Below are 40,470 nucleotides of genomic sequence, written 5' to 3'. Positions count from 1 at the left end.
CGAAGGTCCATCGAATAGGCTCGAACCATGCCATGCTGGCCTCCTTGCCCAGCAGGCATCATGAATCACATGCAACCGCGATTGGGAAGCACATACCGAGTCAATGCAATGTCATCTCGCTCTAGTCGCCGCGGGGTGGGTCGTCTCCCGCGTGCGCTTTTCCTGGTTCTCCGGTCATTGCACTGCCCGGTCGAGAATGCCCAAAGCTGTCGGGCGTCCGCCCGATGGCCGCTTTTCAGAGGAAACAAGAAGCGTATTCGGGCTCCTCTATTCTGTAGTGACCTCAATTGTACGGATGCCACTGTTCCCGGTGCGTTTGTTGCGAGCAGAGAGGGTCAGTTCGTAGTGGCCTTTGGCCGGCAATTTGACATCACCCGAAAAGACGCCGGGCGAAGTGTCGAAGGCAAGTTTGCTCTTGGCGAGCTGTAAGCCTTCCTTCCAGACCGTAGCACTCACTTCATACTCGTCGGCAGGCCATAGTCCATCAGGCTCGATCGGGCAGCCACACATCGGCATCACCTTGGCTGAAATTCTGACCAAGCGGCCATCAACTCTTGTTTCTGGATTGATGACAAGCCCTGGCAGCTCAACGGTCCACCCGTCGCCGATCATGGCATTCTCTCCGGGCATGACCCAACGTTGCTGGCTCACGTGAACGGCAGATTCCGGATAATCGAGAGGGCCATATGCATCGAGTTCAACCAGGGTGGGCTTGCTGATGTCCAGCGTGGCCGAAAATGCCGCCTCGGATCCGTCTGCACGAAGCGGACTGCGGCCATTGGATTTCATAATCCGTGCCGTGTTGCCCGTTCCCCCCTCTGTACGCCCCTCGGCAAGCACGGTGCCGCTCTTCGTATCGCGCAGGACAATGCGTACCCCTCCCATCGAGGAGCCGACAAATTTTGCGTCTTGCGCGATGACCCGCACAACGATGCCAGTTGGTTCGGCCAGGACAGGCGCCGCTCCCAGAGCCAGCACAGCCGCCAACATAATGCGATACATCCGAGCCTCCTCAATGGACCTCATATCGCCTTAGGTCAGGCAGAAGCCGGTCTCAAACCACTTTCAGCGAAGAGCAGGCGAGGCTTTCGGAAAAGAGGCAAGGCTGGGCAGGATATGTGACGTCAGCAATCGGGGCGTTTCCGGCCATCTTGCCGCCCAGATCTGAAAGGCCAAGTCTCGGGATCTCCCGCAAGTGGGCGAACGAAATGGAGCGTCGCTGCTGGGCACCTGTCTTGTCCGCGAGGGGAGAGTCTTCACTCGCTACGAAATATCGAACCCGAACACCCGCGCCGCATTCTCGCTCAAGGCCTTGCGGGTGTCCTCTTCCTTCAGTCCCTCGGTCATCTTCAGTGCCACGTCACGTGAATGCGGCCAGATCGTTGCCGAGTGCGGATAGTCCGACGAGAACATCGTCATGCTCGACAGCCAGGGCCACAGGCCGGTGCCGATCATCTGGTAGCCGGCATAGTCGTCGACATTGGTGGTGAAGACGTTCCGGCCGATGAACTCGGTCGGGCTGTGCTTGAGCTTTACCGGGAACCACGATTTCTGGATGTCCCAGTGGTGCTCCATGGTCTGCACCCAGAATGGGGCCCAGCCGCAGTCGACCTCTGCGCCGACCATCTTGAGGTTCGGGTACTGGTCGAACACTCCGGCGAAGATCAGGTAGGAGAACGGTCGCAGGCACGAGAAATAGCGCGTGACGATGCCGCCGATGGAGACCTTGTCTTCCTGAAGCCGGTCCCAGTCGGTCGCGTCGGGCGGGCCGCCGTGATTGCGGTGCATGCACAGGGTCATGCCCAGTTCGTTCGCCGTCTGCCAGATCGGGTGGTAGTGCGTGGGGTGGTTATACGGGATCGTAGGATTGCCCGGTATGTACATGGCCCGGCAGCCTTTTTTTACCACGCGCCTCATCTCGGCGACGGCATGTTCGATGCCCAGTTCGGTGGGGTTGATGGCAAGGCCGCACAGGCGCTGGGGATCGCAGGCTTGGAAATCATCAAGGATCCAGTCGTTGTAGGCGACGAACCCGGCAGCGGCGACTTCCTTGTCCGGGTGGACATAGAAGATCGGCCCCATGCCCGGATAGGTCACTGAGGCCCAGGTGCCGTCGATGTCCATGTCCTTCAGGTGCTCGGCGCCGTCGTAGTTGCCGGGGCGCAGCTGGTCGTAGCGTAGCCCGCTCATCCGGTAGTCCTTCTTGTCGAACCCGGCCATGGCTTCGAGGCCATACGTGCGTTTGGGCGGGGTGCCGTCGATCGACCAGCCTTCGCCGCCGTCCCTGCCCTCGATCACGCGCGGCGCCTTGTCCTTCAGGTGCTTGGGGAAGCGGTCGAGGAACAGGTTGCGCGGTTCGTTGATGTGGTTGTCTGCGCTGATGAGCTTGATGCCCAGTTCGTCGATCCGGTCACGAGCGCGACCTTGGCTCGAGGGTTCGAGAGCGGCAGTGGCCATGGTGATTCTCCCATTCTGTCGTTGCCGCGAGCATACCCGAACAAATCAATGTAGCAAGCGCTTGGTTTTTACCGTGAGGGCGATGCGCTTGTCTTGTCGGTCAGGTGCGCGGGGTGCCTGCTTGATGTGCTTTCCGGCATGTCCTAGCGCATGGCAAAAGGGTGAGAGGGAGGTGCCGGCTTGTCAGTTCTGCACGACGAGGCGCAAAGGGCGATCACGGAGGAGACCCGGCGGGTTCTGGCCGCGCGCATGGACTTGAAGCGACAGCTAGAACTGCTCGATAGCGTGGGCGAATGGGACGAGGCATTCTGGCAGACGGCTGTCGAACAGGGCTGGACGGCACTGGCTGTGCCCGAGGAATACGGCGGGCTCGGTCTGGGGCTCATCGAACTTGGGCTGGTCGCGCAGGAAGCAGGCCGGGCGATTGCCGGTGCGCCGTTTCTGACCGGTGGACACGGGACTGTCCGCGCACTTCTGGCGACGGACGACGCGGCGGCGCGGGCGCACTGGCTGCCGCGTCTGGCCGCCGGTGAAATCCGGTGCGCCTTTGCGATGCCGCAGGGCGGAAGGGCATTTCAGGCCGATGCCTCCGTCACTTTCACCGAAGGGCGTCTGAACGGCACACTCTCGGGCGTCGTCGGTGCGCTGGCTGCGGACATTGCGGTGTCCTGTGTCTCGGGTGAGACCGGATCGGCGCTGGTGCTTTTCGAACTGGCCGATGTCGACCGGCGCCCCATAGCCAGTTTTGACAACGGCCGTCTGTTTGCGGACCTCGTCCTTGCCGATACGCCGGCAACCCTGCTTGCGCAGGGCGAGAAGGCGGATGCCATCGCGATGGAGGCCATCGCGCAGATGGCGGTGCTGGCCGCCCATGAACAGGTCGGAGGGGCCGAGGCGCTGATGTTCGCTGCGCGCGACTATGCCCTGACGCGCAAGGCATTCGGCCAGCCCATCGGCGCGTTCCAGTCGGTGAAGCACCGCATTGCCGAACTCTATGGCCTCGTCGAGATCGCGCGCGCCAATTGCTTTCACGCCGCAACGCGCGAGGGTGAGGCGGACTTCCTTGAGGCTGCGGCCTGCGCGCGCCTGACCGCGACCGAGGCTTACGATACCGCTGCGCGCGATGCCGTCCAGATCCACGGCGGTGCCGGGGTGACATGGGACGGGGGGCTCCATCTGCACATGCGCCGCGCGCGCAGTCTGGCCATCGAACTTGGCCACGCGCTGCTCTGGGAAGACCTGCTGGCGACTGAACTGACGGGAGTAATGCCATGATCGCTCTGGATGAATGGCAGGAACGGGCCCGGCAATGGCTGGCTTCGCTGGAGGTCGAGTTCGGGCGCGACGCGCGCGCGGGACTGTCTCAGGACGAGGATCTCGCCGTCGGGCGTCGCTACATGGCGGCGAAGTACGCGGCGGGCTTTTCGGGGATCACGATCCCCACCGAGTTCGGCGGGCAGGGGCTCACGCCGCTGCACAAGGTCGTGTTCGATACGCTCGAGGCGGCAGCAGCCATGCCCATGGGCTATTTCGGGGTCTCCACGGCAATGCCGCTGCCGCTGCTGATCCGCTATTGCCAGGACAAGGCATGGGCGCGCGAACGCGTCGTGGCCGCGCTCAAGGGAGAGGAGATCTGGTGCCAGCTCTTCTCCGAGCCGGCCGCAGGGTCCGACCTTGCCGGCCTGCGCACCCGCGCCGAGCAGGGCGATGCGGGTTGGACCATCAACGGGCAAAAGCTGTGGACTACCTTCGCGCAATATGCCGATTACGGGATCATGATCGCGCGCTCCGATCCAGCCGTTCCCAAGCACAAGGGGCTCACCTTCTTCTGGGTCGACATGAAGGCGCCGGGCGTCACCGTGCGTCCGTTCCGTCTCGCCAATGGCGATATCCAGTGCAACGAGGTCTTCTTCGACGATGTCGCCGTGGCGGACAGCCAGCGCTTCGGCGAGGTCGGCGCGGGTTTCCGCGTGGCAATGGAAACGCTGATGATCGAACGCTACGCGGCTTCCGATGCCGATGGCTTCGGGCCGTCGCTCGCCGCCTTCATCGAACTGATGCGAGGGCTGGATCTTGGCGGCCGGCCTTTGCTCAAGGACGGGCGTGTGCGCAGTGCCATTGCCCGCAACCATGCGCTGCGCACCGGCCTCGATGCGATCCGCCGCCGCGCCATGCTGGCTATGGAAGCGGGCATGGAGCCGGGGCCGGAAGGCGCGCTCAACAAGCTGTTCTCCGTCCGCAGCCGACAGAAGCTGTCGGAACTCGCACTTGATCTGCAAGGTGCAGCAGGCCTCTCCTACACCGAAGGTGGCTATACGAAGGCCGACTGGGGCTCTAGCTGGATGGGCGCTCCGACGATGCGACAGGCTGGCGGAGCGGACGAAATGCTGCTCAACACCATCGCCGAGAAGATATTGGGCTTGCCGCAGGACCATCGTCCAGACAAGGGCGTGCCATTCAATGCGATTCCGGCCTAGGACGGCGCGATAGGGAATAAAGGGAGCAAGAGCGAAGATGGCATTCAAGACCCGCATTACCGAGATGCTCGAGATCGAGCACCCGATCGTCCAGGGCGGCATGCAGGGCGTGGGGTATGCCGAGCTGGCAAGTGCGGTGTCCAACGCGGGCGGCCTCGGCACGCTCACCGCGCTGACCCAGCCGAGCCCCGAGGCTCTGCGCGAGGAAATCGAGAAGTGCCGCTCGATGACCGACAAGCCCTTTGCCGTGAACATCACCGTGCTGCCCACCATCCTGCCGCCCGACTACAAGGGCTATGCCCAGGCGGCGATCGACGGCGGCGTGAAGATCATCGAGACCGCCGGCACGCAGGAAGTGCGCGAGATCTGGGAGATGGTGAAGCCGCACGGCATCAAGGTGCTGCACAAGTGCACCGCCGTGCGCCACGCGCTTTCGGCCGAGCGCCATGGCTGCGACATCATCTCGATCGACGGTTTCGAATGCGCGGGTCACCCCGGTGAGGACGATATTCCGGGCCTGATCCTGATCCCCTCGGCGGCGGACAAGGTGAAGATCCCGATGCTGGCCTCGGGCGGTATCGGTGACGGGCGTGGTCTCGTTGCGGCGCTGGCGCTCGGTGCCGAAGGCATCAACATGGGCACCCGCTTCTGCGCGACCAGGGAAGCGCCGATCCACGACAACGTGAAAGCCAAGTACGTCGAGAACGACGAGCGCGGCACCAACCTCATCTTCCGCAAGTTCAAGAACACCGCACGCGTGGGCAAGAACGACGTTTCGGACGAAGTTGTCGAAATCTCGGCGCGTCCGGATTCGACCTTCGAGGACATCCGCCATCTCGTCGCCGGCGCGGTGGGCCGTGAACTGCTGCAAACTGGCGATTTGTCCAAGGGCATCTTCTGGGCCGGGATGGTACAGGGCCTGATCCACGACGTCCCGACGTGCCAGGAACTGATCGATCGGATCATTGGCGATGCGGAGCAGATCGTGAAAGGACGTCTGGGCGAAATGCTCGCCTGAGGGCTGTGTTTCTCGAATTCGTCATTGCGAGCGGCGGAGCCGCGCGGCAATTCAGTGCCGGCGCAAACCACCCTGGATTGCTTCTCCCCGTTTCACGGGGCTCGCAATGACGACGAATATAGTATGACTCTTTGAGTGTCAGGCCTGACCGGAGAAATTTCAATGGCTTATGAGCATATCCTCTATTCGCTCGAGGATGGGGTCGCGCGCATTTCGCTGAACGATCCGAAGACCATGAACGGCGTGACCGAAGCCATGGGGCACGAGATGGTCGATGCATTCGATCATGCCGCCAAGGATGCCCGCGCGGTGCTGGTGACGGGTGAAGGCAAGGGCTTCTGCTCGGGCGCGAACCTTGCCGCTGCGCAGGACATGCTGTCCGATCCGATGCGCGATGTCGGCGGTCAGCTCGATCGTGCCTTCAACCCGGTGATCATGGCGATCAAGCGGATGGAGCAGCCCGTCGTCACTGCCATCCGCGGCCCGGCTGCCGGGTACGGTGCGGGGCTGGCGGCGGCAGGCGACATCGTCCTGATGGCGGACAATGCCTTCTTCTTCTGCGCCTTCTGCCATGTCGGCCTCGTCCCGGATGGCGGCGCGACCTATTTGCTGGCGCAGGCGGTCGGCCGCGTGCGGGCCATGCAGATGATGCTGCTGGGCGACAAGATCGACGCCCAGACCGCGCTCGACTGGGGCCTTGCGACCAAGGTCGTGCCGGAGGCCGATCTCGATGCCGAAGCGATGAAGCTGGCCAAGGGGCTAGCCGTCGGGCCGCGTTCGCTGGGCATGATCAAGCGCATGGCTTGGGACGCACTCGATTCCAGCCTGGAAACCGCACTGCAGGCCGAACGGCGCGGCCAGCGCGATGCCGGGCGGACCGAGGATTTCCTCGAGGGCGTGAATTCCTTCCTCGAGAAGCGCAAGCCTGTCTTCAAGGGGCGCTAGTAAGGACTCGTCTCATCCCCCCGGGCTGAACCGGGGGATCAGGACAAAGAACCCTCCCTGTCTTGCGACGGGGAGGGCTTTCTTTTGTGATCAGGCCGCGTTCGCCGCGCTCAGTACGGCGCGTACGCTGGCAGTGGCGACGTCTTCGTCGATGCCCACGCCCCAGACGGTCTGGCCATTGGGAAGCACGCATTCGACATAGGCCGCGGCACGCGCATCGGAGCTCTTGCCCATCGAGTGTTCGGCATAGTCGCGCACTTCGAGCTGCACGCCGAATGTCTCGGCCAGCGTCGCCACGACCGAGGAAATCAGGCCGTTGCCCTTGCCCGAAACGGTCCGTTCCTTGCCGTCGACGCCGATCTTGCCGGCAAAGACGCGGGTGCCGTCGGCGCTCTTGGCCTCATCCCAGTCGATCAGCTGGAAGTGCTGCGGCTCGTCCAGGCGGTAGGCCTTGCGGAAGACCTGCCAGATGTCGCTGGCCTGCAGTTCGCGGCCCAGTTCGTCGGCCAAGTCCTGCACGTGCTTGGAGAAGTGCGCCTGCATGCGCTTGGGCAGCTTGAGGCCCTGATCCTGCTCGATCACCCAGGCAAAGCCGCCCTTGCCCGACTGCGAGTTGACGCGGATCACCGCCTCGTAGTTACGGCCCAGATCGGCGGGATCGATCGGCAGGTAGGGCACGGACCAGATCTGGTCGTTGCGCGTTTCCTGCGCAGCGAAACCCTTCTTGATCGCATCCTGGTGTGAGCCGGAGAAAGCGGTGAACACCAGTTCGCCGCCATAGGGGTGACGCTCGGGAACCTTGAGCTGGTTGCAGTATTCGACGGTCTGGATGACTTCGTCGATGTCCGAGAAATCCAGTTCCGGATCAACGCCCTGCGTGTACATGTTGAGCGCGACTGTCACCAGGCAGCAGTTGCCGGTGCGCTCGCCGTTGCCGAACAGGCAACCCTCTACGCGGTCGGCGCCAGCCATCAGGCCCAGTTCCGCCGCGGCGACGCCGGTGCCCCGGTCGTTGTGCGTGTGCAGGCTGATCACCGCGCTTTCGCGGTTGGGCAGGTTACGGCAAAAGTACTCGATCTGGTCGGCGTAGATGTTGGGCGTTGCCGCCTCGACCGTTGCCGGCAGGTTGAGGATGATCGGGTGTTCGGGGGTGGGCTGGAGAATATCCATCACCGCCTCGCAGCACTCTATCGAGAAATCGAGTTCGGCGGTCGAGAAGGTCTCGGGCGAATATTCGAAGTGCCACTTGGTCTGTGGGTACTTGGCCGCCTGATCGCGCAGCACCTTGGCGCCGTTCACGGCGATCTGGCGTACTTCGGACTGCTCCATGCCGAAGACGACCTGACGCCACAGCGGCGAGACCGCGTTGTAGAGGTGCACGATGGCGGCATGCACGCCCGCCAGGCTCTCGAAGGAACGCTCGATCAGGTCTTGGCGCGACTGGGTCAGCACCTGCACCAGCACGTCCTCGGGAATGCGGCTGCTGTCGACCAGACCCCGGATGAAATCGAACTCGGTCGCGCCCGCGCTGGGGAAGCCGACTTCGATTTCCTTGAGGCCGACATTCACCAGCAGGTCGAAGAAGCGGGTCTTCTTTTCCGCGCCCATCGGATCGATAAGGGCCTGATTGCCGTCACGCAGGTCGGTGGAGAGCCAGCGCGGCGCCTTGGTGATGACGTTGGACGGCCACTGGCGGTCCTGCAGCTGGATCTGCGGGAAGGGGCGGTACTTGACCGAAGGGTCTTTCAGCATAGTCATTGGTGTGTCTCGCTCGGGAATTCTGCTCTTCAGGTGTCGTCGTTTCAGGTCCCTTGAGCGCCGAGCGCGCCGACCGGACGACGCGTCACCTCACGCCCAAGGGCGGGTAAGTCGCAGAAGTAGGCCGAGCCGGATAGTCATGCAGGTGCCTATGGGGATGGCGGACCGCGATGTAAAGAGGAAAGGGCGCATTACCGTGGTTTCCCGGAGGCAAATTGGCCGAGACGGCACGCGTTTGTGCCGCAAGGGGCAGGGGACATCGGGCGGGTTCGCATACCTGCCTAACCGCGATAGGATGATGGCATGACCGAAATTCGCCCCTTCCGCCTTGCCATTCCCGAAGCCCAGATCGATGATCTCAAACGCCGGATCGCCATGACCCGCTGGCCGGAAAAGGAGCCGGTGGACGACTGGTCGCAGGGAACGCCGCTCGGCGCGCTGCAGCGGCTCCTGGCCTATTGGGCCGATGGCTACGACTGGCGCCGGTGCGAGGCGCGGCTTAATGGCTTCGGGCAATACCTGACAGAGATCGACGGGCTGGACATTCATTTCATCCACGTGCCTTCGCCGCATCCGCAGGCGGTGCCGCTGATCCTGACGCACGGCTGGCCGGGTTCGGTGGTCGAGTTCATGGAAGCGATCGGACCGCTCAGCGATCCGGTCGCGCACGGGGGAAGGGCCGAGGACGCGTTCCACGTCGTCGTGCCCTCGCTGCCCGGATACGGCTTTTCGGGGAAACCGACGGCGGCAGGCTGGAATGTAGATCGGATTGGCCGGGCCTGGGCCGAACTGATGCGGCGGCTGGGCTACGAGCGTTGGCTAGCGCAAGGCGGAGACTGGGGCGCGATCGTGACGACGGTGATGGGCGGGCAGGCACCGCTGGGCCTCGCCGGCATCCACACCAACATGCCGGTCGCCCGGCCCACGCGCGAGGACTATGCCGACCCCAGCGCCGAAGTCGCCGAGGCCAGGGCTGCGGGCGAGAAGTACAAGCAGTTCGATTCCGGCTATTCGGCGATCCAGTCGACCCGGCCGCAAACCATCGGATATGGCCTCGTCGATTCCCCGGCGGCGCTGGCGGGCTGGATCTACGAGAAGATGTGGTCATGGACCGACAATCAGGGGGAGCCCGAGGACGCTTTGTCGATGGATGCGATCCTCGACAACATCTCGCTCTACTGGTTCTCGGCCAGCGGGGCGTCGGCCGCGCGGCTCTATTGGGAAAGCTTCGGCGCCATCGCCAAATCGGACCCGGTCGAGATCCCGGCGGCCGTTTCCACTTTCCCGCGCGAGATCACCAAGGCGCCGCGCAAGTGGGCCGAGCGCCTGCTGCGCAACATCGTCTACTGGAACGCGGCCGAACGCGGCGGGCACTTCGCGGCATGGGAAGAGCCCGCCCTCTTTGTCGAGGAAGTGCGCAAGGCCTTCGCGCTTATGCGCTGATCAGTTGCACTGGAACTTTTCGATCATGCCCTTGTCGTCGAGGAAGATGTTCAGGCGTTCGGGGCGGTAGTCCATCGTCATCGCCGAGCCGGGCTTGAGCACACGGATCGGCTTGTCGCCGCGCCATTCGCGGATGCGCGCAAGCACCGCATCGCTGGCGGGCTGGCCGACATAGGCGCCGAGCTGTTCCGCGCCGCAGCCTTGCGGGGTGGGCGGGGCCGGTGTGGGCGCAGGCGGCGGTGTCTCGGTCGAACAGGCGGCGAGCGAAAGCAGGGTTACAATGGCGGCAAGACGGGGGGCTGTCATGGGCATCTCCTTGACGAAGGCGCCTAGCTTATCGCCGATGAACGTCGGTGCAACCGCAAGCGTCGATGCCCGGACGCAAAAAAAAAGAAACTCCCGGTCCTGCACTGGCGGGACCGGGAGCTTCTTTTCCGAATGTCGGTGAGGCGTCGTTTGCGTCCGGCCCGCAGGCCGTCAGTTCTTGGTCTTGTCGACCAGGGCGTTGGCGCCGATCCAGGGCATCATGGCGCGCAGCTTGGCGCCGGTTTCCTCGATCGGGTGGCGCTTGGCCAGACCGCGGGCAGCCTTCAGCTCGGGCTGGCCGGCGCGGTTGTCCATCACGAAGGCCTTCACGAAGCGGCCCGACTGGATGTCGTCCAGAACGCGCTTCATTTCCTTCTTGGTTTCTTCGGTGATGATGCGCGGGCCGATCGTGATGTCGCCGTATTCGGCGGTGTTCGAGATCGAGTAGCGCATGTTGGCGATGCCGCCTTCATACATCAGGTCGACGATCAGCTTCAGCTCGTGGAGGCACTCGAAGTAGGCCATTTCCGGCGCGTAGCCAGCTTCCACCAGCGTTTCGAAGCCAGCCTGCACCAGCGCGGTGGCGCCGCCGCAGAGCACGGCCTGCTCGCCGAACAGGTCGGTTTCGCATTCCTCGCGGAAGTTGGTCTCGATGATGCCCGAACGGCCGCCGCCGACGCCCGAGGCGTAGGCAAGGGCGATGTCGTGGGCATTGCCGGTGGTGTCCTGCGCGATGGCGACGAGGCAGGGCACGCCGCCGCCACGCTGGTATTCGCTGCGCACGGTGTGGCCCGGGCCCTTCGGCGCGATCATGATCACGTCGATGTCGGGGCGCGCTTCGATCAGGCCGAAGTGGATGTTGAGGCCGTGGGCGAAGGCGAGCGCCGCGCCGGGCTTCATGTTGGCGTGCAGGTCGTTGGCGTAGATCGCGGCCTGATGCTCGTCGGGGGCGAGGATCATGAGGATGTCGGCCCAGGCAGCGGCCTCGGCGTTCGACAGTACCTTGAAGCCAGCGGCTTCGGCCTTCTTGGCGGTGGCCGAACCTTCACGCAGCGCGATGGCGACTTCCTTGACGCCGCTGTCGCGCAGGTTCTGGGCATGGGCGTGGCCCTGGCTGCCGTAACCGAGCACGGCAATCTTCTTGCCGGTGATCAGGTTGATGTCGCAATCGGCGTCGTAATAGACCTTCATTTCTCTTTCTCCGTCATCCCGGCAAAAGCTGGGATCGTTATCGATCAAGCGCATCGCCATCCGGCCAGCGATCCCAGCCTTCGCTGGGATGACGCGCAACGTAAAACTCAGGCTTCCTCGGCGCCGCGGATCATCCCGACGACGCCGGTGCGGCCCACTTCGACAAGGCCCAGCTCGCGCATGATCGCCACGAAAGTGTCGATCTTGTCGGGCGCGCCGGTCAGCTCGAAAATGAAGCTGGAGGTGCTGGTGTCCACCGGCTTGGCGCGGAACACGTCGGCGATGCGCAGCGCCTCGACGCGCTTTTCGCCCATGCCCGCCACCTTGATCAGCGCCAGTTCGCGCTGGACGAAGGGGCCTGCCTCGGTGAGGTCGACGACCTTGTGCACCGGCACCAGCCGTTCGAGCTGGGCGTGGATCTGGTCGATCTGGCTCGGCGGGCCATGGGTGACGATGGTGATCCGGCTTACCGAGTGGTTCTCGGTGATGTCGGCGACGGTCAGGCTGTCGATGTTATAGCCGCGCGCGGTGAACAGGCCGGCGATCTTGGCGAGAATGCCAGCCTCGTTGTCGACCGTAACGGTCAGGACGTGCCGCTCCTCGGCCTCGTGCTTGATGTGCATCATTTCTCTGGGTTTCCTTGAAAACCGCGGCTCAGACGAGCGCCTTGGCCTCGTCGTCCATGGTTCCGGCGACCGTATCGCCGTAGAGGATCATGTCGGTGTGCGCCGCGCCCGAGGGGATCATCGGGAAGCAGTTCGCTTCATTGTGAACGCAGCAGTCCACGATCACCGGGCCGGGATAGTCGATCATGGCCTGGATGCCGTCATCGAGCTCGCTTTCCTTGGTGATGCGGATGCCCTTCCAGCCATAGGCCTCGGCCAGCCTCACGAAGTCGGGCAGGCTATCCGAGTACGAGTTCGAATAGCGGCTCTCGTAAGTCAGCTCCTGCCACTGGCGGACCATGCCCATCCACTCGTTGTTGAGGATGAAGATCTTGACCGGCAGGCGGTACTGCGTGGCGGTGCCCAGTTCCTGGATATTCATCTGGATCGAAGCGTCGCCCGCGATGTCGATGACGAGGCTGTCCGGGTTGCCGAGCTGCGCGCCGATGGCGGCAGGCAGGCCATAGCCCATGGTGCCGAGGCCGCCTGAAGTCAGCCACTTGTTCGGGCCGAAGAAGTGGAAGTGCTGCGCCGCCCACATCTGGTGCTGGCCGACTTCGGTCGAGATGATCGGGTCCATCGGCTTGGTCAGCGCGAACAGGCGCTGGATCGCGAGCTGCGGCATGATCGCATCGCGGTTGTCCGGGAACGAGAGGCTCTTCTTCTCGCGCCAGGTGTCGATGCGGTCCTTCCACGCGGTCAGGTCTTGCGGCTTGCGGTCGCCCCACAGTTCGAGGATCTGTTCGAGAACCTGCGCGCAGTCGCCGATGATCGGCAGGTCGACCGGGACCGTCTTGTTGATCGAGGACCGGTCGATGTCGATGTGGATCTTCTTTGAATTGGGCGCGAAGGCATCGAGGCGGCCGGTCACGCGGTCATCGAAGCGGGCGCCGACGCAGACGATCAGGTCCGCCTGGTTCATCGCCATGTTCGATTCGTAGGTGCCGTGCATACCCAGCATGCCAAGCCAGTCGCGGCTGTCGGCCGGGAAGGCGCCCAGACCCATCAGCGTCGAGGTGACGGGCGCGCCGGTCTTTGCCTGCAACTCGCGCAGCAGCGCCGTGGCGCGCGGGCCGGAATTGATCACGCCGCCGCCGGTATAGAGCACCGGAGCCTGTGCCGCTGCGATCATCGCGACGGCCTGCTCGATCTCCTCGCTGGCGCCCTGGGTGCGCGGTGCATAACGCTGGCGGCGCTGGAGCGGACCGTCATTCCAGGCCGTGGTGGCGACCTGAACGTCCTTGGGAATATCGATCAGCACCGGGCCGGGACGGCCGGTGGTGGCGATCTGGAAAGCCTCGTCGATCACCGCGGCAAGGTTGGCCGGGTCCTTCACGAGGTAGTTGTGCTTGGTGCAGTGGCGCGAAATCCCGACGGTATCGGCTTCCTGGAAGCCGTCGGACCCGATCAGGCTGGTTGCGACCTGGCCGGTGATGACGACGAGCGGAATCGAATCCATGAAGGCATCGGCAATGCCGGTGATGGCATTGGTTGCGCCCGGGCCCGAGGTGACGAGCACGACGCCCGGCTTGCCGGTCGAGCGGGCATAGCCTTCGGCCGCGTGCGCGGCGCCGGCCTCGTGACGCACCAGGATGTGACGGATGCGTTCTTCGCCGAAGAGGGCATCATAGATCGGAAGCACGGCGCCGCCGGGATAGCCGAATACGAATTCGACGCCCTGACGAACGAGGCTTTCAACCAAGATGTTTGCGCCGCTGCGCTCTTCACTCACAACACATTCCTTTTCGAACCGATACACGCCCGCAATTATCGGGCTGTATCTTGAAAGCGGGCATCCATAGTCGGAATGGCTCGGGAAACAAGCGTTTCCCAAAGTTCCTCGCTTTCCAATGAAACCGACCCGACACGACAGGGCCGTGCCGGGTCATCCTCTCCTCCCTGCATACTTCCATCAGCAGGTATTTGCGGCCTCTATGAGAACGTATGTGTTACGTCAACCATAAATTGCGCAATAAAATTATATTAATATCTATATTATAGAAATTTTGAAATTCGATGCGAGGCCAATCTTTCGGTGGCTGGTGGCGCAGCCAGGTATATTGACGCTTGGCGTAGTTGCGCGTTGCTTGCGCACCGCGGGTGATGGCCTCGTCTAGAGACCATGAATCGGCCGCGACTCCGGCAAGCTCGGGAACGCCGATGGCGCGCATGACGGGAAGGTCGGGATCGAGTCCGCGTGCCAGCAGCGCCTCGACTTCGTCCATGGCGCCGCGCTCGATCATGCGTTGGAAGCGCAAGTCGCACCGCGCGTAGAGCGCCTGGCGTTCGGGCAGGAGGATCGCTGGGAACAGGGTGACGCCATGCCCGATGCCGCCGGTGGTCCGGGCCTGCCAGTAGGCGAGCGAGTGCCCGCTCGATCGTACGACCTCCAGCGCGCGGGCGACGCGGGTGCTGTCGGCCGGGGCAAGCCGGGCGGCGCGTTCCGGGTCCTCGATCAGGAGCGCGGCATAGGCTTCCTCGACGGGCAGAGCGCGCACGGCCTCGCGCACTTGCGGGTCGATCGGCGGGACCGGCGCGATGCCTTCCAGCAGGGTGCGTATATAAAGGCCGGTCCCGCCGACGAGGATCGGCACGGCGCCTTCGCCGTGGATTTCGGCAATCGTTTCGCGCGCGGCCCGTGTCCAGTCGGCGGCGGAGCAGGCCTGCGCGCCGTCCCATGCGCCGAACAGGCGATGCTCGATGCCGCCCATGTCCTCTCGCGTGGGGCGGGCGCTGAGCACTGTCAGGTCGGCGTAGACCTGCGAACTGTCGGCATTGACGATGACGGCGCGCCGTCCGCGCCGTTCCAGTTCCTGCGCCAACGCCACGGCACAATCGCTCTTGCCGCTCGCGGTCGGCCCTGCGATGAGCGCCAGCGGCGGCCGGTCACCGGCGGCGAGATCGAACGTAGCATCAAGGGAATTCGCAGTGCTCATTGCCCGGCTGATAGCAGAACCGGATCATCTTTCGACCAGACTCGACGCGGCGAAGGCGGATCTTGAGAAAACGGGTGTGCGAATCGCTTCGGCATCGATGCTCGATTTCTGCGGGCAGACGATGGAGATCGACTCGCCCGATGACGATGTCGCCGCGCTGCGCGCCGGGCTCGATGCGCATTTCGCGCCCAGCGACGGCCTTGTCTGCCGCGAGGAACCCGCGATCCCGCGCGTGTTCATTTCGGACATGGATTCGACGATGATCGGCCAGGAATGCATCGACGAACTGGGCGATTTCGCAGGCCTCAAGGAGCATATCGCCGCCATCACCGAACGCGCGATGCAGGGCGAGCTGGATTTCGAACAGGCCCTGCGCGAGCGCGTAGGGCTGCTGGAAGGGCTGTCCATCGATGCGATCGACCAGTGCCTCACCGGTCGGATTCGTCCGATGGCCGGAGCGCGGGTTCTGGTCCAGACGCTGAAGAAGCTGGGTTGCCGCACCGTGCTGGTTACGGGCGGTTTCCATCACTTCGCCGATCCCGTTGCGGAATGGCTGGGTTTCGAGCAGGTCGTGGGCAACCGCCTCGAAGTCTCGGGCCGCAAGCTGACCGGCGGATTGGTCGGCGGGATCGTCGACAGCTCGGTGAAGAAGGCCACGCTGGAATCGCTGATGGCAGAGGAAAGCGAAGGGGCGACGAGCCTTGCCACCGGCGACGGCGCCAACGACATCCCGATGCTGGAAGCGGCGACCTACGGCATTGCTTATCGCGCCAAGCCCAAGGCGCGCGCTGCTGCCAACGGCTGGATCGACCGGGGCGACCTCACCAGCGTTCTCAGCCTGCTGGGTATCGATCGCAGCGAGTGGGTCGAGGAATAGGAGCCTCGCGCGACAGCGCATTCGCGGGGTGGGCAGGCTGCGCCAGATCACCTTATGAATAAGACATTCGTCATTGCGAGCGAAGCGAAGCAATCCAGAGCCGCTTGACACCGCCCTGGATTGCCGCGGCCCTGCGGGCCTCGCAATGACGATTCACAGTACGGTGATTACGCCTTAGAGGACCTTCTTCTCCTTGAGCTCGGCGATGCGCTCCGCGCTGTAGCCGAGTTCGCCCAGCACATCGTCGTTGTGCTCGCCCAGCATTGGCGGGGCCATGCGGATCGTGGCGGGGCTCTCGCTCATCTTGGCCAGCGGGCTCTCGATCAGGTCGACATAGCCGGCCTCGGCATAGGCATGCGGGGTGCGCGCGCGCAGGTTGCGGTGCCGGACCTGCACATCGTCCCAGACGTCGGCCAGTTCGTTGTACCTGGCGGCGGGAATGCCCACGCCGTCGAGCATTTCCTGAACCTTCGCGGTGGTGAACTGGCGGCTCCAGGCGTTGATGATGTCCATCAGCTCGGCCCGGTTGGTCTTGCCCCGCTTGAAGTTGGAGTCGAAGCGTTCGTCGGTGAACAGTTCGGGCTGTTCCATCAGCACGGTCAGGCGGCGGTAGTGCTCGTCGGTGCCGGCGGTGAGGTAGATGATGCCGTCCGAGCAGTAGATCAGGTCGGCCGGGCCGCCGCCGTTGCCGCCGTTGCCGAGGCGCGGCGGGGCGTTACCGCTGATCAGGTAGTCCTGCATGATGTGGCTGACCATCGCCACCGAACTGTCGAGCAGGGCGATGTCGATGTACTGCCCTTCGCCGGTCTGGTTGCGGTACATCAGCGCGCCCATGATCGCGAGTGCGGTGTTGTGGCCGGTCACGAAGTCGACGAGGCTGGGGCCGGTCTTGAGCGGGCCGGCGCCGGGCTGGCCTTCGGGAATGCCGGTGACGGCCATCATGCCGCCGGTCGCCTGGAACAGCCCGTCATAACCGGGCCGGGCGGCCATCGGGCCGTCCTGGCCGAAGCCGGTGACCGAGCAGTAGATGAGGCGCGGGTTGATCTTCTTCAGGCTCTCGTAGTCGAGGCCGAAGCGTGCGAGGTCGCCCACCTTGTAGTTCTCGATCAGCACATCGGCGGATTCGACCAGCTTCTTGAGGATCTCCTGGCCTTCCGGCTCACGGTGGTTGACCGTGATCGAGCGCTTGTTGCGGTTCGAAACGGTGAAGAAGCTGGAATGGTGCGTTTCGATGCCGTCCTTGCCGGGAACCCATGAAAAGCCATAGCCGCGCCCGTCGTCGCCGACGCCGGGGCGTTCAACCTTGATGACATCCGCGCCGAGGTCACCGAGGATCTGGGCGCCCACAGGGGCCGCGAACACACGGCTCATGTCGATGACGCGAATGCCTGAGAGGGCGCTCTTGTTGGCGGGGGCGGTCTGGGTCATGGTCCTCTCGGTCACTTCTCGTCGGTTTCGTGTGTGCGGACATTAGCCAGCGCGCTGGGGCGGGCCAAGTTGGGCGGGCCTGCTGATCGCTCAGACGATCAAGCGCGTTTACCGCGCGGGTCAGACTTGGTCGCGCACGGAAAAGGGCGCTAGCGCGGCTGGAACGGCCAGCAAGCAAGAGATGGAACGGGTACTATGGGCGAGATGAAAGTGGCGATCATCACCGGTGCGGGCAGCGGCATCGGTCTGGAAACGGCAAAGCTCCTGCACGGGGAAGGCTTTGCGATCGTCGGTGTCGGCCGCTCCAGGGAAAAGCTGGCCACGCTCGAGGCTGAAATTGGCAATCCGGACCATGTCCTGTCGATCAGTGCCGATGTCACCGATCCAGCAGCGCCACAGATGATCGTCGATCAGACGCTCGAACGCTTCGGCCGCATCGATGCGCTGGTGAACAATGCCGGTGTCGGCAGTCCCAAGCCGCTCGACGAAACCGACGATCCGACGCTGGACTACTTCCTCGACATCATGCTGGTCGCGCCGTTCCGCTTGTGCCGCGACGTGATCCCGCACCTTTCGGAAGGGGCGAGCGTGGTGAACGTCACCAGCACTTTCGCGCATATCGGCGGACGCCGCGGCGGGGCCTATTCGGCGGCCAAGGGCGGTCTTAAGTCGATGACCGAGCACATGGCCTGCGAATACGGCCCGCGCGGCATCCGCTCGAACTGCGTGGCGCCCGGCGTGACGATGACCGACATGGTCGCCCACCGCTTCGAGGACGAGATCTTCAAGCGCAGCAATGTGGAGACCACGCCCTATCCGCGCCTTGCCCAGCCCGAAGACATCGCATCGGTCATCGCTTTCCTGTGCCTGCCCGGCAGCGAGATGATCAACGGCCAGTCGATCGTCGTCGACGGCGGCTGGACGGCGACCAAGTACCTCTCGCCGCGCGTGACGCGCACGAAATGGGTGGAGCCCGACGAGGAAGCCTGAGCCCTTTCCGCTGCGGTCAAGCCGATGCGATTGCCGGTCAATTCACGATCCGTGATAGTCGCTCGCACATGGCCCGGGAGAAGAGACGATGATCAGAGGCATCCATCACATCGGTGTGAACTGCCGCGATATGGCGCGGATGAAGCGCTTCTATTGCGAGGCCTTCGGCTTCGAACCGGTCGATGACGAAGGCTTTTCCTGGGTCGATCAGGAGGTGATGGACTACATCGTCGACGTGCCGAAATCGGCCGCAAGGGGTGTCATGCTGCGGGCCGGGACCTGCTATCTCGAGCTGTTCGAATACAGCGCGCCCGAATCCGATCTGGAGCGGCCGCTGCGGCCCTATGACCGCGGCTACACCCATTTCTGCATCGACGTGACCGACATCGAAAAGGACATGGCGCACCTCAAGGCCTGCGGCATGACCTTCAACGATCGCGAGTTCGTCGACGCCGGCCACGTCAAGACGCTCTACGGCTACGATCCCGAAGGCAACGTGATCGAAGTGCAGCAGTGCACCCCGGCCAACGGCTTTACGCTGGAAGAGCTGCGCGAAAAGGCACCGGCGGACTGATCCGGCTTTCCATCGAAGACGATTAGCAAGGTGGCCCGGGCATTCGGGCGGCCTTGTCCCCGCGTGGGAACCTTGCCCCGCTTCACGGGCAGGTTAAGCAAGGTCAAACGATGCGCCGGAAAAGGGCGTGCTCGCAGAGGGGAGGCACAGGGCTTGGCCAAGGAAGAGTTGACCGCGACACAGGAATTCCGTCGCCACTGGCCCTTGATCCTCGCAGCCGCGATCGGCTTTTCGTTCACGTCGGTCATCACGGCGGCTACCGGCCTGTTCATCGGGCCGATCAGCAAGGAATTCGGCTGGAGCCGCGCGCTGGCGTCATCGGGCGTGTCGATCACCGCCGTGCTCGTATTCGTATTCTCGCCGCTGTTCGGGCTGTTCATCGACAAGTGGGGCGTACGCCGCATGGCGATCCCCGGGCTCGTGCTGATGGCCTTGATAATTGCCTCGTTGAGCCTGCTGAACGGATCGGCCTGGCAATGGTTCCTAATCTGGACGCTCTATTCGGTGGCTGGTTTGATGACGAAGTCGACCGTCTGGACCGCCTCGGCCAACAGCACGTTCCATGCTGGACGCGGGCTCGCGCTGGGCCTCGTCCTCTCTGGCAGCGCGCTGGCCCAGGCGTTTACGCCGCTGCTGTCCGAATACCTGATCCGCACGCAGGGCTGGCGCATGGCTTTCGTATGGCTGGCGGCGGGCTGGGGATCGGTGGCGGTGCTGCTGTGCCTGTTCTGGCTGCGGGACGGATACGAGCTCAGCCGCAAGGCGAGGGAGGCCGAGCCCGCATCGCCGGCGCCGCGCGCGCTTCTGGACGTGCCAGGCCTCAGCGTCTCGCAGGCCTTCCGTGACCCGGCCCTGTTGCGCATCGCGGTCTCCACGTTCGTCATCATGACCGTGACCATCGGGCTTGTCGTCCATCAGGTGCCGATCCTGACCGAGGCCGGCTTCAGCCGGTCGGCCGCCGCGCTCTATTCGCTGCCAGCGGGGCTGGCGGGGATCGCCGGAAAACTCATTACCGGCTGGCTGCTGGATCGGTTCCCGGCGCGCTGGGTAGGCGGGCTGACGATCGGCGCGACGTCCGTCACGTTTCTCCTGCTGCTGATGCCGGATGCGCCCGCCGCCGCGATCATCACCGCGCTGATGATCAACGGCTATGCCGGGGGCACCAAGCTGCAGTTGGTCGGCTACCTGACCGCTGCCTATTCGGGCATGCGCAATTTCGGGGCGATCTTCGGCATCATGGCGAGCCTGATCGCCGCCGGATCGGGGCTGGGCCCGGTCGTCGGCGGTTTCATCTATGATATATGGAACAGCTATGGCCCCGGGCTTTGGGGTGGCTTCGTGCTGACCCTCGTCAGTGCACTGCTCCTGCTCGGTCTTGGCCCCTATCCGGACTGGAGCCGCAAGGCCTGACAGCGGGTCAGGCCACCGCTGCCGGCTCGACGGAGTCGCGAATGGCGAGTTCGGCCTCGAATGTCGCAGGTGCCCCGGCTGGTTGCGTGTCGTCGGAGGAGGGGGCGGCCTCGATCCGCGCCACCGCCGCGCGGGCCATCTCTTTCCAGGGGACGCTCATCGACGTGAGCGCAGGCAGGGTCCTGAGGGCGAGCGGGGCATCGTCGAAACCGACCACCGAAAGCTGCGAGGGCACAGAAACGCCCGCCTGCGCGGCGGCGTGAAGCACGCCTGCCGCCATCTCGTCGTTGCAGGCCGCGATAGCGCTGGGCCGGGGGCTGACTTCCATCAGGAGCCGGCCGGCGGAAACGCCCGATGCGAAAGTGTTGTCTCCGGTCACGATCAGGGACGGGCCGCGATCGAGCCCGTGGTCGGCCATCGCGTCGAGATAGCCCAGTTCGCGCTGTTGGGCGGTCAGCGAGCTTTCCGGTCCGCCGACGAGGCCGATGCGCTTGTGCCCGAGCCGGACCAGCCAGTTCACCAGCCTCGCCATGGCCGTGCGGTCGTCACAGGCGAGCCCGTGGTCGCCGCGCACCCGGCCGAGCCGCACGCAGCGCACCTGCGCTTCGGCGCACAGTTCCGCGAGGTCCTCGCGCTCGGAAAGCGGGGGCAGCAGAACGATGCCGGTCGGGCGCAGCCGGTCGAGGAAGGCGCGCAGGCGCACGGCGGCGTCCTGCGAGGCCATTTGCTGCAGCACCAGCGCCAGTTCACTGCCTGCCAAGGCTTCGGTCATGCCCGTCTCGACCAGTTCAAGCACGCCGCGATCCGAATTGTCGTGCACCAGCGCGATGAGGAAATTGCGCTGCAGCGCGAGCGCGCGTGCCTGGGCATTGGGGACGAAACCCGTATCGGCAATCACCGCTTCCACTTTGGCGCGCGTATCGGCACTCAGCAGCTCGGCGTGATTGAAATAGCGGCTGACCGTCTTCTTCGAGACGCCGGCAAGCTCGGCGATCTCGGTAATGGTCATGCGCGCGGACGGAACCTTCATTCGGCAATCCTTCACGGTCCCCGGTTGCGGGACCACCCTGGTTAAGTCGGAACGACCCTAACGAAACGGGACGAGGAAGTAAGTCTAGATTTCAAGCCCGTGGCGGCCGCGCATGCGGTCGATGGCGATGCCGGCTGTCCAGGAACACGCGACGAGGCGTTGCACTGCAGCGTTTCCGGGGGCAAGCGGGCGATTGCAGAGTGTGATTAACGCGCCTAAGGCTCCTCGGCTCTAGCCACCGCGCTTTCGCAACGAACCTGGGACGTAATGAAGCCTGCATCGCCGCAACGCCACTATGGGATGGACTGGCTACGCATTGGCGCATTCGTCCTGCTGATCTTCTATCACGTCGGTTTCAACTTCACGCCTTGGGGATACCAGACGCCCACGCGCGGCGTGGTGAGCTGGGCCGAGATTCCGTTGCTGGGTCTGAGCCCGTGGCGCCTGTCGCTGCTCTTCGCCATTTCCGGCTATGCCAGCGCGGCCTTGCTTGCCAAGGATGGCGGCAACACCGGGCCGTTCTTTCGAAACCGGCTGGCGCGGCTCGGCATCCCGCTGATTTTCGGCCTCATCGTGGTGGTCCCGCCGCAGCCCTACATGGGGCTGGTCAATTCGGGCTACGAGCATGGCTATCTCTACTACATGCTCCACGATGCCTTCAGCTTCCAGAAGGTGCGCTACGAATACGTGCCACGTACCATGCACTTGTGGTTCGTGGTCTACCTGCTGGCCTATACGGCGGGGCTGTGCGCCGTGCGCGCGGTACTGCCGCAGTCCGGGCGCGATGCCATCCGCAAGGGTGCCGAGCGCGTGTTATCCGGCCCGGCACTGCTGCCCCTGGGGATTCTCGGAGTCTACCTTGTGCGCGAATACCTGCCGCACGGCTGGACCGACATGCACAGCATTCTCGAAGACCGTGCAGCGCACCTCCATTACGGCGGGATGTTCCTGTTCGGCTTCCTCCTGCGCCAGTCGGAGGCGCTGCGCCAAGCCATTGCGCGGCAATGGAAGCTGGCGGCGGTGCTTGCCGTTGCCGGCTTCGCATGGACCGCCGGGGACACCATGATCTTCCCCGGCAACACGCCCACTCCGCCGCAATGGCAGGGGCCGCTGTGCTTCTCGAAATCGGTCCAGAGCTGGAGCACGGTGATCGCGCTGTTCGGCATCGCCGACCGTTTCTGGAACTACGATTCCAAGTGGCGCCCGACGCTCGCCGAAGCGGTGTTCCCGGTCTACATCGCGCATCAGACGATCATGGTCTTCGTCAGCTACTGGGTGCGCGACAAGGGGCTTACCGCGCTGCCCGAATTCCTGCTGCTGTGCAGTTCGGTGGGGATCGGTTCGTGGCTGTTCTATCTTGTCGGCCGCGAGATCGGGCCGCTGCGCCCGTTGATCGGCCTCAAGCGCCATCGTGCGCCGAAGCGGGATAATACGCCGAGCGGGCCGGAACTGGCCTCGTCTACGACCTGACAGGGGCGATCTGCCGAGCCTGATCTGGAATAATTCTGGATCGAACCGGCCCCGCGGGAGGAGAGCCCGCGGGACCGGAACTTGGTGTAAGCTCAGTCCTTGGCCAGCAGCAGCGCTGCCGCCATCGGGCCGCCTCCAGAGGTGGCAACGGCCACCTTGGGATCGCCCGGGATCTGGCGTTCGCCGCCGAGCCCGCGTAGCTGCGTCACGGCCTCGTGCGCGAAGCCGAAGCCGTGCAGACGCCCGGCGCCGAGCTGGCCGCCGTTGGTGTTGAGCGGGAGTTCGCCGTCGATCGCGATGCGCGAGCCGCCCTCGATGAACTTGCCTCCTTCACCCTTCTCGCAGAAGCCCAATCCTTCGAGCCAGGTGATCGGCAGGAAGGCAAAGCCGTCGTAGAACTGCGCGGTGTCGACGTCGGCGGTGGTGTAGTCGGTGTGCTTCCACAGGTCCTGGCCGGTCTCGTAGGCGGCGAACCAGTCGACCTGATCCCACGAGTAGCGGTCGACCGAACCGGCCATGGAGGCAATGCGCACCGGCTCACACTTCACTTCGTCGAGCGCGTCGCCGGCCGAGACGATGATTACCGTCGATGCGTCGGAGAAGCGGTCGCAGTCGTAGAGGCACAGCGGCGTCGAGATCAGGCGCGCCGACATGTACTTGTCGAAGGTCAGCTCTTCCTTGGTGATCGCCCGGGCGCGCGGGTTCTTCATCGCGTTCCTGGAGCCGTTGAGGGCGATCTGCGCCAGCTGTTCGCGGGTCATGCCGTACTCGTGCATGTGCCGCGAGGCGTATTGCGCCACCCAGCACGCCGCCGAGGTCGCCCAGAACGGGCTGGTCCACTGCGAGGCGCCCGAGACGGTCGGCTGCTTCATGCCCGACATGTAGACTTCGGGATTAGTCATGCCGCCGGCCTCGTAGACCGTGCGGAAGCAGATCACGTGGCGGCACAGGCCCTGCTTAACGGCCATGGCGGCCATGCCGATGGCGGAAAGCTGCGCGGGCTGCTCCATCGCGCCCATGTGCCACTTGGCATCGATGCCCAGCGTGTCGATCAGGTCGTCGGCCCCGATCGGCGAGAAGGCGAGGTAGCCCGGCGACTTGCCGGGGAAAGTGAAGACGCCGTCGATCTGGTCCAGCGTCAGGCCGGCATCGTCGAGCGCTTCGCGCACGGCGTCGAGAGTGAGCAGCATCGGGTGACGCGGCAGGCGCACGCCAACTTCGGACTGGCCGATGCCGGTGATGTAGGCTTCCTTGCTCGCCATCTCAGTTCGCTTTCTCGAAAAGGGGATAGAAGATGCCGTCCTGCTCCTCGAAGGTGACGCGCACGGCATCGCCGAAATTCACGTCCTCGACCGGGCAGTTGACGATGTTCGTGGTCAGGAACACGCCGGGCACGCCGTCGAGCGAAACGCGGGCGATCACGTAGGGAACTTCCAGGTCCTTGGCCCAGGGCTGGTAGTTGATCGTGAACGTCTCGACCACGCCCGTTCCGGCGACGGCTTCGGGGGCCACGTTTTCGGACAGACAGTGGCGGCACAGCACCCGGGGCGGATGGGTGTATTGTCCGCAGTCACCGCACTTGGTGATGTTGAGCTTGCCTTCCGCGCCGCCAGTCCAGAAGGGGGTGTTCTCCTGTTCCAGCCTGGGCTTTGGGCGAGGGGGATTGGACATCGCATGCTCCGGGTCAGATCTACATGAGCGGGGCGGTTCCAGAACATCCGGTGAGCTGCTGCATGGCCGCTTCGACCGTGCCGTTCTCTACGGATCCTTTCCCTCCCGATGAGCCCGGACAGTTCGCACGGCCGGGCGAAAGGTCAAGTGGCGCAAATCATTGATCGTGGCTGCGGTCGAAGCCCGCGCGGTCAGGTCGCCTGCGAGCGGGCGACGACCTCGATCAGCATGTCGGCGACCTTGCGCGGCTCGGTGAGCATCAGGTCGTGGCCGGTATCGATCTCGAACAGGTGATCGGCCTCGAAACTGCGGTGCCGCAGGGCGTCGGGGCGCACGGCAAGCGTCGGCGTGCAGTTGATGCTGGTGCGCGGGATGCGCCGCATTTCGGCCTCGCGCGTGAGCCGCAGCTTTTGCGTGAAGCACTTCCAGGGTTGCGGCGAGAGGCGCGATTTCGCCCAGGCGTAATCTTCCGGATCGGGCAGGCCAAAGGCCTGTACGGCAACCTCGTCGGGCAGTTCGACGACTTCGACGCCATTTTCCACGCGCATGAAGCCGTGGGCCATGTCCATCATGCCCGGCGCAACGTCGGTCAGCGATTCTCCGTCCCTGGGATGCGAGGCGTCGAGGAAGACGAGATGTCCCACGCGCTCCAGTGCCTTGTCCGCAACCCCTGTTATGACCATCCCGCCATAGGAATGTCCGGCAAGGTACACGTCGTGCAGGTCCTCGTGGAACAGATAGCTGGCGATGTCCTCGATATGGGTGTCGAGGTCGATTCCCGCGTGCAGCATATGGCGCCGCTCGCCCAGGCCGCTCAGCGTCGGGCAATGCACCTCGTGGCCCGCCTCGCGCAGCAGCGCTGCAAGCCGGGTGTAGCACCAGCCGCCGTGCATGCCGCCATGCACCAGCACGAATGTCGCCATGTTTCTCTCCCTTGTGTTTTTTCCCCTATTTCACCGCGGGCATGATCTCCTCGGCGATCCACTGGGTGTAGTCGTAGTATTCGTCGATGGCCTTCAGCTCGGGGATCGGCACCGAACTCCAGGTGACGCCAAGATCCTTGAGCTGGCCCAGCCGGTCGATGATCTCCTGCTTCGACTGGCCGGCGCGGGCATCGGGATCGTCGACGACCTTGTGGCCCTTGCCGACGCGCCCGGTCGACATGCCGTAGTACACGTCGGCCAACTGGCCTTTGTAGTCGGGCTGGGACTTGATGAAGTCGATCTTCGCCGGAATGTCCTCGGGCTTGGTCAGGAACGGCCACCAGCCCTGCGCGTAGCGGGCAATGCGTTTCAGCACTGGCGCCGCGTCGCCGCCGAACCAGATGGGGATATGCGGCTTCTGCACCGGCTTGGGTTCGAAGGCGACGTCCTTGAACGAGACGTACTTGCCTTCGAATTCGGGCTCGTCCTTGGTCCACAGTTCGATGATGGCCTGAATGTACTCTTCGGCCATGGCGCCGCGTTCGTGGAAGGGCACGCCGAGCAGGGCGAATTCCTCCTCCAGCCAGCCTACCGCGAACGTGATCGTCACACGGCCGGACGAGAGCCAGTCGATCGTCGAGAGCGCCTTGGCCGTGACGATCGGGTTCTGCGCGGGCAGGATCGCGATGCATGAACTGACGCGGATGTTCTCCGTAGCGCCCGCCATATAGGCCATCGCCGTATAGGCATTGAAATAGTGTGCGCCGGATAGCTCGACATGCTTGCGCGGGATGATGTGGTGCTCGGGAATGGCGATCATTTCGTAGCCGAGCTTTTCGGCCCATTTCGCCAGTCTGGTCTGGTCCGCACCCGTCACCGCCGCTTCCCATGGCTGGGTCATGGCCTTGAGTTCAACCATGTGCGGCATCGCGAAGCCTAGCTTCATGCTTTTCTCCCTTATCCTCCCCCTTGGGGGAGGGGGACCACCCGCAGGGTGGTGGAGGGGCACAGGCCGCGATGCGCACCCTCTCGGCGGAATGCAAACCGCCCGTGCCCCTCCACCATGCTGCGCATGGTTCCCCTCCCCGTATCGGGGAGGATCTCTCTGTCTCAATCGATCACCTTGCGCGCCATCAGATCGTCCATTTCGTCTTCCTGCAAGCCCAGCAGCTCGCGATAGACATAGGCATTGTGCTCTCCGAGGAGGGGGGCGCCGCGTTCGATCTGCGCCGGATCGGGGCTCATGCGCCACGAGGGACCGATGATCGGGCGCGTGCCGGCCTTGTGGTCGGAGACCATGCGATAGGCCTCTCGCGCCCACAGGAAACCGTCGGTGCAAAGGTCGATCGAACTCATCGACTTGAAGGCCGGAACCCCCGCATTCCTGAGCTTTTCGGAAAGCGCTACGGCATCGTGCGGCCGGGTGAGCGCGCCCAGTTCTGCATCGAGCGCATGGCGGTTGGCCAGCCGGTCGGCCAGCGTGGCGAAGCGTGGATCGGCGGCGAGGGCAGGGGCCTCCAGCACCTTGCACAGCGCCAGCCATTCCTCCTCGTTCGCCACCGCGATACTTGTCCAGTCGGTGCCCTGGCAGGGATAGGCGCCGTGGGGGCACATCTCGGGATGGAAGTTGCCGTCGGATTCGGGCATCTCGCCCGTCACCGACCACGCGAACAGGCTGTCGCCGACAAGGCTGGTCATCGTCTCGACCGCCGAAAGGTCGATGAACTGGCCTTCGCCGGTCGTCTCGCGGTGATGCAGCGCCGCGACGCAGGCGAGCGCGGCGCAGGCCCCGACAGTGGAATCGCCGTAACGGATGTTCATGCCCTTGGGCGTCTCGCCTTCATGGCCGACCAGCGCGGTCAGGCCGGAGAGCGCGGCGAAGCAGGGGGCATAGCCGGTCTGATAGCCGAGCGGCCCGTCGGTGCCCCACATCTTGATCGAGCACTGGATGAGGTCCGGCTTGATTGATTTCAGGCTCTCGTAGTCGAGGCCGGACCGCTCCATCGCGCCGGGGCGGATGTTGTCGATCAGGATGTCGGCCTCACCGATCATCCGCTTGACCAGATCGAGCCCCTCGGCGGTCTTCATGTTGACCTGGACCGAGAGGATCTCCTGATTGATCGAGAGGAAATAGGGCGCGGAATTGATGTCCACCCCGCCATAGGCGCGCATCTCGTCGAGATTGCTCATCGACTCGATCTTGATGACCTCGGCGCCCAGGTGGGCGAGCATCTTGCCGGCATAGGGGCCGGCCCAGACCTTGGTCAGCTCGACGACGCGAACGCCCTTGAGCGGGCCGCCCCGGTCGATGAATTGAAGATCAGGATGCGGCATCGAGGGTCTCCTCCTGATCGGCACCCAGTGCCGGGGCGGGCGTGCGCACCTGCACCGGGGTTGCGCTCATGCGGTAGCAGGCGCCGGGATAGGCAACCTTGCCGAAGACGGGATGCTCGGCGTTCTGGAAGAATTCGCGGTGGATGAACTGCTCGTGGCGGGGGAGGTCGGCCGCGGTGTTGACCGGGACCATGGCCACGCCCGCTTTCTGCGCGGCTTCGGTGATCGGCAGTTTTTCCTGCCGCGCGATCCAGCCGGTGAAGTTCTCACGGAACCTGGCGACATTGGGCGAGGTGCAGTCGAACTCCAGCCAGTCCTCACGGAAATCTCCGGTCCAGTCGGGATCGCCCATCAGTTCGCACAGCGCCTTCCAGTGCTGGCGCGTGGTCATGAACAGGAAGACGTGGCCGTCCGCACAGGCGAACGAGGTGCCCGGACCGCCCATGTCGTAGGCGGTGCGCTCGGCGCTGGGATCGACATCGCCGGCCAGCATGCGGTCGAGCACGCAGTCGATGCGGTTGAGTTGCACTTCCACCTCGGAAATATCGACGAACTGGCCTTGCCCGGTGCGGCGCAGGCGCAGCATCGAGGCCATCGTGCACAGCGCCGCGTCGATCCCGGCTTCGTAGTCCGAAAGAAAGCGCCCGGAGCCTTTCAGTGGCGGCTTGTCGGGCGGTGTCTCGCTGGGGCTGTGATAGGCCCAGCCGCCCGCGTTGATGACGTTGATCGGGCGGCAGATCTGCATGTCCGCGGGCGCGCCCTGACCGAAGGGCGTGACGACGGTGTGCACGAGCGCAGGGTGCGCCTTGGCCACGGCGGTCTGCGACAGGCCGTGGCTTTCGCACCAGGCCTCGGCGTGGTCGTCGAGCAGCGCATGGGCGCGCGCCAGCAGCCGGTCGAGCATGGCCCGGTCTTCCGGCTCGCCGAGATCGAGCACGACCGATTTCTTGTTGGTGTTGAGATAGGCGAACAGCGCGCTCTCGCCGTTGCAGAACGGCCCCATGGCGCGCGTGGGCGCGCCGCCGGGGCGCTCCACCTTGATGACTTGCGCGCCAAGGTCGGCAAGCAGCTTTCCGGCATATTCTCCGCTTGCCCGTTCGGCGGTTTCGATGACGACAAGGCCGGCAAGGGCCGCAGGTGTTTGGGGTGTCACAGGGATTGTCCGTCGTCGATGGTGAATGTCGAGCCCGTCACTTGGCGCGAGGCGTCGGAGAGCAGGTAGAGCAGCATGGCGTCCAGCGAATCCGCGTCAAGCAGGCGGCCCCGGTACAGGGATTCTATCTCGGCGCGGCCGCGCGCGCTGGCGAACCACTCGGCGTTGATTTCGGTGGGGATCCAGCCGGGCTGCAGGGTGTTCACGTTGATGCCCTGCCGGATCCATTCGCGCGCGAACTGGCGGCCGAGATGGGCGAGCCCCGCCTTGGTCGCGGCGTAGAGGGCATCGCCGGTGCCGTTCTGCTGTGCTGTGATCGAGCCGATCAGCACGATCCGCCCGTCGCCGCGTTCACGGCTGCCCGAGGCGATCAGTCGCCGTGCGCCCTCGCGGGAAACGAGGTAGCTGCCCAGCAGGTTGGTATCGAGAACGGCGCGCAGGCCATCCACCGGCACATCGGTGGCGCGACCGCCGGTGCCGATACCGGCATTGGCGACCACGCCGTGCACCGTTCCGAAGCGTGCCTCCGCGGCGTCGAAGGCAGCAGCGACAGAGGCTTCGTCAGTGACGTCGAGCTGAACCGCGAGCGCGGCCTCGCCGATCTCTTCGGCAAGGGCCTGTGTTCGATCCAGACGCCGCGCGCCCAGCACCACACGTCCGCCCGCTGCTGCGATGGCCCGGGAAAAACCGGCGCCGATGCCCGAGGAGGCGCCGGCGACCAGTATTGTTCTGCCGTGAAGCGGGAAGGTCACTTGCGCTGCAGTGCCTTCCAGTTCGGGATCTTCGGTTCCATCGCCATGTACTTGTCGACGGCCTTCTCGAAGTGGCGGATGCGGATTTCCTGATAGTCACCCAGCGTCAGGCCCGGCTTGGCCGAAGCCTCCACGCCTTCCTGCTGCAGGAACAGGTTGTCGGTATCCTGATCGAGAATGCCGCCAAAGCCCGGGTCCATGCCCTCGGCCTCGCAGAACGACTGCTCGGCGGTGAGGTGCACCGGCTCGGCCGTCTCGACATAGCTGCCGTCCTTGGGCTTGGGCCGCAGGAACAGAACTTCATAGAGGCTTTCGCGGTGGTTCTTCGGGTTCGGACGGAAACGATAGACCATCGGCAGTGAAATGCCCGGGAACAGGAAGGTGTTCGGGAAGATCGTGTAGCTGAAGCAGTCGAGGATTTCCGAATCCGAGACATTCGAAAGGTCGGTGTTGGTTGCCTGTTCGAACATGCCGCGGAACATGTCGGCCATCATCTGGCGCGCGGTGGCGCCTTGGGGCACTTGCGGCTTGTCGGTGACGATCGAGCTGTCGCCCACGGTGAACATGTCGAGCACGTCCTGCTCGGTGTACTTGCCGGCATGTTCGGGGCTGACGACGCCCAGCGTCGAGATGAAGCGGTTCACGTGCTCACCGTAGGTGTCGTATTGCGAGTTGACGTCCGCGTTGGTCGGGGAGACCTGCGGGTGCGTGTCGGGCACGTGATAGGCCTCCATGAAGGCCTCGATGTTGAGCTTCCAGTTCGACGGGATTGGCTTGGTCACGTGGCAGGTGATGTAGCGGTCTTCCAGCTTCCACGCCCTGATGTGTTCCAGCGCCTTGGGGCCGAGGTATTCCTCGAGCGTGGGGGCATCCGGGTCCATGTTGATCCACACGAAACCGCCCAGCGTCTGCACGCGTGCCTCGGGCAGCGAGTATTCCTTGGGATCGGCATGCGGAAAGTCCCAGGGGCACAGCATCGACTTGTTGGTGCCGTCGATGTTCCAGCTCCAGCCGTGGAAGCTGCACTTGAACTCGGTGGCGGCGCCTTCGGTACCCGATGCGCGCAGCTTGGTGCCGCGGTGGAGGCAGGCGTTGAAGTAGGCGCGGATCTCGCCCTTAGCCACGCGGGTGACGATGAACGAGTAGGGGCCGATGTCGTAGACGTAGTAGTCGCCGACTTCGGGGATGTGCTCCTCACGGCAGGCGAACTGCCAGGTGCGCGTCCACAGGCGCTTGAATTCCTCCTGCATGTATTTGGCGGAGGTGTAGCGCGTGGTGTCGATGTCCTCGCTGCCGAGGTATTCGTAGGACTCGCTGGCGACCCATTCGGGTGCCTTCTTCTTGTCGCGGGCTATAATGTCCTGGGTGCTGACGTCGGGGTGGCGGGCCTCTCCGTGCTGCAGCTTTCCGGTCTGGACGTTCATGGCACTGTGCTCCTTATTCCGCGGCTTCCAGCGCGGGTGTCTTCTGGTTCGCGGCGAGGGCGGGGCTTATCTTCTGGATGGCGCCGTCCTTCATCACGAGCGCGACCTTTTCGGGGCCGGAAAGGACGGAAATGTCGGCCAGCGGATCGCCGTCGACCAGGATCAGGTCGGCCAGCTTGCCGGCTTCGAGCGTTCCAAGTTCGCCGTTGTACCCCATGGCAAGGCCGCCGTTGCGGGTGGCGCAGATCAGCGCTTCGGCCGGGCTGTAGCCGTAGAGGTCGACGAAGGACTTGAGATCGCGGCCCTGCGTGCCCTGCGGGCTCCAGCAGAAGCCGTAATCGCCGCCGATCAGGTGGCGTACGCCGCGCTTGCGCAGCTCGGTATGCGTCCGAATCGAATTCTCGAGCAGTTCGGGGATGTTCATGTAGCCGCCGACTTCGGGTGATAGGCCGAATGCGCCGGCTTCTCCGGCCATGATCTGGGCGAAGAGGCCGACCGTCGGCACGACGAAGATGCGGTCCTTCGCCTCTTCCATCATGTCGAGCAGTTCCTCGTCCGAATATTCGGTGTGGAACAGGCCGTCGACGCCGGCGCGCACGCAGTACTTGGAGCCTTCGATCGAGCGGGTGTGCGCATTGATCTTGCGGCCATAGGCATGCGCGGTTTCGGCCGCGACGCGGATTTCGTCGAAGGTCATCGGCGTCGTATGGCCCGGCGTGTTCGGGTAGAACGGGTCGCCCGAGACATCGAGCTTGATGTTGTCGATGCCCTCGCGGCAATGCGTGCGCACGGCCTTGCGCATTTCCTCCACGCCGTCGACGATGGTCGAAGGGCCGATGCGCGGATTGTGCGCGGTGCTCTCATCGCCCATCGCGCCGGTCACGCTGATTTCCAGGCCGCCCGCGCGGATGCGGGGCCCCGGCAGGCGGCTCGCGTTGACTTCCTCGCGCACGGCGACGGCCAACTTGAGCTTGGCTTCGGAAGCGCCATAGGCACTGGTGAAGCCGGCCTCCAGCAGCGCCTTGGCGCCGCGCGCGGCAGTAAAGACCTGCGTTTCGGGGCTCGGCGTGATCAGGTCCTCGGTCGCGCCCACGTTCTCGAACGAGAGGTGGGCGTGGCCTTCGGTCATGCCGGGCATGCAGAACATGCCGCTGGCATCGATCACTTCGTCGGCACCTTGCGCACTTGCCCCGGCGCCCACCGAAACGATGCGGTTGCCCTCGACCACGAGGTCGCCCTTGAAGGCGTCCGCGCCGGTGGCCGTAAATATCGTGGCGTTCTGGATCAGGGTCCGGCCCACGTTTCCTCTCCTCTTGCCCGGCCGGCCGCAGGCGCGGCAATTGCCGATTTCAGGAACGGCAAGTTAGTTTGAGGGGCTGTCGCGGCAAATGACTGGCCGTGCAGAACCGGTTTCCCCTGACGGCGCGTGCGCCCTTGCGGTTCCCCGCCAGTCAAGTTCCGCCACGTGGGAGGCTCTTTGCAAAGCACCTTGCCCTAAGGCATGGGGAATGGCGAAACCGCATTCGCCGCAGCGAAATGCCGGTGCCGCAATATCGAGAGGAAATCGCAAGCAATGGGCAACCTGAAAGTCACCATGACCGACGTGAACGGCGTGACGCGAACCTTCGATGATGTCGAGGAGGGCGTCAGCCTGATGGAGCTGGGCAAGCAGCACGGCGTCGAGGGAATCATGGGCGATTGCGGTGGCGGCTGCGCCTGCGCGACGTGCCATGTCTATGTCGCCCAGGACTGGTTCGAGAAAGTGGGCGAGCCGGACGACATCGAGTTCGCGATGCTCGACATGGTTGCCGACGTCATGAAGGACAATTCGCGTCTCGGCTGCCAGATCAAGATGTCGCCCGAACTGGACGGGATCGAAGTCACGGTGGCGCCCGCTTCATCCTGCTAATCGGCCCTGCGGCTTTCACGCACCTTTGCAGATGGGGGCAAGCGCGGCTTCGAAGGCGGGCATGGCCCCGTGCCGGTGCGGCGTCCATAGAAGGGGGCAGGATATTCGATGTTGCGTCGGCCGCATGAACGGTGCGCAACGCCAGAGCAGGATGACAGGACGGCACCATGGCTACGCAGACCTCCGAGGATCGTATTTCCGAACGGCTTGAGCTGACTCCCGAGGAGGCGCGGCTGCTCAAGGAAGGGACGCTTACCGACCGGGAAATCCAGGCCCGTCCGCGCGATTTCTACCGCGCCATGCGCCATGGTGATCCGATCCACTTCGACGAGAAGCTGGGCTCGTGGCTGGTGACCCGGCACGAAGACATCTCCGCCATCCAGTCGGACCCGGTCACCTTCTCGGTCAAGCACGGCTATTCCGAACAGCAGGCGCGCGGCATGCGCGAGGAGTTCGAGGCCTATCTGCGCGAGCATGGCGGCGGCTACTTCCCCGACGCGATCATGTCGGACCCGCCCTATCACACGCGCATCCGCAAGCTGATGGAAAACGCCTTCACCGCGCACCGCGTGAAGGAGCTGGAGCCGCGCATCACCGCCGTGGTGCATGAAGTCATCGCGGATGCCATCGCGAAGGGCGGGGACACGTGCGACGCGGTTCGCGACATCGCGATTCCCGTCACCATTCGCGTGATCGTCGAGCAGCTCGGTCTCGATCACGGCATGGAGGACAAGATCTCCCGCTGGTCGGTCGCGGTGACCGCACAGATTGGCGCGATGCAGAGCCGTGAGACCATGCTGGAAAACGCGGCACAGATCGCCGAGCTTCAGAACTACCTCATCGCCAAGATGAAGGAAAAGGAAGCCCATCCGACCGAGGACATGATTTCCGACCTCGTCCACGCGGAAGTGACCAACGAGGATGGAACCAAGGAGAAGCTGACGTTCGAGGAAGCCGTCTCGCTGTGCCGTGCGGTGCTGATTGCCGGCAACGATACGACCGCGACCGCGATCGGCAACCTGTTCTATGTCCTCACCACCAAGCCGGGAATGGCAGAGCTGCTCGAAAGCGTGGTCGACGATGATCGCCAGCTCAACCGCTTCATCGAGGAGCATCTGCGCAACGAACCGCCGGTGCGCGCGCTTTCGCGCATGACCACGCGCGAAGTGACAGTGAACGGCACGACGATCCCGGCCCATGCGCATATGTTGCTGGTCTATGGCTCGGGCAACGATGACGAGACCGTGTTCCCGGAACCACGCAAGTTCGACATCGAGCGCAAGAATCTCGGTCGTCACGTCGCGTTCGGCGGCGGTCCGCACCGCTGCATCGGCCTTGCGCTCGCCCGCATGGAAGTGAAGGTCGCCGCGCGCGAGATCGTGAAGCAGATGAAGAACATCAAGCTGGCGATCCCGGAAAGCGAGATCACCTACACCCCGACGGTGGCCACGCGGACTATCGAATCGCTGCCGATCACTTTCGAAACGCGCTGAGCCGGGCGAGGGGGAAGCAGACGTGGCACAGGAACTGGTCGGCAAGGTCGCCATCATCACCGGCGGCGCCAGCGGCATCGGCAAGGCAACGGTGGAACTCTTCGCGGCCGAGGGTGCGAAAGTGGTCATCGCCGACATTCAGGATGAAGCCGGCGGAGCGCTGGCCGCCAGCCTTGGCGATGCAGCGGTGTACAAGCACACCGACGTCGGCAGCGAAGCGGACATGCAGGCCGTCGTCGATCTGGCGGTGGAGCATTTCGACGGGCTCGACGTGCTGTTCAACAACGCGGGCATGTCCTGCGGCGCCTACCCCAGCTTCCTCGACGACAAGCTCGACGATTTCGATCGCGTCATGCGGGTCAACGTGCTGGGCCCCATGCTTGGCACGCGCAATGCCGCGCGGGTGATGAAGGCGAGCGGGAAGGGCGGGGTCATCCTCAACAACTCCTCGATCGCGGGCATGCTCGCGGGCATGGCGATGATGACCTACCGTGCTTCCAAGGCGGCGCTGATCCAGTTCAGCAAGTCTTCGGCCATCGATCTGGCGCAGTACGGCATTCGCGTGAACTGCATCGTTCCCGGCCATGTCCGCACCGATCTCTCCTCGTTCAGGGAGAAGGGCGCCGACAGCGGCCTGGCAGCACGGATCGAGGAGGGCGTGAACGCCGTCTACCTGTCGAACCAGCTCATCAAGCGGCGCGGCGAGCCTGAGGACGTCGCCAATGTCGCGCTGTTCCTGGCCAGCGACAAGTCCCGCCACATGACCGGCGCGGTGCTCCCGGTCGAGGGCGGCGTGACGGTCGGCGATCCGGTGAACCATCTGCGCGACATCATGGATGCGCGCGCGGCGGCGATGGCGGCACCGTAGAAATTCCAGACCCCGGATCACGGGGCCGGTTGCAAGACCAATGAAGGCGCGTCGCAAGAACACGCCGAAACAGGAGGGAAGACCATGAGGAAACTGATCGTATCAGTGCTCGCGGCAGGTACGTGCCTGTCGGGCGTGGGCATCGCCCATGCGCAGGAAGCAAGCAGGGAGGGCGTGTCCAGCGGCGAAATCATCGTCACTGCCCGCCGCCGCGACGAAACGCTTTCGACGGTTCCGTCCGCGATCACAGCTCTTAGCAACGACGACCTGATCCAGCGCGGCGTACACACCGATTCCGACCTGCAAACGGTCGCGCCGGGCCTGACGATCCGCCAGACGCAGGGCAACAACTCGCTAACCTACTCGATCCGCGGGCAGACGGCGGATACCTTCTCCGGCTCGCCTTCGGCGGTGATCGCTTATCTCAACGAAGTGCCGCTGACGATCAACGGCGCATCCTCGTTCTACGATCTTGAAAACGTGCAGGTCCTGAAGGGACCGCAGGGCACGCTGTTCGGTCGCAACGCCACAGGCGGCGCGGTGCTCTACAATTCGGCCAAGCCGGTCAACGACCTCAAGGCCACCTTGCGCGGCCGCGTCGGCAACTATGCCATGCACGAAGTCGAGGGCATGCTGAACGTGCCGCTGGTGGACGATACCGTGATGCTGCGCGCCGCCTTCGATACGGTGCGCAAGGACGGCTATATCCGCAACCTGCTGAACAACGAGCGGTTGGGCAACATCAAGCGCGACAGTGGCCGCGTGACGCTGACGATCAAGCCTGCCGACGGCATCACCAACACTACCATGGCGCAGTACACCAAGACCGGTGGTACCAACACGGGCGCATCCTACACCTACAGCGTCTATTCCTGCGGTGACACCAACAACGGCTTCGCGCTCACCTGCAGCGCCGGCCTGCTGTTCGGTCCGGGGCTCGATGCAGCCTTCGGCGTGGACGGCCTGTGGGATGCCTATCTGGCCGCGCATCCGGATGCCTATGCGCCGGGCCTGATCGACTACGTCAACGAACAGCGCCGCATCGGGCCTTACAAGACCCGCCATCCGGGCGGGGCGAGCCATCACGGCAAGGACTGGTTCGTGACCAACACGACCGAGGTCGACCTTGGCGGGGGGGCGACGCTGCGCAACATCTTCGGCTATTCGAACTCGAAGACGCGTTCCGAACAGCCGCAGCTTGGCGCGCCCTTCGTCACCATCCTCACCGCCAATGCCGAGGCCGACCAGTACGGCAACCAGCTCAAGGTTCGCTCGGTTTCCGAGGAACTGCAGGTTCTCGGCGACGCGCTGGACGGCAAGCTGGAATATATCGTCGGCTACTACATGCAGCGCCAGCGCAGCGACACGCTCTGGCCGCAGACCTATTTCGACGTCTCGCCGGTGCTCGCGCCGAGCTATGTCACCAACAACTTCCGTATCCGCAACAAGACGGACGCGCTCTATGGCCAACTGTCCTACGAGGTCATGCCCGATCTCAAGCTGACCGGCGGCCTGCGCTACACCTGGGAGCGCGTGTCGATCGAGCAGCTTCCGCTGGCGACCTACACGTTCGGCGCGCCCGATCAAAAAAAGACCTTCTCCGATCCGTCGTGGGAAGTCGGTCTTGAATACAAGGTCACGCCCGACTGGTTTGCCTATCTCAAGACGCGCGGCAGCTTCCGCTCCGGCGGCTTCAACGGCGCGGCGCCGCCGGTCAGTGCCACGGCGACGGGCGGCGGTAACCTGTTCGATTCCGAGCATACGCAGGACATCGAAGGCGGCGTGAAGTATTCGGGCGATGTCTTCGGGCGTCCGGCCAATTTCGCCGGTGCCGTGTTCGTGCAGTGGATCCAGGACGTCCAGCGCGTCGAGTTCCCCGATCCCGATGGTCCGGGCGGCCTCGCCTCGATCGCGGTGACCGCCAATGTGCCGTCGAGCCGCATCTGGGGCTTCGAGGCGCAGGGCAATGTGCGGCCTGCCCAGTGGCTCGAAGTGGGTGGCTCGATGGCCTACACCAATGCCAAGTTCACCGATGGCAACATCGAGCTGTTCGGCACGCCCTATTCCTACGGGCCTGTGGGCGACACACCGAAGTTCTCGGGAACCGCCTATGCGCAGGTGACGGTGCCGGTGGGCGAGAACATGGGCGACGTGTCGCTGCGCGGCGAGGTCTACGGCCAGTCGGCGCAGTACTTCTCGAACGCGGCGGCTTCTATCGCGCCGGGTACGCGCCTGCCGGGCTATGCGCTCGTCCATGCGCGCCTCGACTGGACCGACATTGCCGGTTCGAACTTCTCGGCGGCCCTGTTCGCCAAGAACCTGACCGACAAGGCCTATTTCGTGGGCGGCATGACGCTCGCCGCCGCGCTTGGCCACAATGCCGCGGCCGTGGGCGAGCCGCGTACCTACGGGCTGGAGCTGAGCTTCAAGTACTGAGGAAAGAGGCGATTTCCCCGGCGATCGTGCCGGGGATTTCGAGAATGAGCATATGGCCCGCATCGGCATGGTCGATGCGGGCCACGTTCTGTCCGGCGCCTTCGATCAGTTCCGCGATCAGGCGGAAGTCGGCCACGTCGAGCCCGCCGGTGAGCAGCAGCGTGGGCGTGGCAAGGTGGGTCAGGCGGTCGACATCGGGCAGTTCGCGGCGTTGGTCGTCCTGAACCCATTGCTGGCCATGAAAGGCTTCGATCGAGGCGCGAAGGAGCGGGGCGGCCTCGCTCTCGCGGGTCGATGCGAAGAAGGGGTGCTGCCACCAGATTTCGCGGGCGGTGTCCATGTCCCCCGCACGAGCGGCGCGGCCGACCTGCTTCCAGTGCGCGATCCATTCTTCAGACCATGACCAGCCGACCATGCCGGGGCTTACAAGCACCAGCTTGCGGATGCGCTCGGGATGGGTGAGGGCGAAATTGAGCGCCAGGGCGCCGCCCTGCGACATGCCGCAAAGATCGACCTGCGCGATCCCGAGGCGATCGAGCAATGCGAGAAGATCCTCGCCGTGCGAAAACGCGACGCCCGGCTCGCCAGTGGAATCGCCAAAGCCGCGCTGGTCATAGGTGATGAGCGGCAGGTTCTCGGGAAGCGCGGTGATGACGGGCTGCCAGTCGTGCCGGGAACCGCCGAAACCATGCGTCAGGACCAGCGGCAGGCCTGTCCCCTCGCGCCGTTCGCCGACGAGGGTGGCACTATCGAGCCGGATACGAAAAGGGGCGGTCATAACCGCCCCTTGGTAGCGCCGCCCACGCATGCTGCAAGGGCGGCGTATCGATTTGGCTGGTGTCAGGCAGAACCCATGTAGCGGCCGCCGTTCACGCTGATGGTCTGGCCGGTCATGTAGCCGGCTTCTTCCGAGGCGAGGAAGGCGGCTGCGGCGGCGATGTCCTCGCCGGTGCCGATGCGGCCGACCGGAAGCGCCTTGCCATAGGCCTCGATCGCGCCGGGCTGCTGCATGATCTCGGCGCTGCGCAGCATCGGGGTGTCGATCGATCCGGGCGGGATCATGTTGGCCGTGATGCCATGTTCGCCCAGAGCCATGGCGAGACACTTGGTGAAGCCCAGCATGCCGCCCTTGGAGCTTGTGTAGTGCGTCTGCAGGGCCGAACCGGACTGGACCGAGGACGACGTGATGTTGATGATCCGACCCCACTTGGCCTCGATCATGTCGGGCACGCATTCCTGGGTGACGAAGAACGGCCCCATCAGGTTGACCCGCAGAACGCGCTCCAGCAGTTCCTCGGTGATGTCCAGGAACGGCGTGAACGGCGCGATCCCGGCGTTGTTGACGAGGATGGCGATCTTGCCGAGTTCGGCGCGGGTCCGGTCGGCGGCAGCCTTGATGGCGGTCTTGTCGGAGCAGTCGGCTTCGATGGCGATGGCCGTGCCGCCGGCATCGCGCACCATTTGCGCGGTTTCCTCTGCGCCCGCGCCGTTGATGTCCCAGATGGCAATCCTGGCGTCGTCTTCGGCAAGGCGCAGGGCCATCGAGCGGCCCATGCCCGAACCGGCACCGGTGATAACCGCTACGCGGCCGTTGAGGGAACGTGTCATGTGGAAGCTCTCTCCCGAAGTGAATGCGTCAGCTGTTGAACACCTGAACAGCATCCACCGAGGGGAAGTCAAGCCGCCTCGGCGATCATGCGGTCACATGCATTCGGCGAAGCCGCCGTAGCGCCCGCGATGGAACAGCATCGGATCGTCTTCGCGCACGGTTTCCATGCGCAGAACTTCGCCGAGCACGAACCAGTGGTCGCCCGCTTCGGTGACCGAATAGAGGCGGCATTCGATGCAGGCGATCGAATTGGCGATGATCGGCAGGTTATGGTCCGAAACGACGTATTCCACGCCGACGAACTTTTCGTCTCCCTTGGCGGAAACCGCGCGGCACACCTGCTGCTGGTCGCTGCCCATCACGTTGACGCAGAAATGCCCGGTCTTCTCGATCTGCGGCCAGGAGGTGGAAGACTTGTCGGGAAAGAAGCCGACCAGCGGCGGATCGAGCGAAACCGACGTGAACGTGCCGACAACCATGCCCGCCGGCTTTTCCCCGTCGAGAGCGGTGATCACGCAGACCCCGGTGGGATAGCTTCCGAGCACCTTGCGGAAAGCGGCCGGATCGATGGTTGTTTCACTCACGTGCAATGGTCTCCCTTTGACAGTGCCTTACGGTACGACGGCGAATATCAGTTTCGTTCCGAATAGCTCAATGTTCGCCATGGTGAAACATTTGCAGCATATCGGAACACTTACGCCATCGCGATATCGGCATGCTTCCTGCCTTCTTCGGGGTTACAGAGCAAGTACCCTCTATGGAATCCTGCCTTGCATTGTTATTCAAATCGAATGGCCGCGTCTCAACTGGAATTCGGTATCTGATTGCCGCTGCACTAAGTTTAATCGCGCGCTTAAATTGCTTGCCATCAAGTCTCCAAAAGTGCAGGGGACACAACGAATGGGATCGTCCACTGCATCGGT

36 protein-coding genes are annotated in these 40,470 nt (G+C 64.2%); 14 read left to right on the top strand and 22 right to left on the bottom strand.

Going from position 1 to position 40,470, the window contains the following annotated elements; all coding sequences use genetic code 11:
* Window positions 1-267 precede the first annotated feature (267 nt).
* Window positions 268-1,002 carry a hypothetical protein gene (locus NZK81_RS13365; protein ID WP_260046612.1) on the bottom strand — a complete coding sequence of 245 codons (735 nt, stop codon included), beginning with the start codon at window positions 1,000-1,002 and terminating at the stop codon, window positions 268-270.
* A gap of 261 nt (window positions 1,003-1,263) precedes the next feature.
* Window positions 1,264-2,457, bottom strand: a complete 1,194-nt coding sequence (locus tag NZK81_RS13360; RefSeq protein WP_260046611.1) for an amidohydrolase family protein — start codon at window positions 2,455-2,457, stop codon at window positions 1,264-1,266.
* A 180-nt stretch (window positions 2,458-2,637) separates the two neighbouring features.
* Here NZK81_RS13360 and NZK81_RS13355 point away from each other — a divergent pair, with 180 nt between their 5' ends.
* The 4 genes from NZK81_RS13355 (at window position 2,638) to NZK81_RS13340 (ending at window position 6,897) form a co-directional block, all read left to right on the top strand.
* Window positions 2,638-3,732 (top strand): acyl-CoA dehydrogenase family protein, encoded by a 1,095-nt coding sequence (locus NZK81_RS13355; RefSeq protein ID WP_260046610.1) that lies wholly within the window; start codon window positions 2,638-2,640, stop codon window positions 3,730-3,732.
* Window positions 3,729-4,934: an acyl-CoA dehydrogenase family protein gene (locus tag NZK81_RS13350; protein WP_260046609.1), complete on the top strand. Its 1,206-nt coding sequence runs from the start codon at window positions 3,729-3,731 to the stop codon at window positions 4,932-4,934. Before NZK81_RS13355 ends, NZK81_RS13350 begins: the two co-directional genes overlap by 4 nt.
* Before the next feature lie 37 nt (window positions 4,935-4,971).
* On the top strand, window positions 4,972-5,952 hold the full coding sequence (locus NZK81_RS13345; protein WP_260046608.1) for an NAD(P)H-dependent flavin oxidoreductase: 981 nt from the start codon (window positions 4,972-4,974) through the stop codon (window positions 5,950-5,952).
* Between the two features lie 162 nt (window positions 5,953-6,114).
* Window positions 6,115-6,897, top strand: a complete 783-nt coding sequence (locus NZK81_RS13340) for an enoyl-CoA hydratase-related protein (RefSeq protein ID WP_260046607.1) — start codon at window positions 6,115-6,117, stop codon at window positions 6,895-6,897.
* A 90-nt stretch (window positions 6,898-6,987) separates the two neighbouring features.
* Here the strand turns inward: NZK81_RS13340 and leuA are convergent, their stop codons facing one another.
* The gene (gene leuA, locus NZK81_RS13335) at window positions 6,988-8,655 is read right to left on the bottom strand and encodes a 2-isopropylmalate synthase (RefSeq protein WP_260046605.1); all 1,668 of its coding nucleotides are present in this window, start codon (window positions 8,653-8,655) and stop codon (window positions 6,988-6,990) included.
* A 303-nt stretch (window positions 8,656-8,958) separates the two neighbouring features.
* On the opposite strand from leuA, the gene NZK81_RS13330 reads away from it, so the two are divergent.
* The gene (locus NZK81_RS13330) at window positions 8,959-10,098 is read left to right on the top strand and encodes an epoxide hydrolase family protein (RefSeq protein WP_260046604.1); all 1,140 of its coding nucleotides are present in this window, start codon (window positions 8,959-8,961) and stop codon (window positions 10,096-10,098) included.
* Here the strand turns inward: NZK81_RS13330 and NZK81_RS13325 are convergent, their stop codons facing one another.
* The 5 genes from NZK81_RS13325 to miaA form a co-directional block, all read right to left on the bottom strand.
* Window positions 10,099-10,404, bottom strand: a complete 306-nt coding sequence (locus NZK81_RS13325; protein ID WP_260046602.1) for an I78 family peptidase inhibitor — start codon at window positions 10,402-10,404, stop codon at window positions 10,099-10,101. It abuts the gene before it with no gap.
* Window positions 10,405-10,575: 171 nt separating this feature from the next.
* Entirely contained in the window at window positions 10,576-11,595 is a 1,020-nt protein-coding gene (ilvC, locus tag NZK81_RS13320; RefSeq protein WP_260046601.1) for a ketol-acid reductoisomerase, read from the bottom strand.
* A gap of 107 nt (window positions 11,596-11,702) precedes the next feature.
* Entirely contained in the window at window positions 11,703-12,221 is a 519-nt protein-coding gene (gene ilvN, locus NZK81_RS13315; RefSeq protein WP_260046600.1) for an acetolactate synthase small subunit, read from the bottom strand.
* Window positions 12,222-12,249: 28 nt separating this feature from the next.
* The gene (gene ilvB, locus NZK81_RS13310; protein WP_260046598.1) at window positions 12,250-13,992 is read right to left on the bottom strand and encodes a biosynthetic-type acetolactate synthase large subunit; all 1,743 of its coding nucleotides are present in this window, start codon (window positions 13,990-13,992) and stop codon (window positions 12,250-12,252) included.
* A gap of 217 nt (window positions 13,993-14,209) precedes the next feature.
* Entirely contained in the window at window positions 14,210-15,196 is a 987-nt protein-coding gene (gene miaA, locus NZK81_RS13305; RefSeq protein WP_260046597.1) for a tRNA (adenosine(37)-N6)-dimethylallyltransferase MiaA, read from the bottom strand.
* Here miaA and serB point away from each other — a divergent pair.
* Entirely contained in the window at window positions 15,189-16,073 is an 885-nt protein-coding gene (gene serB, locus NZK81_RS13300; protein ID WP_260046596.1) for a phosphoserine phosphatase SerB, read from the top strand. The two genes, miaA and serB, sit on opposite strands and share 8 nt — an antisense overlap.
* A gap of 174 nt (window positions 16,074-16,247) precedes the next feature.
* Here serB and NZK81_RS13295 read toward each other — a convergent pair whose 3' ends face one another.
* Window positions 16,248-17,501: a CaiB/BaiF CoA transferase family protein gene (locus tag NZK81_RS13295; protein WP_260046595.1), complete on the bottom strand. Its 1,254-nt coding sequence runs from the start codon at window positions 17,499-17,501 to the stop codon at window positions 16,248-16,250.
* Window positions 17,502-17,696: 195 nt separating this feature from the next.
* On the opposite strand from NZK81_RS13295, the gene NZK81_RS13290 reads away from it, so the two are divergent.
* From NZK81_RS13290 to NZK81_RS13280, 3 genes are all read left to right on the top strand, one after another.
* Window positions 17,697-18,491, top strand: coding sequence for an SDR family NAD(P)-dependent oxidoreductase (locus NZK81_RS13290; RefSeq protein ID WP_260046594.1), 795 nt, complete (start codon window positions 17,697-17,699; stop codon window positions 18,489-18,491).
* Between the two features lie 88 nt (window positions 18,492-18,579).
* Complete coding sequence (locus NZK81_RS13285) at window positions 18,580-19,065, top strand: VOC family protein (RefSeq protein ID WP_260046593.1); 486 nt, start codon at window positions 18,580-18,582, stop codon at window positions 19,063-19,065.
* 153 nt (window positions 19,066-19,218) lie between these two features.
* Window positions 19,219-20,475, top strand: a complete 1,257-nt coding sequence (locus NZK81_RS13280; RefSeq protein ID WP_260046592.1) for an MFS transporter — start codon at window positions 19,219-19,221, stop codon at window positions 20,473-20,475.
* 7 nt (window positions 20,476-20,482) lie between these two features.
* On the opposite strand, the gene NZK81_RS13275 is transcribed toward NZK81_RS13280, so the two are convergent.
* Window positions 20,483-21,505 (bottom strand): LacI family DNA-binding transcriptional regulator, encoded by a 1,023-nt coding sequence (locus NZK81_RS13275; protein ID WP_260046591.1) that lies wholly within the window; start codon window positions 21,503-21,505, stop codon window positions 20,483-20,485.
* 267 nt (window positions 21,506-21,772) lie between these two features.
* Here NZK81_RS13275 and NZK81_RS13270 point away from each other — a divergent pair, with 267 nt between their 5' ends.
* Window positions 21,773-22,975: an acyltransferase family protein gene (locus NZK81_RS13270; protein WP_260046590.1), complete on the top strand. Its 1,203-nt coding sequence runs from the start codon at window positions 21,773-21,775 to the stop codon at window positions 22,973-22,975.
* Window positions 22,976-23,067: 92 nt separating this feature from the next.
* Here NZK81_RS13270 and NZK81_RS13265 read toward each other — a convergent pair whose 3' ends face one another.
* The 9 genes from NZK81_RS13265 to NZK81_RS13225 all read right to left on the bottom strand — a co-directional run bounded on the left by NZK81_RS13265 (window position 23,068) and on the right by NZK81_RS13225 (window position 32,532).
* Window positions 23,068-24,237: a thiolase family protein gene (locus tag NZK81_RS13265; protein ID WP_260046589.1), complete on the bottom strand. Its 1,170-nt coding sequence runs from the start codon at window positions 24,235-24,237 to the stop codon at window positions 23,068-23,070.
* 1 nt (window position 24,238) lies between these two features.
* Window positions 24,239-24,646, bottom strand: coding sequence for a Zn-ribbon domain-containing OB-fold protein (locus tag NZK81_RS13260; protein ID WP_260046588.1), 408 nt, complete (start codon window positions 24,644-24,646; stop codon window positions 24,239-24,241).
* A 191-nt stretch (window positions 24,647-24,837) separates the two neighbouring features.
* Window positions 24,838-25,569 carry an alpha/beta fold hydrolase gene (locus tag NZK81_RS13255; RefSeq protein WP_260046587.1) on the bottom strand — a complete coding sequence of 244 codons (732 nt, stop codon included), beginning with the start codon at window positions 25,567-25,569 and terminating at the stop codon, window positions 24,838-24,840.
* 25 nt (window positions 25,570-25,594) lie between these two features.
* A complete protein-coding gene (locus NZK81_RS13250; protein ID WP_260046586.1) occupies window positions 25,595-26,515 on the bottom strand; it encodes a TIGR03619 family F420-dependent LLM class oxidoreductase in 921 nt (306 codons plus the stop codon).
* A gap of 164 nt (window positions 26,516-26,679) precedes the next feature.
* Window positions 26,680-27,903 (bottom strand): CaiB/BaiF CoA transferase family protein, encoded by a 1,224-nt coding sequence (locus tag NZK81_RS13245; RefSeq protein WP_260046584.1) that lies wholly within the window; start codon window positions 27,901-27,903, stop codon window positions 26,680-26,682.
* Window positions 27,890-29,056, bottom strand: a complete 1,167-nt coding sequence (locus NZK81_RS13240) for a CaiB/BaiF CoA transferase family protein (RefSeq protein ID WP_260046583.1) — start codon at window positions 29,054-29,056, stop codon at window positions 27,890-27,892. Before NZK81_RS13240 ends, NZK81_RS13245 begins: the two co-directional genes overlap by 14 nt.
* Window positions 29,053-29,808, bottom strand: a complete 756-nt coding sequence (locus tag NZK81_RS13235; protein WP_260046582.1) for an SDR family NAD(P)-dependent oxidoreductase — start codon at window positions 29,806-29,808, stop codon at window positions 29,053-29,055. Before NZK81_RS13235 ends, NZK81_RS13240 begins: the two co-directional genes overlap by 4 nt.
* Entirely contained in the window at window positions 29,805-31,232 is a 1,428-nt protein-coding gene (locus NZK81_RS13230; protein WP_260046581.1) for an aromatic ring-hydroxylating oxygenase subunit alpha, read from the bottom strand. Before NZK81_RS13230 ends, NZK81_RS13235 begins: the two co-directional genes overlap by 4 nt.
* A 13-nt stretch (window positions 31,233-31,245) precedes the next feature.
* Window positions 31,246-32,532: a metal-dependent hydrolase family protein gene (locus NZK81_RS13225; protein WP_260046580.1), complete on the bottom strand. Its 1,287-nt coding sequence runs from the start codon at window positions 32,530-32,532 to the stop codon at window positions 31,246-31,248.
* A gap of 273 nt (window positions 32,533-32,805) precedes the next feature.
* Here NZK81_RS13225 and NZK81_RS13220 point away from each other — a divergent pair, with 273 nt between their 5' ends.
* The 4 genes from NZK81_RS13220 to NZK81_RS13205 all read left to right on the top strand — a co-directional run bounded on the left by NZK81_RS13220 (window position 32,806) and on the right by NZK81_RS13205 (window position 37,938).
* Window positions 32,806-33,141 (top strand): 2Fe-2S iron-sulfur cluster-binding protein, encoded by a 336-nt coding sequence (locus NZK81_RS13220; protein WP_260046579.1) that lies wholly within the window; start codon window positions 32,806-32,808, stop codon window positions 33,139-33,141.
* 167 nt (window positions 33,142-33,308) lie between these two features.
* Window positions 33,309-34,634, top strand: a complete 1,326-nt coding sequence (locus tag NZK81_RS13215; RefSeq protein ID WP_260046578.1) for a cytochrome P450 — start codon at window positions 33,309-33,311, stop codon at window positions 34,632-34,634.
* Between the two features lie 22 nt (window positions 34,635-34,656).
* Window positions 34,657-35,502 (top strand): SDR family NAD(P)-dependent oxidoreductase, encoded by an 846-nt coding sequence (locus NZK81_RS13210; protein ID WP_260046560.1) that lies wholly within the window; start codon window positions 34,657-34,659, stop codon window positions 35,500-35,502.
* A gap of 84 nt (window positions 35,503-35,586) precedes the next feature.
* Window positions 35,587-37,938, top strand: a complete 2,352-nt coding sequence (locus NZK81_RS13205; RefSeq protein ID WP_260046559.1) for a TonB-dependent receptor — start codon at window positions 35,587-35,589, stop codon at window positions 37,936-37,938.
* Here NZK81_RS13205 and NZK81_RS13200 read toward each other — a convergent pair.
* From NZK81_RS13200 to NZK81_RS13190, 3 genes are all read right to left on the bottom strand, one after another.
* Entirely contained in the window at window positions 37,928-38,716 is a 789-nt protein-coding gene (locus NZK81_RS13200) for an alpha/beta fold hydrolase (RefSeq protein ID WP_260046558.1), read from the bottom strand. The two genes, NZK81_RS13205 and NZK81_RS13200, sit on opposite strands and share 11 nt — an antisense overlap.
* 62 nt (window positions 38,717-38,778) lie before the next feature.
* Window positions 38,779-39,546 carry an SDR family NAD(P)-dependent oxidoreductase gene (locus NZK81_RS13195; protein ID WP_260046557.1) on the bottom strand — a complete coding sequence of 256 codons (768 nt, stop codon included), beginning with the start codon at window positions 39,544-39,546 and terminating at the stop codon, window positions 38,779-38,781.
* A 93-nt stretch (window positions 39,547-39,639) separates the two neighbouring features.
* Entirely contained in the window at window positions 39,640-40,131 is a 492-nt protein-coding gene (locus NZK81_RS13190) for a flavin reductase family protein (RefSeq protein ID WP_260046556.1), read from the bottom strand.
* Window positions 40,132-40,470 lie beyond the last annotated feature (339 nt).

This window comes from Novosphingobium mangrovisedimenti, assembly GCF_025153475.1.
Taxonomy (GTDB): Bacteria; Pseudomonadota; Alphaproteobacteria; order Sphingomonadales; family Sphingomonadaceae; genus Novosphingobium; species Novosphingobium mangrovi_A.
This window is presented reverse-complemented; position numbering and strand designations above follow the sequence as displayed.

Coding starts and splice junctions, on each gene's coding strand:
- NZK81_RS13365 (WP_260046612.1), bottom strand. CDS start 1,002: ATGTATCGCATTATGTTGGCGGCTGTGCTGGCTCTGGGAGCGGCGCCT.
- NZK81_RS13360 (WP_260046611.1), bottom strand. CDS start 2,457: ATGGCCACTGCCGCTCTCGAACCCTCGAGCCAAGGTCGCGCTCGTGAC.
- NZK81_RS13350 (WP_260046609.1), top strand. CDS start 3,729: ATGATCGCTCTGGATGAATGGCAGGAACGGGCCCGGCAATGGCTGGCT.
- NZK81_RS13345 (WP_260046608.1), top strand. CDS start 4,972: ATGGCATTCAAGACCCGCATTACCGAGATGCTCGAGATCGAGCACCCG.
- NZK81_RS13340 (WP_260046607.1), top strand. CDS start 6,115: ATGGCTTATGAGCATATCCTCTATTCGCTCGAGGATGGGGTCGCGCGC.
- leuA (WP_260046605.1), bottom strand. CDS start 8,655: ATGACTATGCTGAAAGACCCTTCGGTCAAGTACCGCCCCTTCCCGCAG.
- NZK81_RS13330 (WP_260046604.1), top strand. CDS start 8,959: ATGACCGAAATTCGCCCCTTCCGCCTTGCCATTCCCGAAGCCCAGATC.
- NZK81_RS13325 (WP_260046602.1), bottom strand. CDS start 10,404: ATGACAGCCCCCCGTCTTGCCGCCATTGTAACCCTGCTTTCGCTCGCC.
- ilvC (WP_260046601.1), bottom strand. CDS start 11,595: ATGAAGGTCTATTACGACGCCGATTGCGACATCAACCTGATCACCGGC.
- ilvN (WP_260046600.1), bottom strand. CDS start 12,221: ATGATGCACATCAAGCACGAGGCCGAGGAGCGGCACGTCCTGACCGTT.
- miaA (WP_260046597.1), bottom strand. CDS start 15,196: ATGAGCACTGCGAATTCCCTTGATGCTACGTTCGATCTCGCCGCCGGT.
- NZK81_RS13295 (WP_260046595.1), bottom strand. CDS start 17,501: ATGACCCAGACCGCCCCCGCCAACAAGAGCGCCCTCTCAGGCATTCGC.
- NZK81_RS13290 (WP_260046594.1), top strand. CDS start 17,697: ATGGGCGAGATGAAAGTGGCGATCATCACCGGTGCGGGCAGCGGCATC.
- NZK81_RS13285 (WP_260046593.1), top strand. CDS start 18,580: ATGATCAGAGGCATCCATCACATCGGTGTGAACTGCCGCGATATGGCG.
- NZK81_RS13275 (WP_260046591.1), bottom strand. CDS start 21,505: ATGAAGGTTCCGTCCGCGCGCATGACCATTACCGAGATCGCCGAGCTT.
- NZK81_RS13270 (WP_260046590.1), top strand. CDS start 21,773: ATGAAGCCTGCATCGCCGCAACGCCACTATGGGATGGACTGGCTACGC.
- NZK81_RS13265 (WP_260046589.1), bottom strand. CDS start 24,237: ATGGCGAGCAAGGAAGCCTACATCACCGGCATCGGCCAGTCCGAAGTT.
- NZK81_RS13260 (WP_260046588.1), bottom strand. CDS start 24,646: ATGTCCAATCCCCCTCGCCCAAAGCCCAGGCTGGAACAGGAGAACACC.
- NZK81_RS13255 (WP_260046587.1), bottom strand. CDS start 25,569: ATGGCGACATTCGTGCTGGTGCATGGCGGCATGCACGGCGGCTGGTGC.
- NZK81_RS13250 (WP_260046586.1), bottom strand. CDS start 26,515: ATGAAGCTAGGCTTCGCGATGCCGCACATGGTTGAACTCAAGGCCATG.
- NZK81_RS13245 (WP_260046584.1), bottom strand. CDS start 27,903: ATGCCGCATCCTGATCTTCAATTCATCGACCGGGGCGGCCCGCTCAAG.
- NZK81_RS13230 (WP_260046581.1), bottom strand. CDS start 31,232: ATGAACGTCCAGACCGGAAAGCTGCAGCACGGAGAGGCCCGCCACCCC.
- NZK81_RS13220 (WP_260046579.1), top strand. CDS start 32,806: ATGGGCAACCTGAAAGTCACCATGACCGACGTGAACGGCGTGACGCGA.
- NZK81_RS13215 (WP_260046578.1), top strand. CDS start 33,309: ATGGCTACGCAGACCTCCGAGGATCGTATTTCCGAACGGCTTGAGCTG.
- NZK81_RS13205 (WP_260046559.1), top strand. CDS start 35,587: ATGAGGAAACTGATCGTATCAGTGCTCGCGGCAGGTACGTGCCTGTCG.
- NZK81_RS13200 (WP_260046558.1), bottom strand. CDS start 38,716: ATGACCGCCCCTTTTCGTATCCGGCTCGATAGTGCCACCCTCGTCGGC.
- NZK81_RS13195 (WP_260046557.1), bottom strand. CDS start 39,546: ATGACACGTTCCCTCAACGGCCGCGTAGCGGTTATCACCGGTGCCGGT.